Origin of the sequence: Bifidobacterium commune, assembly GCF_900094885.1 — a bacterium.
GTDB classification, from domain to species: Bacteria; Actinomycetota; Actinomycetes; order Actinomycetales; family Bifidobacteriaceae; genus Bifidobacterium; species Bifidobacterium commune.
The window spans coordinates 248039-304637 of sequence record NZ_FMBL01000002.1 but is presented as its reverse complement, the minus strand read 5'-3'; the positions used below and the strand labels follow the sequence as shown (position 1 = coordinate 304637).

43 protein-coding genes, 1 tRNA gene and 2 pseudogenes (1 of these 46 only partly in view) are annotated in these 56599 nt (G+C 55.8%); 34 read left to right on the top strand and 12 right to left on the bottom strand.

Going from position 1 to position 56599, the window contains the following annotated elements; genetic code table 11:
• Nucleotides 1–387 (bottom strand): hypothetical protein (locus GA0061077_RS07085; protein ID WP_234696519.1); only part of this gene is annotated, 387 nt, incomplete at its 3' end.
• 13 nt (nucleotides 388–400) lie between these two features.
• Between GA0061077_RS07085 and GA0061077_RS07080 the strand changes: the two genes are divergently transcribed.
• Both GA0061077_RS07080 and GA0061077_RS05135 read left to right on the top strand, forming a co-directional pair.
• Nucleotides 401–670: a hypothetical protein gene (locus GA0061077_RS07080; protein ID WP_143249611.1), complete on the top strand. Its 270-nt coding sequence runs from the start codon at nucleotides 401–403 to the stop codon at nucleotides 668–670.
• Nucleotides 671–1102: 432 nt separating this feature from the next.
• The gene (locus GA0061077_RS05135) at nucleotides 1103–2650 is read left to right on the top strand and encodes a formate--tetrahydrofolate ligase (protein ID WP_091847864.1); all 1548 of its coding nucleotides are present in this window, start codon (nucleotides 1103–1105) and stop codon (nucleotides 2648–2650) included.
• Between the two features lie 255 nt (nucleotides 2651–2905).
• Here the strand turns inward: GA0061077_RS05135 and GA0061077_RS05130 are convergent, their stop codons facing one another.
• On the bottom strand, nucleotides 2906–3253 hold the full coding sequence (locus GA0061077_RS05130; protein WP_091847863.1) for a phenylpyruvate tautomerase MIF-related protein: 348 nt from the start codon (nucleotides 3251–3253) through the stop codon (nucleotides 2906–2908).
• 285 nt (nucleotides 3254–3538) lie between these two features.
• On the opposite strand from GA0061077_RS05130, the gene GA0061077_RS05125 reads away from it, so the two are divergent.
• Nucleotides 3539–6145 (top strand): phosphomevalonate kinase, encoded by a 2607-nt coding sequence (locus GA0061077_RS05125; RefSeq protein ID WP_091847862.1) that lies wholly within the window; start codon nucleotides 3539–3541, stop codon nucleotides 6143–6145.
• A 74-nt stretch (nucleotides 6146–6219) separates the two neighbouring features.
• Here the strand turns inward: GA0061077_RS05125 and GA0061077_RS05120 are convergent, their stop codons facing one another.
• From GA0061077_RS05120 to GA0061077_RS05090, 7 genes are all read right to left on the bottom strand, one after another.
• Nucleotides 6220–7626: an MFS transporter gene (locus GA0061077_RS05120; RefSeq protein ID WP_091847861.1), complete on the bottom strand. Its 1407-nt coding sequence runs from the start codon at nucleotides 7624–7626 to the stop codon at nucleotides 6220–6222.
• 27 nt (nucleotides 7627–7653) lie between these two features.
• Nucleotides 7654–8607 (bottom strand): nucleoside hydrolase, encoded by a 954-nt coding sequence (locus tag GA0061077_RS05115; RefSeq protein WP_091847860.1) that lies wholly within the window; start codon nucleotides 8605–8607, stop codon nucleotides 7654–7656.
• A gap of 608 nt (nucleotides 8608–9215) precedes the next feature.
• Complete coding sequence (locus GA0061077_RS05110) at nucleotides 9216–10643, bottom strand: MFS transporter (protein WP_091847859.1); 1428 nt, start codon at nucleotides 10641–10643, stop codon at nucleotides 9216–9218.
• A 29-nt stretch (nucleotides 10644–10672) separates the two neighbouring features.
• Nucleotides 10673–11632, bottom strand: a complete 960-nt coding sequence (locus GA0061077_RS05105; RefSeq protein WP_091847858.1) for a nucleoside hydrolase — start codon at nucleotides 11630–11632, stop codon at nucleotides 10673–10675.
• 546 nt (nucleotides 11633–12178) lie between these two features.
• The gene (locus GA0061077_RS05100; protein ID WP_091847857.1) at nucleotides 12179–13240 is read right to left on the bottom strand and encodes a LacI family DNA-binding transcriptional regulator; all 1062 of its coding nucleotides are present in this window, start codon (nucleotides 13238–13240) and stop codon (nucleotides 12179–12181) included.
• A 110-nt stretch (nucleotides 13241–13350) separates the two neighbouring features.
• Nucleotides 13351–14322 carry a ribokinase gene (locus GA0061077_RS05095; RefSeq protein WP_091847856.1) on the bottom strand — a complete coding sequence of 324 codons (972 nt, stop codon included), beginning with the start codon at nucleotides 14320–14322 and terminating at the stop codon, nucleotides 13351–13353.
• Between the two features lie 281 nt (nucleotides 14323–14603).
• Nucleotides 14604–15620, bottom strand: coding sequence for a ribose-phosphate diphosphokinase (locus GA0061077_RS05090; protein WP_091847855.1), 1017 nt, complete (start codon nucleotides 15618–15620; stop codon nucleotides 14604–14606).
• 454 nt (nucleotides 15621–16074) lie between these two features.
• On the opposite strand from GA0061077_RS05090, the gene rpsF reads away from it, so the two are divergent.
• From rpsF to GA0061077_RS05060, 6 genes are all read left to right on the top strand, one after another.
• A complete protein-coding gene (gene rpsF / locus GA0061077_RS05085) occupies nucleotides 16075–16371 on the top strand; it encodes a 30S ribosomal protein S6 (RefSeq protein WP_091847854.1) in 297 nt (98 codons plus the stop codon).
• A gap of 86 nt (nucleotides 16372–16457) precedes the next feature.
• Nucleotides 16458–17063 (top strand): single-stranded DNA-binding protein, encoded by a 606-nt coding sequence (locus GA0061077_RS05080; RefSeq protein ID WP_091847943.1) that lies wholly within the window; start codon nucleotides 16458–16460, stop codon nucleotides 17061–17063.
• A gap of 63 nt (nucleotides 17064–17126) precedes the next feature.
• Nucleotides 17127–17375, top strand: coding sequence for a 30S ribosomal protein S18 (gene rpsR, locus GA0061077_RS05075; RefSeq protein ID WP_091847853.1), 249 nt, complete (start codon nucleotides 17127–17129; stop codon nucleotides 17373–17375).
• Between the two features lie 17 nt (nucleotides 17376–17392).
• Nucleotides 17393–17839: a 50S ribosomal protein L9 gene (rplI, locus tag GA0061077_RS05070; protein ID WP_091847852.1), complete on the top strand. Its 447-nt coding sequence runs from the start codon at nucleotides 17393–17395 to the stop codon at nucleotides 17837–17839.
• Nucleotides 17840–18147: 308 nt separating this feature from the next.
• A complete protein-coding gene (locus GA0061077_RS05065; RefSeq protein WP_159426919.1) occupies nucleotides 18148–19566 on the top strand; it encodes an MFS transporter in 1419 nt (472 codons plus the stop codon).
• 265 nt (nucleotides 19567–19831) lie between these two features.
• The gene (locus tag GA0061077_RS05060; RefSeq protein ID WP_091847850.1) at nucleotides 19832–22387 is read left to right on the top strand and encodes an InlB B-repeat-containing protein; all 2556 of its coding nucleotides are present in this window, start codon (nucleotides 19832–19834) and stop codon (nucleotides 22385–22387) included.
• 194 nt (nucleotides 22388–22581) lie between these two features.
• Here the strand turns inward: GA0061077_RS05060 and GA0061077_RS05055 are convergent.
• A tRNA-Lys gene (locus tag GA0061077_RS05055) sits at nucleotides 22582–22655 on the bottom strand.
• A gap of 442 nt (nucleotides 22656–23097) precedes the next feature.
• On the opposite strand from GA0061077_RS05055, the gene GA0061077_RS05050 reads away from it, so the two are divergent.
• The 12 genes from GA0061077_RS05050 to clpB all read left to right on the top strand — a co-directional run bounded on the left by GA0061077_RS05050 (nucleotide 23098) and on the right by clpB (nucleotide 37292).
• Nucleotides 23098–23751 carry a DUF3152 domain-containing protein gene (locus GA0061077_RS05050; protein WP_234696518.1) on the top strand — a complete coding sequence of 218 codons (654 nt, stop codon included), beginning with the start codon at nucleotides 23098–23100 and terminating at the stop codon, nucleotides 23749–23751.
• A gap of 158 nt (nucleotides 23752–23909) precedes the next feature.
• Complete coding sequence (locus GA0061077_RS07260) at nucleotides 23910–25262, top strand: glutamate--tRNA ligase family protein (RefSeq protein ID WP_091847942.1); 1353 nt, start codon at nucleotides 23910–23912, stop codon at nucleotides 25260–25262.
• Nucleotides 25263–25592: 330 nt separating this feature from the next.
• Nucleotides 25593–27179, top strand: a complete 1587-nt coding sequence (locus tag GA0061077_RS05040) for an anthranilate synthase component I family protein (protein ID WP_200754446.1) — start codon at nucleotides 25593–25595, stop codon at nucleotides 27177–27179.
• Nucleotides 27176–27424 carry a glutamine amidotransferase-related protein gene (locus GA0061077_RS05035; RefSeq protein ID WP_091847848.1) on the top strand — a complete coding sequence of 83 codons (249 nt, stop codon included), beginning with the start codon at nucleotides 27176–27178 and terminating at the stop codon, nucleotides 27422–27424. The genes GA0061077_RS05040 and GA0061077_RS05035 overlap by 4 nt, the downstream gene beginning before the upstream one ends.
• Nucleotides 27425–27478: 54 nt before the next feature.
• Nucleotides 27479–28531 (top strand): anthranilate phosphoribosyltransferase, encoded by a 1053-nt coding sequence (gene trpD, locus GA0061077_RS05030; protein ID WP_091847847.1) that lies wholly within the window; start codon nucleotides 27479–27481, stop codon nucleotides 28529–28531.
• A gap of 1 nt (nucleotide 28532) precedes the next feature.
• Entirely contained in the window at nucleotides 28533–29387 is an 855-nt protein-coding gene (trpC, locus tag GA0061077_RS05025; RefSeq protein WP_091847846.1) for an indole-3-glycerol phosphate synthase TrpC, read from the top strand.
• Entirely contained in the window at nucleotides 29387–30112 is a 726-nt protein-coding gene (locus GA0061077_RS05020) for a phosphoribosylanthranilate isomerase (protein ID WP_200754445.1), read from the top strand. The genes trpC and GA0061077_RS05020 overlap by 1 nt, the downstream gene beginning before the upstream one ends.
• 128 nt (nucleotides 30113–30240) lie before the next feature.
• The gene (gene trpB, locus GA0061077_RS05015) at nucleotides 30241–31440 is read left to right on the top strand and encodes a tryptophan synthase subunit beta (protein ID WP_091847845.1); all 1200 of its coding nucleotides are present in this window, start codon (nucleotides 30241–30243) and stop codon (nucleotides 31438–31440) included.
• On the top strand, nucleotides 31433–32272 hold the full coding sequence (gene trpA, locus GA0061077_RS05010; RefSeq protein ID WP_091847844.1) for a tryptophan synthase subunit alpha: 840 nt from the start codon (nucleotides 31433–31435) through the stop codon (nucleotides 32270–32272). Before trpB ends, trpA begins: the two co-directional genes overlap by 8 nt.
• Before the next feature lie 287 nt (nucleotides 32273–32559).
• Complete coding sequence (locus GA0061077_RS05005; protein WP_091847939.1) at nucleotides 32560–33405, top strand: YggS family pyridoxal phosphate-dependent enzyme; 846 nt, start codon at nucleotides 32560–32562, stop codon at nucleotides 33403–33405.
• 137 nt (nucleotides 33406–33542) lie between these two features.
• Entirely contained in the window at nucleotides 33543–34361 is an 819-nt protein-coding gene (locus GA0061077_RS05000) for a fumarylacetoacetate hydrolase family protein (protein WP_091847843.1), read from the top strand.
• Between the two features lie 297 nt (nucleotides 34362–34658).
• Nucleotides 34659–37292 (top strand): ATP-dependent chaperone ClpB, encoded by a 2634-nt coding sequence (clpB, locus tag GA0061077_RS04995; RefSeq protein ID WP_091847842.1) that lies wholly within the window; start codon nucleotides 34659–34661, stop codon nucleotides 37290–37292.
• Between the two features lie 125 nt (nucleotides 37293–37417).
• Here the strand turns inward: clpB and GA0061077_RS04990 are convergent, their stop codons facing one another.
• Nucleotides 37418–38461 carry an HAD family hydrolase gene (locus GA0061077_RS04990; RefSeq protein ID WP_143249610.1) on the bottom strand — a complete coding sequence of 348 codons (1044 nt, stop codon included), beginning with the start codon at nucleotides 38459–38461 and terminating at the stop codon, nucleotides 37418–37420.
• A gap of 274 nt (nucleotides 38462–38735) precedes the next feature.
• Here GA0061077_RS04990 and GA0061077_RS04985 point away from each other — a divergent pair, with 274 nt between their 5' ends.
• The 13 genes and pseudogenes from GA0061077_RS04985 (at nucleotide 38736) to GA0061077_RS04930 (ending at nucleotide 54534) form a co-directional block, all read left to right on the top strand.
• On the top strand, nucleotides 38736–41297 hold the full coding sequence (locus tag GA0061077_RS04985; protein ID WP_159426918.1) for an InlB B-repeat-containing protein: 2562 nt from the start codon (nucleotides 38736–38738) through the stop codon (nucleotides 41295–41297).
• 334 nt (nucleotides 41298–41631) lie between these two features.
• The gene (rmuC, locus tag GA0061077_RS04980) at nucleotides 41632–42975 is read left to right on the top strand and encodes a DNA recombination protein RmuC (protein ID WP_091847839.1); all 1344 of its coding nucleotides are present in this window, start codon (nucleotides 41632–41634) and stop codon (nucleotides 42973–42975) included.
• 2 nt (nucleotides 42976–42977) lie between these two features.
• Nucleotides 42978–43589 (top strand): type I phosphoribosyltransferase, encoded by a 612-nt coding sequence (locus tag GA0061077_RS04975; RefSeq protein WP_234696517.1) that lies wholly within the window; start codon nucleotides 42978–42980, stop codon nucleotides 43587–43589.
• A gap of 10 nt (nucleotides 43590–43599) precedes the next feature.
• Nucleotides 43600–44059, top strand: a pseudogene (locus GA0061077_RS07255) (TrmH family RNA methyltransferase); the annotation flags it as partial.
• Nucleotides 44060–44139: 80 nt separating this feature from the next.
• Nucleotides 44140–44391 (top strand): annotated as a pseudogene (locus GA0061077_RS07250) (TrmH family RNA methyltransferase); the annotation flags it as partial.
• A 203-nt stretch (nucleotides 44392–44594) separates the two neighbouring features.
• Nucleotides 44595–44894, top strand: coding sequence for an Asp-tRNA(Asn)/Glu-tRNA(Gln) amidotransferase subunit GatC (gatC, locus tag GA0061077_RS04965; protein ID WP_091847837.1), 300 nt, complete (start codon nucleotides 44595–44597; stop codon nucleotides 44892–44894).
• A complete protein-coding gene (gatA, locus tag GA0061077_RS04960; RefSeq protein ID WP_091847836.1) occupies nucleotides 44894–46432 on the top strand; it encodes an Asp-tRNA(Asn)/Glu-tRNA(Gln) amidotransferase subunit GatA in 1539 nt (512 codons plus the stop codon). The genes gatC and gatA overlap by 1 nt, the downstream gene beginning before the upstream one ends.
• Before the next feature lie 24 nt (nucleotides 46433–46456).
• A complete protein-coding gene (gatB, locus tag GA0061077_RS04955) occupies nucleotides 46457–47956 on the top strand; it encodes an Asp-tRNA(Asn)/Glu-tRNA(Gln) amidotransferase subunit GatB (protein WP_091847835.1) in 1500 nt (499 codons plus the stop codon).
• A gap of 378 nt (nucleotides 47957–48334) precedes the next feature.
• On the top strand, nucleotides 48335–49555 hold the full coding sequence (locus GA0061077_RS04950; protein WP_091847834.1) for a GNAT family N-acetyltransferase: 1221 nt from the start codon (nucleotides 48335–48337) through the stop codon (nucleotides 49553–49555).
• A complete protein-coding gene (locus tag GA0061077_RS04945) occupies nucleotides 49552–49866 on the top strand; it encodes a DUF2469 domain-containing protein (RefSeq protein ID WP_091847833.1) in 315 nt (104 codons plus the stop codon). Before GA0061077_RS04950 ends, GA0061077_RS04945 begins: the two co-directional genes overlap by 4 nt.
• A 137-nt stretch (nucleotides 49867–50003) precedes the next feature.
• Complete coding sequence (locus GA0061077_RS04940) at nucleotides 50004–51641, top strand: NAD(P)/FAD-dependent oxidoreductase (protein ID WP_091847832.1); 1638 nt, start codon at nucleotides 50004–50006, stop codon at nucleotides 51639–51641.
• A 390-nt stretch (nucleotides 51642–52031) separates the two neighbouring features.
• The gene (gene rho, locus GA0061077_RS04935; protein WP_091847831.1) at nucleotides 52032–54038 is read left to right on the top strand and encodes a transcription termination factor Rho; all 2007 of its coding nucleotides are present in this window, start codon (nucleotides 52032–52034) and stop codon (nucleotides 54036–54038) included.
• Between the two features lie 97 nt (nucleotides 54039–54135).
• Nucleotides 54136–54534, top strand: coding sequence for a chorismate mutase (locus GA0061077_RS04930; RefSeq protein WP_091847830.1), 399 nt, complete (start codon nucleotides 54136–54138; stop codon nucleotides 54532–54534).
• A 265-nt stretch (nucleotides 54535–54799) separates the two neighbouring features.
• On the opposite strand, the gene valS is transcribed toward GA0061077_RS04930, so the two are convergent.
• A protein-coding gene (valS, locus tag GA0061077_RS04925; RefSeq protein ID WP_091847829.1) for a valine--tRNA ligase crosses the window boundary here: on the bottom strand, nucleotides 54800–56599 show its 3' portion. Its footprint extends 948 nt past the window's final position; only the last 1800 of its 2748 coding nucleotides appear in the window; the start codon falls outside the window, past its right edge; its stop codon occupies nucleotides 54800–54802.

Here is a 56599-nt window from a genome sequence, read left to right as displayed (position 1 = left end):
CATGTTCTTTGCTTGGCTGGTTTCGAAACCGCTGAGGCCAGCACCTGTGAAGTCGCTAAGACTAGAATCAAACACAAATAGGCTCTCGGCCATATTCCCTGCGAGGTGGAGGGTGCCGTCCACGCGCACCTCGCGAAGTGTCCGTAAGCGAAATGGTGAATAGCCGTCTCCATCGCTGTAGAGGGTGACGTTGCCGTCGATGCGAACCTTGGCAACATAGTTGTTGCCGATAACTGCATTTTGCTGCCAAGGCCAAACACCAACTTTGTTGGGACTGGTGCCGTGGTGGATGGTGAGGGTGCAGTCGCTACCGAGTTCCCATTGTATGGGGCTTGGGTCCCTGCCGGGCACGCGATTGACGGTACTGTCGTTAGCGGGTTCTCCCAAAGTTCTGGGGGCTATGGGTGTGCAGGAGCTGTCCTGTACACCCATAGCCCCAGCCAACGGAGGGAGTGGTGGATTCAGTGTTGCGGCAGAACCGAGCGGAGCTGCGGGTGCCGTTGACAATCCGAGAGTGGTGGGCGCGGCTAATGCATCGTTTGGTACTGGTGAGTTGATGCCGCTCTTGGGCTTGACGGGATCGGTGATTGTGCGCTCCGTCGGTCCGGGGCGTGGTTTCGTGCCTTGTCCCACGCTTGATCTGGGAGCGCTTGAGGTTTGTTGTGGCTGAGATGCGCTGCTCGGCGCCTCAGACTGCTTCGCGGATGGCGCAGCTGCCATGGTTATGCACAATGCCGCAGCAATGATGTTGTTGAAGATGTTCACAATTACCCAACTCTTTCTTCTGGCTTCTTCTGCAGGGTTTCTGCGTCTTCTCGACGTGAGTTGCCTTTACAGAACTTCCCCCTGAACTGTGTTTACTATAGATGAAATTATCATACATTATGATAAAAAAATCGTTAAATGAACATTTTGTGTTGAGGTTTGGTATCAGTCATCGACATGGCGATACGTGCCGTTACTGATAGATTGTGGATGATAAGGGACGGGGTTAGCGTGTCATCATAGTTGTATGCTTTTGCGAGGTATTGTGCGCGCGAATGTGTTAAGGTCGTCCTGAGCCGACATACAGCGATGGCTATGCGCAGAAAGCAGGTGCAACATGACTCTGATCGATCAATTCAGCACTCAATATGGACTGGTCAAGAAAATTGATGCGTTCGGGTATCTCGATTACTTGAAGAAGTACACCGATGAGCCGCGCAAGCACGGGAAGGTCGTGCTGGTCACCGCCGATACGCCGTTGAAAGCCTCGCGCGGTGAGGGCAAAACCACCACCACCATTGCACTGATCGATGCGCTGCGTGCCCGTGGCGTCGACGCAACTGCCGTTCTGCGTCAGCCGAGTATGGGCATCACTGCGGCCGGTTCCAAAGGCGGGGCATCGGGCGGCGGCAAATCCTCGCTTTCGCATCCTGAACTGATTGACTGGGGCCTGTGCGGCGAGATGGCCGCCATTGAGAATGCGCAGAACCTGCTGGTCTCGTTCGCGGAAAAAGCGGTTGACGATGGCCTCATCGACACGATTCTCGTGCCGCGCGTTTCCGAAGTTCCCTCGCGTTCGCTGCGTCAGATTGCCGTGGACCGTGGCAAGGGGGACGTTGCCGAGCAGGTGGTGCTCACGCCGACCTGCGAGCTCATGCAGATTGTGGTGCTTTCGCGTTCCATGGATGAGGTTGCCGAGCGCGTTTCCAAGATGGTCGCGGGAACCAAGGACGGCAAGCCCGTTACCTTCGGTTCGTTCGTTGATTTGTGGCGAATTACGGGCATTCTGGGCGATGCGGTGAAACCGGCCCTGACCGAAACAGTTAACGGCTCGCCGGTTTATGTGCATTGCGGTCCGTTCGCCAATGTGTCGCTTGGCATCCCGAGCCTTGTGTCGGTTGAGATGGCGTGCGCGCTTCACGATGTGGTGGTGGTCGAGGCCGGATACGGGGCCGACGCCGGAGCACAGAAGTGGCTTGATATCGCCTGCCGCGAGTTCGGTGCGCAGTGGCCGTCCGCCGCGGTGGTCGTTACCCGCGCCTCGACCTGGCGTGACGACCCGAAGCTCGCTTGGCGCTATCCCTTCCACGTTCATCGCCTTGAGAATCTTGGCATTCCGACCTTCCCGCTGGTCAACTTGTGGGATGGGGAGGACGATCGGATTGATACTTTGCGAGACACGGCAGCATCGCTCGATTTGCGCAACCCGATTATTGGCAACCTCTTCCGCGATGGAGGGCAGGCTCTTGCTCCGCAGCTTGATGGGTTCGTGGATGCGCTGAACTCGGATATTGCGGGCGTTTCGGGCGGCGCTTCCGCCCAGCACGCCGATAAGCGCGGCAGCCATAAGGGCATTGGGCTGGTCGAGGATGTGCAGTGGATTGCCGCCAACGTGTACGGCGTTCCTGCCGACCGCGTGCTGCTCAAAGACGGCTTCGCGGATTCGCTCGCTTCGGCGGCGGAGCTGTGCAAGGGCGTCGGCACAAGCATTGATGACCTCGCGGTGGTTGCGGTCAAGTCGCCGGCCACGATGACCGATGACGATTCAGCTGCAGCCGGCGAGCGCACGGTAACCCTCAAAAAGGTCGATCCACATCTGGGTGCCGGTGTGGTGCACGTCAACCTCACCACCTCGCTGACCACCCCGATGCCGAAAATTGTTTGAGCTGCAGGCGGCGCGGCATTGTCAAGCGCAGTTTGCGTGGGTGCGCGAATAATCCCGCATGAAAGCCGGAATCGGTAAACACTCCCGATAAGGTTGGCACGGAAACATCAGGCCGGAAACCTGAGGAGCTTGTGCGGTTAATCGGTGCCGAAAATCCTGCAAATCAGCCAGTCGCAGATAAACGAAAACCCGCCCCTCGACGCAACCTTGGATGGTTGCCGAAGGGCGGGTTTTTGTGGTGGAAGCGCGGGGCTCTCAGAGGTTGCCGCCGTTCCAGCCCCAGTCGGCCGTGGCCGTGTAACGGATGTAGGTGCGGTCCTCGGGTATGCCGAGCTCATTGCTCAGCGCGGACATGATCTGCCTCGACATCTCTTCCCAGTAAGTCCGACCAACGTTGTCTCCCTTTGCGTTGACCTCGATGTAGGCGCACGGCTTGCTGTCGTCGCCGGCGAAGTAGATGGGCATGTTGTCTTCGAACGGGCACATCAGCCAGGCTTCGGTCTTGCCGGGAAGCGCGGTGATGGCCCTGCCGTACGCGGCTTTGAGAGCCTCGCGCTGGGCGGGGGTGGTGGAAACGGAAACGTGGGTGTGGATGACTGGCATGGGTAACTCCTTTGGTGAAGCGAATCTACAGTGCTTCCGATTCTACCGTGCTGGCGGCTCACGTTCGCCGTGTTGCTCATTGTTGTGGCGCCCGGTGCTTTTGATTGCCGGCAATCGTTCCGTTTCAAGGTTACTCGGTTGCTCGTGACCTGACAGGCTTCCGCACTTCGGCCAGTGCCTCACGGCCTCGCGTACCGCTGCACCAAGTAATCGGGGGTATTTGGTGCAGAGTATGCGTTAAACGTTTCGCTCCCCGGCGATTGTGCGTACATTGGTGGAAAGAAGATGACAATACTGCGTCATGTGGCTTCTGGCGATTTTGCGGTAAGGTTTCAAACAGATATGTTGCGGGAAGCGAATGCAGTCAAGGACTTTGCGGAAAGGATCGACAGGACGATGAGCGGTGGGGGAATCCAGGAACCGAAAAGCAGTGCTGCTTCGGCACCTGGCAAGCTCTACATTGCCGGTGAGTATGCCGTCGTTGAACATGGTCATCCGGCGATTCTGGTGGCCGTGGACCGTATGCTCACCGTGCGCATCACCGAGCACGACACGTCCGCCGATCAAGCGCAGCCATTCGGTGTCGATCCGGTCGGGCGCATTCATTCTGCGGGTCATCCCGAAGCTTCCGTGACGTGGCGTCGACGTGCCGGTCGTGCGGTACCGGATCTCGAGCAGCCGGGTGCGGCTTTCGTTCTTGCCGTGATTCATGCGGTCGAGGAACTGGCACAGCAGCAGAGCAGAGCCCTTAAAGTCTATGACGTAAATATCGAAAGCGAGCTCGACGATGCATCGGGGAGCAAATACGGCCTCGGTTCCTCGGCTGCCGTGACGGTGGCGATGGTCAAGGCGCTCACGTCGTTCTATGAGCTTGAACTCACGCCGATTCAGCAATACAAGCTTGCGTTCGTGGCCGCAAGTCGTGCACAGAAAGTAGGTTCGGGAGGCGACCTTGCAGCCAGTCTGTTGGGCGGGTGCATTCGTTTTACCGCAGTCGATCGCCAGTGGGTCACCAACCGTTTGCAAGACACCGCGCTGAGTGCGCTGATTGACATGCCTTGGCCCGGCCTGAGCATCGCCCGTCTTCGCGTGTTTGAGCCGAGCAGCACCTTGCGTCTGATGGTTGGCTGGACTGGCAGTCCAGCTTCCACGTCGTCGCTCGTTGGCCACGTGCAGCAGCAAAGCGCCGCCGAGCATGAGCGGATGTATCAGGACTTCCTTACCGGCAGCGATGCCTGCGTCGATGCGTTGGCGCAGGCGCTGGCCGCGGACGATGAGCAGGCCGTCATCGCCTGCGTGCGGCAGGCCCGCAAACTGTTGCAGGAACTTTCGTTGTTCACCGGTGTCACCATCGAGACCCCGTCATTGCGCAATTTGATCGATGTTGCCGAACGTCACGGAGCCGCGGCGAAAAGCTCCGGTGCCGGCGGTGGTGACTGCGGTATTGCGATCGCCGGACCTGGCGCCGATGCGGCCGCCATCCGCCAAGGCTGGCAGCAGAAGGACATCGTTCCTTTGGATCTTTCCGTACAAGAGCCGCAGCTCGAGCTTGCCGATTGGGCTGGCAGTGCCGTCGACGATGGCGCTGGTCGCTTTCCCGCAACGGCGGTGACGGACAATGCGCAAAGCCGTGCCGGTGCCGATAACGGTTTCGCCGACTCATGCGATGGCGTCCGTGACACCGCTGCATGCAATTATGCAACATCGGGTCGGTTCTCCGCCGCTCAGGTAAACAACGAAACTTCACGGTCTCAAACGGTTTCACCCGGCTCGAACCGCAAGGACGACCACATACGTCTGGCGCTCGATGAATACGGCGATATGCGGCGCAACGCGTTCGACGATCTAGCATTCGTTCATCACAGCCTCGGCAGCATTGCCGTTGAAGATGTGGACATGAGCACGCAAGTGTGCGGGGTGGAGTGGGACGTGCCCTTCTATATCAACGCGATGACCGGAGGGTCGGCCAAAGCCGAGCAGATCAACACCTCACTCGCCCGTGTCGCCTCCGCGACGGGTTTGGCGATGGCCTCGGGCTCGCAGCACGCCGCCATCCGCGACCCGCGTCTCGAGCCCACGTTCACCACGATTCGTGAGCACAACGCCGCAGGTTTCGTCTTTGCCAACGTTGGTGCCACGGTTGACGTGTCCCAGGCGCTCCACGCGGTGGAAATGCTTCATGCGAACGCGTTACAGATCCATCTCAACGCAGCCCAAGAGCTGGTGATGCCGGAAGGCTCGCGCGACTTCGAGTCGTGGCCGCAGCATATCAAGCAAATTGTTGAGGCATCTCCGGTGCCGGTGGTTGTCAAGGAAGTCGGTTTCGGCATGAGCGCGCAGACCGTGCGGCAGCTCGCCCAAATGGGTGTGCGCTGCGTTGATGTCAGCGGTCGTGGCGGTACGGATTTCGCGCGTATCGAGAACGCTAGGCGCCAAGAGCACGAGTACGGCTATCTTGCCGGTTGGGGTCAGTCCACGGCGTTGTGCCTGCTTGAATTGCTGCCCAATGACAGCGAATCAACCGTTGACTCTCAATCGGCTGCTAATACCGAATCGACCGGCGGTGCTGCAGCGCATACCCAAGTTCTGGCGTCCGGCGGTGTGCGTAACCCTCTTGATGTTGTCAAGGCGCTCACTCTCGGAGCCGAGGCCGTTGGCGTATCTGGTCATTTCCTGCACGTACTCAATGCTACCGGAGAAGACGGGCTTACGGCGGAAATCAACGGGTGGAAGGAACAGGTCCGGTCGCTGATGGCCTTGCTTGGTGCGAGAACCGTTGCGGACTTGCGGCATACCGATTTGCTGGTCACTGGCACGACCGCCGAAGAGTCACGTCTCCTGGGTGTTGCCATCTCAGTGCTGGCGCATCGCTCTCGTACCCGCAGCATTTAGTCGCTGCGAATATAGAAAAAGATGGGGCTGCGCATTGGCAGCTCCATCTTTCGTAAACCAAGGTAACTGGCTAATTACTGTTTGTTGCTTTTGAACGACTTCCTGAAAATCACGAAAAGAATGAGGGCGAGCAATGCAGCGGTTGCCATAATCCAGAACATGTTTGAAGTCGCTGCGGCAACGCCCTTGTCAACTCCGAACAGGCCCTTGGTTTCCATGGCAGGGTTCGCCATCAACGCGGAGTACACGGCCATACCGATGGAAGCGGAGGTGTTCATGACCAGGTCGAGAATACCAACGCCGCGCCCGTTCTCGTCGACCGGAAGCGCATAGGATGCCGCATCGTAGAGCGGGGTGTAAACGGCGGTGATACCGGCGATGAAGATGCAGGCCAGTGCGGTCAGCAGCCAGAAGCTGGTCGTGATGAAGATAGCGGAGCCAGCGAAGCCGACAACCAGCATTACCGATGCGATCGCAAGGGTGGTCGTACGGCCGAGCTTGTTGATCAGTGGGCCTGAGAACACGCCTACGATAGTGGCCACCACATAAACAATGGTCAGGCACAGCGAGATCGTGGTAAGCGGCATGTTATAGATCTTGTCGCCGATGATGTTGTAGATCGGCACGCAGGCGAAGTTGAAGAAGTAGTAGACGAACTGCAGCAGAACAATCGACATGAACTTGCCGTTGGTGATGAAGCTCTTCGACAGGAACGGGTGGCTGCTGAAAGCGACCCAAAGAGCGAAGATCGCAGCGAGCGCGATGATGCCGACGATGTACCAAACGCTCGGGAAGGAGAAGTAGATCGCGATGAGTGCCGCGAAGAGTGCGAAGATGATGATGCCGATGTAGTCCATCTTCTCGCCTTTGGCGCTGATGTCGGGGGTGTTCTTCACGATGAACGGCACGCAGAAGATCGAGAGTGCTGGAACGAGGAAGAGATACTTCCAATCGAAGGAGGTGATGAAACCGCCGGCGAAGACGCCGAATGCTGACGCGAGGTAGTACACGGCGTTGAATACACCGAGATAGACGGCCTTTTCATTGTCCTTCAGATACTTCATGGCCATCACCAGGAAGACGGAGCCTTCGACCTGGGCGCCAGCGACCTGAATCATACGTGCGATAAGAACGATCCAGAAGTTCGATGCACCAAAGAAGCCCAGCAAGCTGCCGAGAACCAGTGCGGTAACGCCGGCGATGGTGATTCGCTTGGGCGAGATGAAATCGCAGAGCGTGCCGTAAAGCATGCACACCACACCGAGCACGATGCCTGGAAGGGTGCTGATAAGCGAAGCGCTTGAAGACATGTTCAGCGAATCGCCGATGTTCTGGAACACCAGGTTGAACGCCTGAAGCATCAGTGTGCCGAGGGTAAAGACGATCAGGAGGCTGGGTAGTGCCTTCTTGGTCTTGCGTCGGTTCTCTTCAAACAGAGCGTCCGCTTCCGCGGTCGTTGTTTGGGGGCTGACATCGGTCATTGTCGTATTTCCTTTCCCTGTTTATGCTCAGTCGATCGAGGTTACGAGCGAGAGCAGTCGTTCCATGAATCGTTCCGTGAAACGTTTTGTATCGACTTCCAACGCAACCTTCGTGTTCTTGACAGGAGACAGGAGCCTGGACGGGTCGCCGATGGTGCGGCCAATGCTCGGTCCTTCTGTCTCGACTTTGAGGTTGATTGGGAAGGTCTTGACCAGCGTGGGGTCGAGCGCCACCGCGGCTGCGAGCGGATCGTGCAGGTTGCATACGCCCTGCGGCGCGCCTTCGTCGTTTTCGCTGACACCGATGTAGTAATCGGTCATGTCGGCAAGGAACTTTCCGCTGGTGGTGCCGGTGTCGCGAAGGGCCTGTGTGTTTTCCCTGCTCATCAGCGCCTGGGTGGTAACGTCGAGACCGACCATGGTGATGTCGGCGTCCGTGGCAAACATCTTGTTGGATGCGATCGGATCCTGTCCCATGTTCGCTTCCTGGAATGGATTGCAATTGCCCGGTTGGGTCAACGATCCGCCCATCACCACAAGATGAATCTTGCCGATGATCTCAGGTGCCTTTTCGAGGGCGGCTGCAATGGTGGTGGAAGATCCGGTTGATATGACCACGAGGTCATTGCCGTATTCGCGTACGGAATCGATAATGAAATCGACGGCTGATTTTTCTTCCGCGGTACGTGTGGCGGTGGCGGGAATGGAGATGTTGCCTGTTCCGTTTTTGCCGTGGTAAACGAACCATTCAGGCTCGAAAGATGTGGTCCCCGTGGGGTAGGCAATTCCTTTGTAGACCGGGACGTCTTCCCGATGGTACATCGCAAGAAGATTCAGATTGTTGGTAACGCCCTGCTCGATGACGACATTGCCATAGGTCGCGGTGATGCCGATGAGTTCGGCGTCCGGCGAGCCAAGGATATACGACAAGGCAAGGGCGTCGTCGATACCTGTATCAAGGTCTAGAATAACCTTTTTCATAAAAATGCCTTTCTCAATTACGGGGATTCATTGCTGCGGCGGTGTCCAGAACCTCCCTTGGATGCCGTGCTCCGTTGCATGTTAATTTTTATGAATTTTGATAAAACGCTTTATCAAGATCGGTTTATATAATAATTTGTTTTCCTCAAGGCGTCAAATTAGATGTGCATGTCTTACATATTACGTATCTGATAATATATTGAATAATTTCGTTGATGATAAGCGGCAATATATTTAGAAATGTCGAAAACCAAACCAAAACATTTGTGAATCGTTGCTGATATTGACTGTGGATTTCGGATGTCAATACATATCGGGGTGCAAGCAAAACACTGCAGAAATCGATATGGAATGCAACATTGCATCGCTATTTGCTGCTTGCCGCATCGATGAACCGTGTTGTAATCGAATATTAAGGCAGGAACCCGCAACGATGTGTCCGGCTCTTTGCCGTTTTGCCCCTGTTGATGTCGTCAGTCTCGTTCTGCATGCATTTCATTGATGCCGGCATGTATCTCGGGCAGAGATGATTATCAAAAAGCCGGGCCTGATGTAATATCAGGTCCCGGCTTAGTTCGGTCATTCGGGCGAAGCGGGTGAGTGTCGAATCACTCGCTCTCGCTGTAGATGGCCTTGTTGAAGATGAGGAAGATGGCAAGGCCGATAATGGTGGCGATGGAAGCGACCAGGAACAGGTTGCTGAAGTTCGCAGCATCGCCGGTCAAACCGGCAATGCTGAAACCGGTCATGTTCTTCGAGGTCATCAAGCCACCGATGATGGCGATGCCAATGGAACCGGCGACGTTCATCGCCAGATCGTTCATGCCGACGCCACGGCCGGACTCATCCTTGCTCAGTGTGCCCAAGGCGGTATCGACCACCGGGGAGTACAGCAAGCCCACGCCTGCGTAGTATAGGCATCCGGCGATTGCAAGCGCCGCAGGACTGACGCTGACGCAAAATGCGGCGATGATCAAGCCGATGAGCTGGAAGCAGGCCGCGCAGATGATGCCCGCACGCTTGCCGATCTTGTCGATGATCCAACCGGAGCAGGTGCCGAACACGGCTGCCACCACGAAAGCCCACACGATGTAGAGTGAAACTTCCTGGGTGCCGAGGTGATAGATTCCCGTGCCGATTGCATTGAAGATCGGGGAGAAGGAATAGTTCGGCAGGTAGAAAAGCAGAATCAGACTGATGGCCATGATCCAATGCTTGTTGTGGAAGAAGGTTGGGGTGATGAACGGGTTGGAGGCCTTGTGGATGTACACCGCGAAGACGACGTAGAGAGCGGCCGAAACCAGAAGCATCCACCAAGCGGTGTAGGAGAAGAAGAGGGTCAGGAACGCGGTGGCGGTGCCAAAGATGGTGAAGCCCCAAACGTCCACCTTGTTGCCAGTGCCAGACTTATTCGGCAGGTTGTGCAGCAGGAGCGGAAGGAAGACCACGGTGACGATCGGAATCAGGAAGAGATACTGCCAGTGGATGGAAGTCAGCCAGCCTGCGGCGAAGACACCGATGGCTGCGGAGACCTGATAGCCAGCGGTAAAGATACCGAAGAAGATAACCTTGAGGGAGTCCTTCAAGTACTTGCTGGCAACCACGAGGTAAACCGATCCGGCCACCTGTTCACCGGCTGTCTGGATAATGCGGGCGATGATGACAGTCCAGATGTTTGCCTGCATGAAGATGTTGGCGGCGAATCCGAAAGCGGATCCTACCAGCAGCAGGATGATGCCCACGACGACGAGCTTTTTCAGGGAGACAAAGTCACCCAGGGAGCCGTAAACGAAGCAGACTATGCCGAGCACGATGCTGGGCAGTGCGGTAATCAGAGAAGCCTGAGCCGGAGCTCCGACGTCCTTGCCGACCTCGGTGAACACCAGATTGAATCCTTGCAGGCATAGGGTGCCTAGGATAAAGGTGATCAACAGCGGAATCAAGGCTTTGATGGCCATTTCGTTGGTAATTTCGGGCTCGTTCTGAACTGCCGAAGTTGAGGGGTTGACGGTGCCCTGATTGTTTATTTCGGTCATTCTTTTTCCTTGGAATAGCTTGTTGCGGGTTACTTTGCCGATGCAGCAAGGTTGCCGATACGAGTCATGAATTCGTTCAGGAAGCGTTCCTTGTCGACTCCTACCGCGACTTTGATGGTCTTGTGCGGGTCGTTCAGACGTTCGTTGTCGCCGATGGTGCGGCCGCGAATCTCGCCTTCGGTGTCGACCTTCATGTTCATATCAAGGGTCGTGACCAGCGTCGGATCAACCGCAACAGCCGCCGCGAGCGGATCGTGCAGGCCGCATCCGCCGAGGTGCGGCGAAGTGGTCTCGTAAGCCTTGATGTAGTAATCAACCATGTCCGCAAGGAATGTGGCGGCCGATGTACCGATTTCGCGCCACTGCTGAGAATCCTTGTAGGTCATCAATGTCTGCAGAGTCACGTCAAGGCCGACCATCGTTACTGGTGCACCGGAACGGAAAAGAATGTCACAGGCTTCAGGGTCTTGGGAGATGTTGGCTTCGGTCGTAGCACTCACGTTGCCGCACACGGTCAGTGCGCCGCCCATGATCACGATGCTGCCGATCTCATCCTTGATTTCAGGAGCCTTCTGAAGTGCCTTGGCAATGTTGGTCTCGGGGCCGGTGGGCACGAATGTGAGGTCCTTGCCATACTTTTTGACCGAGTCGATGATGAAGTCGACTGCGTTCATGCTTTCGGCATTGCGAAAGGAATCGGGAATGTTGACGTCACCGATGCCGTTCTTGCCGTGGATGAAAGCGGAAATGTCGGAAACCGCGAACGAGTCTGCGTTCAGGGCATGGCTCTCGCCCGGGTATACGGGTACCTCGGGATGACCGAGCAGGTCGGTGACGGCGAGGTCGTTGCGGATACCTTGATCCACGAGGACATTGCCGTACGTGCTGGTGATGCCGATGAGTTCGACCTCAGGGCTGCCGAGGATGTAGGAGATGGCGAGGGTATCGTCAATTCCCGTATCCAGATCAAGGATGATCTTCTTTTTCATTCCACTGCCTTCCAGTAGCGTTTAGGCTGAAGTGTAACTTCAATATAATGTTATCCAAAGGGCGCCATTGCTCGTAACTTCGCATTAATATTGGTAAAACGCTTTATCAATATGTTAGCAATAATAAATACTTTCCGATAGCTGGCCAAACCACTCTCAGAACAACTGTTTCAACGTGTGAAGGTAAAAACAGTCGCTGAAGCATGCGGCCTTCTTTTATTCTTGGGGCATATATTCGAGGATTTTCAATGGCTTTGGTAAACGGAACCGATCATGGGATTCGAGGCGTTTGTGATCGGTTTTCTGTTGTGAACCAATTCATGGCGTGTCGTAATCACACGGCAAACAACAATCGCCGACAGGTTCACCGCACTGGTGTCAGCTTCGATCGTGCCTGTATGCAGAGGCTTCATCCGCTTGTTTTGCAGCGGGAAGATGATGGCTCGTGACAGTAAAACGAGTGGGGATGCCCCAAAGCGATATTCACCCGTAAAGTGCCTCGATGAACTGGAAGCAGTGGCACAACCTCTGCGGCGATATGCGGCTCTAGTCGACGCTGGTCTGATGCAGCGATCGGATCGAATCCCTGATAACCGTTCTTGGTTTGATCAGCAATGTTTGTGGGTCGCTCAGCCAAGGAGTTTGCTCTGTTGAATCGTTCTGCCGATTGATGCGGTTCATCATGCGATCGTGGCAGGCCTGCACTAGGCTTGGTACGTCCTGATCGATGGTGGTCAGGTCGGAAGCGATGCCGAGGCTGTTCATCACATTGTCGTATCCGGCCACGGAGATGTCATGTGGGATGCTGAGCCCACGTTCGTTTGCTCGCTTCGAAAAACCCAACGCCATCAGATCGTTGCAGCAGAAGACCGCGGTGGCGTCTGAATCGATGATCTGGTCGGCGACCTGATAGCCGCCGTCGAATCGATAGGCACCGTAGCAATCAAGTTCCGGGTCTATTTCGATGTTGTTTTTGCGTAGCTCATTCACGAATCCCGCTTTTCGGGCTTCTGCGTTGCCGTTGTCGTGACGGCCGGAGATGCAGGCGATATTGGTATGACCGGCTTCAACGAACAGTTTCGCGGACAACTGTCCTCCGCAGTAGTTGTCGGATCCGACGGCATCACACCATTTTTCGCGAACCAAGCGATCCGTAAGTACCACGGGGCAATTCATCTGTGCGACCTTTTGTCTCAGATCGGTGGAATCCTTGGTTGATTCGCTTGAGGGGATCAGGAAGAGACCGTCGATGTTGCGCGACTCGAATTGTCGTAACAGCTTGATTTCGTTTGCTTTTGAATCATTCGAATTGGCGATGATCAATGAGTAGCCATCGGTGCTGCAGGCATCTTCAACCTGCTTGGCGAGCGAGGCGAAGAACAAATTCTCGATGTCGGGAACCAGTAGTGCCAGCAGCATCGACTGATTCGTGACCAGGCTTCGCGCGGTCTGGTTGGGGATGTAATGCAGTCTCTCGGCCTCATGCTTGATCAGAGCACGCTTCTCGTCCGAAACGCGGGTTGGATGATTGTTGAGGACCAGCGAGACGGTGGTGATGGAAACTCCTGCGGCGGTAGCTATATCTCTTAGAGTCGCATGTTTTTTCATCGAACCGCCTTTCGCGCTGTAATCGTCGGCTGCGAATGCCGCGCCCGATCTTGATGACCGGTATCCAACCATGCATTCTACCTTAAGAGAAGCTACGGAGCTAGGAAGTACTAGTTGGCGTCGGCGAAGAAAGCCTTGATCTGCTCGCTGCTTCCGTAGGAAGCCTGCGCGCCATAGTTCGTTGCGGCATAAGCAGCAACGTATGAGGCCAAGGATGCAGAATCGCTGAGAGTGAACTTGGAGGCTAGACCGGCGAGCAGCGTACCCATGAAGGCATCGCCGCAGCCAGTGGTGTCCACTGCGTCGATCTTGGCGGCATTGATGTGATAGGTCTGGTCGCCGTCGATGGCCATGGCACCTTCTCCGCCCAGGGTGACCAGGGCTTCTTTAAAGCCGAACTCATGCATAGCGCGAGCGATATAGCCCCAATCCATGCCCAGCCAGTCGCCGTTGCTCGGCTCCGCGATATTGAGCAGCTGAGCCATTTCGTGCTCATTGATCAGCAGGATATCCGAGTACTCGATCAGTTCTTCCGGCAATTTGTCGGTGAAGGGGGAATCGTTCAGAAGCACCTTAATTCCGGCATCGTGGCACATTCTTGCGGTGGCGGTCACGGCATCGATGGGGCTCTCCAGGCACAGGCCGAGTACGGAGGAGTTGAGCAGCACGTCCTTTTGCTGCTCAACATATTCGGAATCTACCTTAGCGTTCGATCCCGCGGAGTAAACGATGGTGTTCTCGCCGTTGTCGTCGACGGTGATCACGGTGGTGCCACTGGCGCCCTCCACGTGGCGGACATGGGAGGTGTCAACGCCGGCATCGGCAAGCTGGGCGAGCAGGAAGTCCGCGTTATCGTCCGAGCCGACCGCACCGAAAATGTTGACGTGAGCGCCGAGGCGTGCGGCCGCTGCGGCCTGGTTGCCTGATTTGCCGCCGGGGAGGATGCGCAGCGGGCCGCCATTGATGGTCTCGCCCGGCTTGGGCAGGCGCTCGGTGGTTACCGTGTAATCGGCATTCATCGAACCGACGATGCTGATGGAACCTGAAATATCAGACAATAAAGAAAGTGGACTCGCGCTCATCTCATCCTCGTTTCGCGTCGATTAAATGTTAAAGCTTCCAAAAACTGAATGAAGGTTATCTGATGGAACATGATAAAACGCTTTATCAAAGAAGTCAAATTCGGTGATGGTGCGGCTTAGATGTGTTCTCATCTCATCCTTTCTGTATGTGTTGGGTCGATGCCCCCGTTGACGCGGGTGGTTGCACCTATTGCCGTATCGGGGCGATAGGTGCAACGGGACGAGGCTGGTTTCAGTAATCGTCTCGCTCCGCCCCCCCCCATCGCTGTCTGTACGAAGGCTCAGCGTGCATACAAATTGCGTGGGTGCATGTCTTCGGGTAGTCCGTCCATCAGCCCTGAGACCGATCCGGACTCGAAGACCGATTTCATGCCGGCCGCCAGAAGCGGGGCGATGGAGAGCACCGTCATGTTGGGCAGGCGCTTCTCTTCCGGTACGGGGACGGTGTCCATCAAGACGATTTCGCGCACGTCGCAGTCCTTTAGTCGCTCCACCGCGGGGCCGGAAAGCAGACCGTGGGTGGCCACTAGGGTTACCGACTTCGCACCGGCTTCATTAAGTGTGCGTACGGCTTCGCAGATGGTTCCGGCGGTGTCGATCATGTCATCGACGACCACACAGTCTCGTCCTCGTACCTCGCCGATGATGCCGTGGGCCACTGCATGGTTGGGGCGCGTCACATCGCGAGTCTTGTGAATGAAGGCCAACGGCAGACCGCCGAGCTTGGATGCCCAGCGTTCCGAGACTTTGATGCGTCCGCCATCGGGGGAGACAATCGTCGCGTTTCCAAGTGGCATCGAGTTTTTCACATAGTCGAGCAGTACCGGCATCGCCGTCAGATGGTCGACGGGGCCATCAAAGAAACCTTGCTCCTGCGAAGCGTGCAGGTCAATGGTCATGATGCGGTCGGCGCCTGCGGTCTGGAACAGGTCGAAAATCAGGCGGGCCGTGATGGGCTCGCGTCCCTGTCCCTTCTTGTCTTGACGGGAATAGCCGAGGAACGGCGCCACCACAGTAATGGAACGTGCCGAGGCTCGCTTGAGAGCGTCAACCATCAGCAGTTGCTCCATAATCCACTTATTGATCGGGTCCGTATGGCTTTGCAAAACGAATACATCAGCGCCGCGCACCGGTTCGGTATAGCGCACATACATCTCGCCGTTGGCGAAGTCGTAGGCGGTGGTTTCTAGAGGCACGGTACCCAGGCATTCTGCAGTGGCCTGTGCCTGCTCTGGATAAGATCTTCCTGTCACCAGTGCCAGTCGTTTTGTGGGTTCTCCTCCGAGAATCGCGGACATGTCTCGCCTTCCGATACATAGACTTTGCGTTCGAGCCAGCAACTCGGCACCTAAGCGCCGAACCTAAACGAGGCAAAGATGAATTATAGAAACCGTCTACCAATGGTACAGGGAACCCCGCGCAAATCGGGTGTAGCGGGTTGCGCCGAATTGACGGACCTTCGTGGTTTGTCGTTGGTGGTTCGAGAATCGCCAATTTCTGAATTGACGTCTGAATCGCTTCGTTGATTATGTATCGATTGGCTGTTGATACGAATACCGAAGGGATCAGGCACCGCTCTTTACGTGTGCGGTTCGGGCGATATGGCCTAAGCTTCGGAATTACTGGAAGTCGTCGCCAGCCCCTACTATGGAAAAGCTATGTTTTGGCGTGGTTTCGCGTCCTGAGATGGCATGCATACACACTCCTGTCGCGGAAAGACCGCGGCCGACTGTAGTCCGAAGGAGGTGGGTGATGTCTGCACACAAGTATGAACTGATGTTCATCGCCGATCCGGAGCTTGACGAGCGAGCCCTGAAGAAGCTGACGAACGAACACATGGAAATCGTCACCAAAGAAGGCGGTTCCGTTTCCGACCCCGATATCTGGGGACGTCGCAAGCTTGCCTATGAGATCGATGGCAAGACCGAAGGCAACTACGTTGTAGTCAACTACAGCTGCGAGCCTGCAGTGAGCGACGAGTTGGACCGTGTCATGAACCTGAACGAGTCCATTATTCGCACGAAGATCCTTCGCAAGGACGCCAAGTAAGTCCGTTTGAGGGAATAATAAATTTAGTCTATTCGCTTTGTGCTTCATAGTTATCGAAGCGCCAAAGGCTTATGAGGAAGGCAAGCATGGCATCGGGAGATACGATTATCACGATCGTGGGCAACCTGACGGCTGACCCGGAGTTGCGCACTATTGGTAGCGGTGCTTCGGTCGCGAGTTTCACGATTGCTTCGACGCCGCGGACATTCAACCGCAACACGAATCAGTGGGAGGACGGGCAACCCCTGTTCATGCGCTGTTCCGCGTGGCGGGATATGGCCGACCATTGCGCGTCGAGCCTGTCCAAGGGCATGCGAGTGATTGCGCAGGGTCGTCTGTCACAGCGTTCGTACACCGCCAATGACGGTTCGAACCGCACGGTCGTCGAGCTTACGGTTGACGAAATCGGCCCCTCGCTGCGCTATGCCACCGCTCAGGTGCAACGTCAAGCTGCTTCCAACGGTGGGTTCCAGGGCGGTTCCCACAACGGTGGCGGTTTCAACGGCGGCGGTAACGGCGGATATCAGGGTGGCGCTGGCTACTCTGGTGGAGCTTCGGCTCAGCAGGCGCAGGGAGGCCAGTCGGCCCCCGCAGCCGATCCGTGGGGCAACTCCGCTGGTTCGGGCGATGGATTCTCCAGTTTCGGAGGCAACTCCGATTTCGGTGGAGATTCCGACGAGCCGGAGTTCTAAGCGCTCTGTAAGAAGCGTAAAACCACAGAATAGACGTTATTTAAGTGTTAAGGAGACATTGATATGTCACGTAAAAGGCCAAAACCACCAGTCAAGCCGTTCAAGAAAAAGCCGAACCCGCTGAAGACCGCGAAGGTCACCGAGATCGATTACAAGGACACCGCTTTGCTTCGTAAGTTCATCTCCGACCGCGGCAAGATTCGCTCCCGCCGTATCACGGGCGTTTCGATTCAGGAACAGCGTGAAATTTCCCGCGCTATCAAGAACGCGCGTGAGATGGCTCTGTTGCCGTACGCCACCAACGGTCGCTGATAGGAAGGCAAGGAACAATGGCTGAAACTAAAGTTATTCTTACCAAGTCCGTCGCGAACCTCGGTCACTCCGGTGACGTCGTTGAGGTCAAGGCCGGTTACGCGCGCAACTACCTTATTCCGCAGGGCATGGCCTTCGCGTGGAGCAAGGGCGCCGCTTCCCAGATCGAGGCCATGAAGCGTGCACGCCTGGCCAAGTCCGTGGCTACCCGTGAGGACGCTGTGGCTGCCAAGGCTGCAATCGACGGCACCACCGTTGAGCTGAGCGCCAAGGTTTCCGAGTCCGGCAAGCTGTTCGGTGGCATTTCCGCCCTCGACATCGCCACCGCACTCGAGTCCAAGGCCGCTGTCGATCCGAAGGCAATTCAGGTCGAGAACATCAAGACCACCGGCGAATTCCCCGCCACCGTGGCTCTGCACCCCGAAATCTCCGCGAACTTCACCGTCAAGGTCGTCGCTGAGTAATTTCACACCATATTGGGTTTAATACTCTAAGCTTAAGCGAAAATCCCGCTCATACCACCAGTACGGGCGGGATTTTATGTTTTGCTCAGCAGCAAAATCTGAATGAGGCATTGGCGCCATATGGTGTTGAAAGCGCCGAATAATAGCTGAGCCGTTGATTGTCCGATTGTTGAGTGGGTCACACTTGTCCAATAATTGTGGCGACCGCCGTATAATGAGGCTGTTGCATGTCCGGAGGGTCGGGGTGTGCAGATTTTCATCTATACCCTGAGTACCTGATTTGGCAGAGCGTATTGAGGTCCGAGATTTTGCAAGAAGAACGTGTTTCGACGCAGACAAACCTTTCCATCGCAGCGGCAGCCTTACTTTCATTTATCGGAATTTTGACCGAGACCTCGCTGAACGTCACGTTCACGACAATGACCCATGAGTTCGGTTTGCCGCTTTCGACTATACAGCTGCTGACTTCCGGCTATCTGCTTATGGTGACCATCGTCATGAGCACCTCGGCGTTCCTGCTCAAACGTTTCGATACACGCCCCCTGTTCCGCTGTGCAGTCGTCGTCAGCATCGTCGGCACCGTCTTGTGCTGCCTGCCTCTGGATTACTGGCTCCTTCTGCTCGCTCGTCTATTGCAGGCCGCGGCCACGGGTATTTCCACACCGCTGCTGATTCATGCGATTCTTTCCCTCGTACCTATAAGCCGTCGCGGCACCTACATTGGGCTTGCCAACATGGTTACCTCGTTTGCACCGGCTTTAGGCCCGACTTATGGCGGCCTTATCAACCACTACTTCTCTTGGCGCATTATTTTCGTGCTGACGTTGCCGTTGCTCGTCATCGCATGGATTTTGGGTGAGACAAACCTGCGTCTGAAAGCCAAGGGCGCAGATGAATCGTTTGATGGCATAGGACTCGTGCTGCTGAGCCTGTTTATGGTCAGTTTCACACAGATTTTCGACCAGATTGGGGTCAACGGCGGGTGGTCGTATCGTGTGGGCATTGCCATTGGTGCTTCCGTGTTGCTGCTCGGTTTGTTTGTGTGGCGTTGCCTGAATGCCAAGTGGCCGCTGCTTGACCTGCGGCTGTTGTGCAAACCGATCGTCGCTTTGCGCGGTGTGAACTATGCGGTTTTGCAGTTCATTAATATTGGCAGTTCCTTCCTCTTGCCCGTGTTCGCGGAAAATCTCCTTGGTATCGATTCTCTGACCGCAGGGCTCATGCTGCTCCCGGGCTCCCTGCTGGGTGCCTTCATTGCCCCGTTGGTCGGCAAGGTCTATGATCGGCGTGGTCCGACGTTGGTGTTGCTTATCTCCAATAGTTCGCTGCTTGTCGGCGCGGTGGCCCTTTGGTTCATGACAGATAAGGCGTCCGTTGTGTTGCTGGCGCTGCTCTATATGTTCCTACGTGCTGGATTCAATTTTGGCTACGGCAATACCATGTCGGATGCGAGCAAATTCGTTCCCGTCGAACGGCAGACCAATTTCAACTCGTTGTTCAACGTGTTACAGCAGTATGCGGGATCCTTGGGCACGAGCGTGCTTTCTTCCTCGCTTTCCTTGAGTGAGGCCCATTTCCCTGACGACATCAAAGTTGCTTCGATTGATGGGGGAGAAAATGCCTTCGCCTTGCTTATCGGGCTTTCGGTGGTGGCATTGGTGTTGACTCTCGTTTCCGTCAGGATCCGCAAGCACCAGCCTGTTCAGATGCATTCTGTAGGGGAATAGCACAGCCACCGACGGCGAGCGTCTCATTGTCCGCTTGAGTGATCGCTTCCTGAGCCGGATGTCCATCATGCCCAGTCTGATATGGGTGATTCCAGTGTACGGTTACCACACCAAATGATTGATTCTGTTGAACATTGCACTAGACAAAATTATCTCAAAAAGATATCGGTTAGCCGTTAGTGATACTATCTCGTAGAACTTTAATCATGCGGAAAGTGCTGTACATGCAGCACGGTTCTGTGGGAAGCGGCAAAGAGAGGGTTGTATGGGTTTGAGGAACGGTATTCGGTTATTGGGTGGACGTGCGACCGCAGTGCTTGTCGCCGTCGCCTTGGCTGTGACCGGTCTGTTGGCGGTGCCGTCCAGTGCTTATGCAGATGAGGATGGTGCAGGGGAATGCATCGTCGGGACCAGCACAATAAGACAGTGTTTTGGTAGAGATGTGGCTGCTAAAGTAGTCAGAGCCTTACAGGCTCAAGGTGTTGGTACGACTTTGAGGGATACCTCTGTATTGTCTCAGGCATATGCGGACATGGTTAAAGCGTTGAATCTTCCTGATGCACCACATATCAAGAACCTTGAGAAGTTGACTAACCTGGAAGAGCTCACTCTCACAGATGCTTCCACTCCATCAGAGGAATTCGCCGTGCTGCGGAGTTTGAAGAAGCTGACGAAACTGACATTGGCCGCTAAACAATTTAAGAATATCGAATATCTTGACCAGTTGCACAATCTCAAGGATTTGTCGATCAAGAAATTTGCAGGTGAGGATAAATTTGATTTGCTGCCGCGCTACAGCCCCGGCTTGGAACGTCTGCGCTTAGAGACATGCAAAATAGGTGCAACTGTATACGATGCGTGGCTGGCAGATTCGACCAAACCAAAGTCGAATATCGCTTGGATTGCGCAATTGCACAATCTGACAAGCGTTAGCCTAAGCGATAATGACATTCAGGATCCGTCCGGGCTGGGGGCACTAACCTCGTTAAAAGAGTTGAATCTCGATTCGAACCACATTATTGACATCTCGTCTTTGTCCAGTCTCTTGACTCAATTGGACGCGTTTTCTGCAGACGAACAAGTATGTCAGTATCCTGATTATCAAGTGAGCAATCCAGGTGAATCGTACAAGATATATGATGCTGTCGTTGCTGATGGCAATCCCAAAACATACGCGCCTATCACGGGTTCTGATCCCGTAGGCGGAGATGTGAATATCCGTGAAGGTTATGTGGAATGGCGCTCCCCGAAGGCCGATATTCATGGTCTGGGATTTTCGGCTTTGGTAGGAGGTTCCAAGAACTTCAAGTTCGAAGGCTTCGTGAATCAGGTCGTAAAAGTAAAGGTGATCTTCTTTGATGTTGACGGTACCACGGAAATTGGTTCGGAGGTCATTGGCACTCCGTCGAGTGTGCCGTTCCCGACCAGGTCGAAAGTGGGTTATACGCCTTGTTGGCAGAAGGATGGTGTAACTGGATGCCTTCCGACTGATTATAAGTTTGATTCTGCTTCCGAAGTGAAGTTGACGTGGGTCGCGAAGAAGTACAAGGCCACGTTCGTGACGCATAAGAGTGACGTCAGTAATCCTCCTGATCAAGTCATCGAGTATGACGGGAAAGTTACGGCTCCGGAAGATCCGAAATCTCATGGTTATGATTTTAAAGGTTGGTCCTTGAACGAGAACGGTGCCGGTAGCAACTATGATTTTGCTAATACGCTGGTCACCGGCGATGTGACACTGCATGCACAGTGGGAGAAACACAAGTTCAATGTCGATTTCAAGGATTCCGTCGGCGGCAGCACATTGGCGGATAGACAGAGTGTGCCTTTCCAGGAGCATGCGAGTGCTCCGACTGCTCCCACCAAGGTGGGCCACACCTTTAAAGGGTGGACCCTTGATAAGGAAGGTAAGCATCCCTTCGATATCGCGAATGACCCGGTTACCGATGACATCGTTCTGCACGCGCAGTGGGACGTCAACAAGTATGATGTAAAGTTCGAAACAGGCAGTCCGTCTGTGGCTGCTCCGCCGGTGCAGAGCGTCGACTATAACGGGACCGCGAAACGGCCCGCAGATCCGGTCAGGCCCGGTTACGTCTTCGAAGGCTGGGGGCGTAACGAGGATGGAACCGATCCATACCCGTTTGATGACGCAGTGACCAATACCATCACCTTGCATGCGAAGTGGAAGAAGGCGAAAGTCCATTTCGATGAACAGAACGGCACTCCGGTCTTTACGACCGAACCTGCCGACAACGGTATTCCCGGCAAACCGGCGAATCCGGTGCGTGAGGGCTTCGAGTTTGTCGGATGGTCTCTGAGCAAGGATGGTTCTACTCCGTTCAATTTTGATTCCGCCTTGCCTGATGGCACGACGGTGTACGGTATTTGGAAGCGGATTGTCCATCCAGTGCAGTTCGATACTCAAGGCGGTTCGAACGTTAGTTCGCAGAGCGTAGCGCATGGCGATCTTGCATTCAAGCCTGCGGATCCGGTTCGTAAAGGATATCGTTTCAAGGGATGGACTTCGGATCCCGAGGGTCACGATCCGTTTGATTTCTCGGCTCGGGTGATTTCGGCAAGGAAGGCTTACGCCCAGTGGGAGAAGGTCGATGATCCTGTTGGAGAGAACTCCAAGAATGATCCTGCTCGTCACGCTTTCAATTCGAAAAAGGGTCCGTCCACTTTCAGGGGTGCGTTGGCGCATACCGGTGTTGGCGTGTTGGCGGTGCTGGTTATGGTTGTGGCGCTTCTCGCTGCCGGTGTCGCTCTCGTGTTGATTCGCAAACGCAAGGATGATGAGCCGAACAGCAGTAAGTAAATTGGGTTGGTCGCAATTGGATTGTTCGACGATGCGATTGGTGATATATTGCTGTAGTTAAGCTAAAACAAAAAGGACCCGCGGAAGCGGGTCCTTTTTGTACTTGGGAAATTTCGCGTATAATCCCAAACCTTAGTGTTTTCAATGTTTCTGAGATATAGAAAAGGTACCGTCAGATGACGATACCTTGCATGTGCCCCCACGGGGATTCGAACCCCGGACACGCTGATTAAGAGTCAGCTGCTCTAACCAGCTGAGCTATAGGGGCGCTGGCTTAATGACAAGAGCCAAAAGAAAGTATACATAGAAACTTGATATTGCGCAAGGTGGTGTGTCGTTGTGGGGCGTCTTGCGGTCATGAAGAATGTCTATTATGGATGTTTGATCGCATCGGACACGGGTTGGAGGATGCCGTGAGGGACAATGATTCGTCAGATAGGGACCCGCGTAACGTGAGACATGACCGAGGAGGTTTCTTCCTGCGGCCGCTGGGTCGAACTCACTTTGCCTGTATTCGTGATTGTTTCCATGCAATTCGTCGTAAGGCTTCGCCGAAAGTTGCCAAGTCGGTGTATCGGACGCATTGTATGGGGACGTTATCGGTATCTTTGGTAGTGATTGTTGCTGTCATTGTTGTTGCAACGGCAACTAATGCGCGCATTGCTGCTGAGGAAGACAATCCTCCTCGGCCCTCCCACGACGATCCTGCCGTGAAACGTCCTGCAGAGCAGCGGAAGGACGAGTCTGTGCAGCAGCGGAACAAAGAAATGGTTCTGGGCAAGGCGACGGTGCAGTCTGCACTGATAGATCGGAGCCGTAGGGAAATTCTTGCTGGCGCACAGGCAACGGCAGCGGCAAGTGGCAAGAGCGTACGGCAATACTCCTACTGCGTGAGTGCCAAAGGCGAGGTCGGTGGAGCCGGTGTGCAACAACAATTTGAGAACGTTGTTTTCCGTACTCTGAACGATGCTCGCGGGTGGCCTCGTGCCGGCGCGACCTTCACATATAGTGCCGATTCGGGCCAGTGCGATTTCGTCGTATACTTGGCGCAGCCCTCGTTGATGACCTCGTTTTCGGACAACTGTTCCGACAAGTACAGTTGCCGCGTGGGCAATGATGTCATTATCAACGAAGCTCGTTGGAATGGGGCTACTGAGCGCATGTTGCAGGCGGGAATGTCGTTAGATCGTTACCGTAGCATGGTAATCAACCATGAGGTCGGCCACCGTCTGGGGCATCTTGACAACGAGCACGTGTGTCCAGGTCCACAAGCCCTCGCGCCGCTGATGCAGGAGCAGTCGATTGACCTGCATGGTTGTGCCCCAAACGAATGGCCTACCGATTCCGAGCTTTGGATTGATTGAGCGATTGAATGAGCGATGAACAAGTGGGTGTTGAAGCAGGCGAAGCCGCCAGTGCGGAGGCAGCGAACGTTGCAGGTTGCCGTGCTGAGCTGTCGCCGCGGATAGGCCGTTTTGCGCCGACGCCTTCGGGAAGGCTGCATGTCGGTAATGTCTATGCGATGCTGGCCACTTGGCTTTCCGTGCACGCGTCAGACCGAGATCTCGCCAACCGTATCGATCGGCGTGAAGCGCTGAACTGCGATATTGATAAAAAGGGGGAAAACGGACGGCAAGATAAGAGTTGCCACAGCGATTCTTCCAGCGGTGCCGCTCGTTCTCGGGGCAAGGTTTTGCTGCGCATTGAGGATGTGGATGCCTCCCGTGCGGTGAAGGATGCCGATAAGTGGATTATGGACGATCTGCACTGGCTCGGGCTAGATTGGGACGGCGAGCCGGTATATCAGTCGCAGCGTGCCGACATTTACGATGATGCTTTGCGTCTTTTGAAGTCGAACAGCTTGTCCGACGTGGAATTCGCTGGTCAATCACGAAAGGGCGGTACTTCTGACGGCAAGGCTTTCAACGATAAGGCTTGTGCTGGCGAGACGCCCCGGCGATCCGATGGCGATGCGTTGCCGGCCGACTTCCCACTTGTCTATCCGTGTTTCTGCTCACGCTCCGACATTCATGCCGCCGCAGCACCGCAGGAGGGTGATGGATTCCTTCTGTATCCGGGTACATGCCGCAAACTGTTGGCCGGGCACCCCGATGAAGTGCGTTCTCGATTGGATGCTGGCCGGCGTCATTCGCTGCGTCTGGCAGTGCCGCAGGAGTGTCCTGGCGAAAGGACCGTTGTGTTCGACGATCTGGTGTTTGGCGAGCAGCGTTTCGACCTGCCGAGCCAGGTTGGGGATATGGTGATTCGACGCTCCGACGGCATCTTCTCCTACCAGCTTGCCGTGGTCGTGGACGACTGGCTGACCGGTGTCAATGACATCGTTCGTGGTCGCGATTTGTTACGTTCCACGGCCATGCAGATATGGATCAGGCATGTTTTGGCTGCCTCTGGCTTCGAGACTCGATACGGTCTTGTGCCGAAAACCATTGGAGCTGCAAATGGTTTGATGGCGTGCGGCGTTTCGTGCGCCGACGCCGTTGGCGTGCCCGTTCTGGATTCCGCATCTCTGCCGCCCGCGATGCAAGGAACGCAGCTCTATCCCACGTACGCCCATCTGCCGCTGCTTGACGACTCCGAGGGGGTTCGTCTTGCCAAGCGGAAGGGGTCGCTGGATATCGGCACTTTGCGCGATGCCGGGGCCAGCCCGGAGCAGGTCGTCGGCTATTGCGCATGGCTGCTGGGCATCCGGCCGCCGGGAGGTGTCCACATGTCGAACACCATCGGGCCGGTTCCGATGAGTGCTCAGGAAGCCTTGCAATTCTTCGTTTGGGACGGTGTCCGTGCGGACAGGTCCGACCGCATTTTGCCTCTAGGTTGGTCCGATGATTTGACACGAATGAAAACGAACGTGTAGCCTGACTACCGATAATTGAACACTGCAAACCGATGAAGCGGGGAAGTAGGCGGAAACGCGCGAAGAGCGAGCCTGGGACGGTGGGAGCCGGGACGAAAAGCGAGCCGTTGAGTGGGCCGCCGAGGGCGCACCGATTGGTTAGAAACAACCATGAGGCTGTGACGTGAAGGCATACGTCAGTTGCTGGAGACGTGTTGGCGTCTTTAAGAGCACGGGAGACCGTGAATCAAGGTGGCACCGCGGGCATTCGCTCGTCCTTGGCTGTAAGCGACAGCTGGGACGGGCTTTTTTAGTCCCAAAAGAGACGAAAGTCTTGAGGGGGGTGCCACGATGAGTGTGCACAAGAACGGCGCTGTGGGCGCGGGCGGCGAATCGATCACTCGACGCGCTTCGAGCGTGCAAACCGAGTGCTCGGATATTCGCCCCTCGATCGAAGAGGTGCGTGAGCTGGCGAAAACCGGTCCCTATCGCCGTATCCCCGTGATGCGCGAGCTGCTTGCAGACCGTCTGACCACCATTGAGGCCATGCGCCGCGTGCGTGCGGTTTCCAACCATTGCTTCCTGTTCGAGAGCGCGGAGGCGGGTCAGCGGCTTGGTCGTTACAGTTTCCTCGGCTTTGCGCCGCAGCTCGAGCTGACCTGCAAGGACGGCGAGCTTACAGTCAAGCATGTTGCTTCCGCAGGCCATGGCACGCAAGACACCGTGGTGGAACGGAGCCATGTCGATCATCCCAAGGAAGCGATACGGGACGTGCTTATCCGATATTGCAGCCCCTGCCTTGAAGGTTTTCCGCCATTCGCCGGCGGTCTGGTCGGTTACTTCTCCTTCGAATACCTGGCGTATGCCGAGCCGGTGCTGAAACGAGCGGCACAGGATCGTGCGAATATGCCCGATGTCGATTTGATGCTTTTCGATCAGCTCATTTCTTTCGATTCCTACCGTCAGCGTCTTCAACTCATTGCCGGCGTCGATGTCGATGATGTGGACGCTTCCTATGAGCGTGCGGTTCATCGCATCGATGAAATGCAATGTATTCTCGAAGACGGACGGCGTTACGAGTTCAGGCCATTGAACTTTGAGAACGAGCTTGAGCCGACCCCTAACTGCTCTCGTTACGCGGATATTGTCGGCAAAGCGAAGCGCTACATCCATGACGGCGATATTTTCCAGGTCGTGCTTTCCAATCCGATTGTCGCGCAGGCATCGGGAAGTCTGTTCGACACATACCGGTTGATGCGTGCCGAAAACCCGAGCCCGTATATGGTCTTTATGTCCAGCGACAACATCGAAATCGCCGCGGCCTCGCCCGAAACACTGGTGCGCCTCGAAAATGGGAGGCTGCTCACCTATCCGCTAGCCGGCACTCGTCCGCGCGGTGAGACCACCGAGGAGGACCGGCGCATCGAGCATGATTTGTTGCACAATGAGAAGGAACTGGCCGAACACAACATGTTGGTAGATCTCGGGCGCAACGACATCGGTCGCGTGTCCAAACTCGGCAGTGTCGAGGTGGAGCGGCTGCACGATATCGTGCGCTTTTCGCATGTCATGCACATCGGTTCCACGGTGGCCGGCGAACTGGCCGATGGCAAGGATGCGCTGGATGTGGTGGACTTGGTGCTTCCTGCTGGCACTCTTTCTGGAGCACCTAAAATCCGCGCCTGCCAGATTATTTCGGAGCTTGAAGGTTCTTCTCGAGGAATTTACGGTGGTGCGATCGGTTATCTCGATTTCTCCGGCAATCTCGATACATGCATCGACATCCGTCTCGCGTTCAAGCATCGAGACAGGCTTTGCGTGCAATCAGGTGCTGGAATCGTAGCGGATTCTGACCCCGACAAGGAGTTCGAGGAATGCCGCAACAAGGCGCGCGCCGTGATGAACGCCGTCGTGCAGGCGAACGGAGGTGTGGCATGATTACCATCGTCGACAATTACGACAGCTTCTCATACAATCTTTACCAGCTCATCGGCTCCGTCCTGCCGGACGTGCGCGTCGTGCGCACCGTCGATTCGGATGAAATCATGGCCGTGCAGCATGTCGCGCGCCCGCTTTTTGGTGTTCAGCTCCATCCCGAAAGCATCCTGAGTCCACAAGGCGAAACGATGTTGAGGAACTTCATCGCCGTTGTCGATCGTTTTGGCGATCGGAGAAGCGCATGAATCAACCTGTCGAACCATTTATTAGCAACCGTCACCAAGGCGAAGGAGGACCTGATGATCAGTGAGGCCATCATCAAAATCGTCAACAAGCACGACCTGACCTACGATGAGGCATATCGAGCGATGAAAGAAATCATGGGTGGCGAATCGACTCCCACCCAGAATGCGGCCTTCCTGGCGGCGCTTTCTACCAAGTCCGCCAAAGCCGAAACCATTGATGAGATCGCCGGATGCGCAGCTGCCATGCGAGAGCTGGCTACCACGGTGTCGCATCCAGGTTTTTCCACGTTGGATATCGTCGGCACGGGCGGCGACAACTCCAATACCTTCAACATTTCCACAACAGCGGCGCTTATTTGCGCGGCAGCCGGAGTGAAGGTCAGCAAGCACGGCAACCGTGCGGCCAGCTCGAAGTGCGGCACTGCCGACTGCCTCGAAGCGCTGGGCGTGAACCTTTCCTTGGCTCCCGAAGAAGCGGTCGAATTGCTGGAAAAGGACAATTTCGCATTTCTGTTCGCCCAGCTCTATCATTCGGCGATGCGTTACGTTGGTCCGATTCGCAAGGAGCTCGGATTTCGCACGGTTTTCAACATTCTCGGTCCTCTGACCAACCCTGCCAGACCCGACTATTTCCTGCTCGGCGTCTACAACGAATATCTCGTCGAGCCAATCGCGCACGTACTGGAAAGCCTCGGTGTGAAGCGGGCGATGGTGGTCTATGGCCGCGATCGGATGGACGAGGTCTCTCTTTCCGCCGAAACCGCGGTCTGCGAACTGCGCGACGGAGAATATCATGCAATGACGCTGACACCGGAGGAATTCGGACTCAAGCGCTGCAAGAAAGATGATCTGCTTGGCGGTACTCCCGAGGAGAACGCGGCGACGGTTCGTGCCATTTTTGCGGGCAAGCAGACCGGGGCCAAACTCGAGGCATCACTGTTCAACGCTGGCTGTGCACTGTATGTCGCCGGCGCCACGCCTTCCATCGGCGAAGGCATCGGGCTGGCTCGTGAACAGATTTCGTCGGGCAACGCGACAAGTGCGCTGGACACCATCGTCGCAGATTCGCAGGCGTTCGCAGAGAAGTACACGGAAGGAGAGGCCTGATATGAACAATTTCGACAACATTTTGCAACGCATCGCCACAAAGACCCGAGAGCGTGTGGTCGAAGAAAAGGCGCGCGTGCCACAGGCCGACGTGGAGAAGGGCGCTCGTGAGGTGGCTTGTCGTAAGCTCAAGGGCGGGAAGTGTGGAGAAGCGGCGTTTCCGTTCGAAAGGGCATTGAAGGCCCCGGGCATGAGTTTTATCTGCGAGTTGAAGCAGGCTTCCCCGAGCAAAGGCATCATCGCGCAAGATTATCCCTACCTCGACATCGCCCGCGATTATGAAAAAGCTGGGGCGGCAGCCATCAGCTGTCTGACCGAGCCGACGTGGTTCAAGGGATCCGACGATCATCTGCGCGAGGTCGTGCAAACGGTTAATATTCCCGTGCTGCGCAAGGACTTCGTGGTGGACGAATACATGATCTATCAGGCGCGCGAGTGTGGTGCCTCGGCGGTGCTGCTTATCTGTTCGATTCTCGACGACAAGCAGTTGGCGGATTATCTGGCGTTGGCGCATGAGCTCGGCATGAGTGTGCTGGTGGAGGCCTACCATCCCGAGGAAGTGCCGCGTGCTGTCGCCGCCGGAGCCCGCGTGATCGGCGTCAACAACCGCGACCTGCGCACCTTTGAAGTGAACTTTGACCACAGTATTGATTTGCGGCCAACTGTTGGCGATGACCGGGTGTTCGTCTCCGAAAGCGGCGTGCGCAATGCCGATGATGTGGCCGCGCTCGAAAAGGTCGGGGTTGATGCAGTGCTGATCGGTGAGACGCTCATGCGTTCGTCCGACAAGACCGCGGCGCTCGCGGCTCTTCGTGGTGGTGCCCAGTCCGTTGTTACGGAACGCGAGGCGGTGTGATGGCCGGCGCTGCGGCGACACGCTATGCTGGCGTGGCTGGAGGTATGGGCCTAAAAGATGCGCTGGGCTGCAAAGTCAAGCTGTGCGGGCTGAAACGCGAACAGGACGTTGATGCCGCAATCGCAGCAATGCCCGATGCCGTTGGGTTCATCATCGACGTTCCTGGTTCGCGCCGTAGCGTCTCGGCTGAACGTGCGGCTGAGTTGGTTGAACGGTTGCGCTCGAAGGCCGACGAAACCGGCCACGAGAAGCCGTGTGCGGTGGGTGTGTTCGTAAACCAGCCTGCGCAAACCGTGGCTGACGTGGTTCGTCAGGCGGTCCTTGATGTCGTCCAGTTGCACGGCGAAGAGGATGCGCAATATATCGATCGTCTGCATGCGTTGGTCGAGGTGCCGATTATGCAGGCATTCACGGTTCACAGCGAAGGAGATGTCGCGCATGCCGTTGAGTCTTCGGCCGATATGATTCTTCTCGATGCGGGCTCCGGCGATGGGCAAACGTTCGATTGGTCGCTTGCGCAAGGGGTTCGCCGTCCGTTCATGCTAGCTGGTGGACTTGCGGCCGACAACGTTACTCGGGCCATTGCCGCAACGCACCCGTTCGGCGTCGATCTCAGTTCCGGCATCGAAACCGACGGACTCAAGGATCCGAGCAAGATGTCCTCCGTGGTTGCGGCTGTCCGGGAGACCGCCGGCGAAGTCGGAGGTTACCGTCAACCCGAATAGAGGCATGAATAAGCCCATTCGGCAATGTGCGGGTTCCCGGTGGCGGATGAATGCAAACCGATTGGCGGACACCGTAAGCCGCAAAGAATAACGACCGTTAATATGAAGTTATACAAAGGAGCACAATCATGACCAACTCGCCCACGTCAAAAGGGCGCTTCGGTGTTCACGGAGGACAATACATCCCCGAGACGCTGATGGGCGCCGTCAACGAGCTGGAGGAGGCCTACGGCCATTACAAGAATGATTCGGACTTCGTCGCTGAGCTCGACGACCTGGAGAAACAATACGCCGGTCGGCCTTCGATGCTGTATTGCGCCGAAAATATGACCAAGGATCTCGGTGGTGCCAAGGTCTATCTCAAGCGTGAAGACCTGAACCACACCGGTGCGCACAAAATCAACAACGTGCTTGGTCAGGCCCTTCTTGCACAGCGCATGGGCAAAACGAGGCTTATTGCGGAAACCGGAGCCGGTCAGCATGGTGTGGCCACGGCTACGGCCGCAGCGCTGTTTGGCATGGAGTGCGTGGTCTATATGGGCCAGGAGGATATGGAGCGTCAGGCGCTTAACGTCTACCGTATGCGCCTGCTTGGGGCGGAAGTGCGCGGTGTGACCGCCGGCACCGCCACACTCAAGGACGCGGTGTCCGAGACGTTCCGCGAATGGACGCGACGCATCAGCGACACCCATTACTGCCTTGGTTCATGCATGGGCCCGCACCCGTTCCCCACAATGGTACGCGACTTCCAGGCTGTCATTTCTAAAGAAGCCCGCGAGCAGATTCTTGAGGATGAGGGCAAGTTGCCGGCAGCTGTCATCGCCTGCGTCGGCGGCGGTTCGAATGCCATCGGTAGCTTCTATAATTTCATCGATGACACGGACGTGCGGCTCATCGGCTGCGAGGCGGCAGGTCGCGGCATTGATACCAAGGACACCGCAGCTACCATGAACACCGGTTCGCTTGGCATCTTCCACGGCATGAAGAGTTATTTCTGCCAGGACGAATACGGCCAGATCGCACCGGTCTACAGCATTTCCGCCGGTCTTGACTACCCGGGCGTCGGGCCCGAGCATGCGGCGCTGAAGGATTCCGGACGTGCCGAATATGTCCCCGTTACCGATGACGAAGCGGTCGATGCGTTCGAATACCTGAGCCGTATCGAAGGCATCATTCCGGCCATCGAGAGTGTGCATGCCGTGGCTTACGCAATCAAGCTCGCGCCGACCTTGCCGAAGGACGAAAGCATCATCGTCACCTTGTCCGGTCGTGGAGACAAGGATGTGGCGGCAATCGCCCGTTATCGTGGGGAGGATCTTCATGACTGAGACAACACAGACCCGGCAGGCCGGTGTCCGCCGGTCCCGTATTGCCCAGGCGTTCACGGCCGCCGACGGCTGCCGCCGCAAGGCCTTCATTCCGTTCGTCACCATCGGCGACCCCTCAATCGCCCTGACCGAGAAACTTGTGCCGGCCATGGTCGAAGCTGGTGCCGACCTCATCGAACTGGGCGTGCCCTTCTCCGACCCAACCGCCGAGGGACCGGTCATTCAGGAGGCGAGCAACCGTGCCCTCGCGGCCGGTACCACCACCGATGACGCCTTTGCGCTGGTCGCCCGTCTCCGGAGGGAGCACGGCATCAATACGCCGATGGTCTTCATGACCTATGCCAACGTGCTTTATTCCTACGGTCTCGAGCGTTTCGCGCATCGCGCCGCTGAAGTCGGGCTCGACGGTGTGATTTTGCCGGACGTGCCGCACGAGGAAAAGCCGGAATTCGACGAGCCGCTCGCTGCCGAGGGGATCGATCTGGTCAGCCTCATCGCGCCGACCTCGCACGAGCGCATCCACAGCATCGCCTCGGACGCCAAAGGCTTCATCTATTGTGTCAGCTCGCTTGGCGTCACCGGCGTCCGCAAGGAAATCACCAGCGATGTGAAGGGCATGGTGCGCGAAGTGCGTTCCGTCACCGACGTGCCCGTCGCCATCGGCTTCGGCATCTCGACTCCTGAGCAGGCCGTCCAGATGGCTGCGGATTCCGGTGGTGCCATCGTTGGTTCGGCCATCGTGCGCATGGTTGGAGAGCATGGCGAGGACTCGGTGCCCTATGTTTGCGAGTATGTCCGTTCGTTGGCTGAAGCTGTTCACGGGCTGAACTGAGATCGGCTCACTGTTCGCTAGGTCGATGAAAAGGTGTGATTGGCGTTAGGCAATCACGCTGATCGCACCTTTTCTGATTTCATTCTGAAATGATTGAGGACAGTAGTAGCCATTTCATGTGCAAGCCGTACCAGTGAACACTGGGATGTCGGCTTTTGCCTATCGCTATATAACGCGACATATTTATATTGTTCTGGTTGGTGTTTTTCTGAGTTACGTGATTTATTGTGGTTCCGCATGGGCATGCATAATATGGAGTCGGTAAAACGAAGCGGAAGTGGGGAATGATGACTGCTTATATGGATCACAAGGATCTCGCCAACGAGGTCATCAACGAGGATAGAATCAAGGAAATCGCTGACGGCGTGCACCGCGTGCTTGACGACATTGCGCAGGCCGAAGCTGCGTCTGGGCGTGAGACCGGGTCGGTCAAGTTGCTTGCGGCCACCAAAACGCGCGATGTCGGCGAGATTATGGCAGCCATCGATGCGGGCGTTCGAATGATTGGCGAGAACCGGCCGCAGGAAATCTCCGCCAAGGCCGAGGGGTTGATTCGTCGGTGTGCGCAACGCGGTTTTTCGCTGGGTGCCGCCGCGAACGCACAGAATGTCAACAGTTCTGGCGTTTCTCAAGCCGCACCGAACGGCCATATCTCCTTCCATCTCATCGGCCAGCTGCAATCCAACAAAATCGGCAAGGTGCTGCCATACGTCGACGCCATTGAATCCGTCGGTTCGCTTGAAGAAGCGCAGAAAATCGCGCGTCGTGCCGTTGTTCGCAACATCGTGGTCGGCGTGCTGCTGGAGGTCAACGAATCGGGCGAGGTGTCGAAGTCGGGCTGCGAACCCGAGGAAGCCACCGATCTCGCCTACCAGATTGCAGCTCTCGAAGGGCTGAGTTTGCAGGGTTTGATGACCGTCGGTGCCCATGTCGACGACGAAGGGACGATCCGCGCCGGTTTTGCGCATCTGCGTGGAGTGCGCGACGCGGTTCTTGCCTCCGGTGAGCCTGGAACTGCGGAATGCCGCGAGCTGTCGATGGGCATGACCCACGATATGGGCTACGCAGTTGCTGAGGGCTCAACGATTGTGCGCGTCGGCACCGCGATTTTCGGCGAGCGCGCGTTCGTCTGAAATCATCGGTTTTTCAAGGCTGTGCGGATCTGTGATGGAACCGCAGAGGCTCGCTGGTCGAGTTCGTCATTATTCGGCGGGGATGGTTTTTCGGCTTTTGGATGACCAAAGACCCGGAAATGACGTAGGCTGTAGGCATGAGAATTGCACGGTATTCCTATAACGATGTTCCGCACTATGCATTTGTGCAGACCGATGGCGCTGACGAGAAGGATTATCTGGTCGAGCTTGACGGTTACCCCTTCGGTTCCAAGCCGGTCGGTCCGACGGGCGAGCGCCATGCGATTGATGAGGACGGCGTTCGTCTGCTTGCGCCGGTCATTCCCTCCAAGGTATACGGTCTGGCCAAGAACTACGAGGCCCATGCTGAATTTATGCATGCCAAGGGTCGGTCTGCTGTCGAGCATGCGCCGAGCGAGATGGTTATCTTCATGAAGCCATCCACTTCCGTCATCGGTCCCGACGATCCCATTGTCATCCCCGAATGCTCCGATGACATGAACTTTGAACCCGAGGTGGCTGTAGTTATCAGCCGCATCGCCAGGAACGTTCCGGTTGAGAAAGCCATGGATTACGTGCTGGGCTTTACCTGTGTTAATGATGTGACCTTGCGCGACCTGCAGGGGACCGACCCGATGTGGACGCGTGCCAAGGGCTTCGACACCTCATGCCCACTGGGCCCATGGATCGAGACCGATCTAAACTGGCAGGACGCGAAAATTTCGTTCACGCTTAACGGTGAGGATGTTCCTGAGGCATCCGGCACCACGGCCAACCTCATTCATTCCATCCCCGAGCAGATTGCGGCGATTTCCAGTTTCGCGACACTGCTTCCGGGTGATGTCATCCTGACGGGCACCCCCAACGCCTCCGGTTCTTTGAACCCCCGTGACGAGGCCGTTGTCACCGTTGAAGGTATCGGGCCTCTGCGAAATGTAGTCGTGAAGGCTCAATAGTCCTTTCTGTGCAGGTGCATATTGATGCGCGTCTTCGGGACCGGTTGGCGGGATTTGATTCCGCTGGCCGGCCTCTTTATGTTTATCTGTTGATATTTAAACGCGTTGCTGCGTTTATGAGATGAAGGCATTGACAGATGGATCAAGTGAAACCATAATGGTTTTTAAAACTTGAGTCTGGAAGACTCAAGTTTGGGAATAGATGGCTTAGATTTGCTGTTGGATAAGACAGATGACGAACGATGCCTCGGAATTCCAACGATTGTAGGAAACGAGGCGAATGGACGGAGGAAGACTATGGAACAGCAATTTACGACAATGGCCCAAGAGGCAATCGGAGACGCGATTCAGAGTGCGGCTGCCGCGGGCAATCCGCAAGTTGACACCCTGCATGTGATGGATGCCTTGCTACGTCAGCAAAACAGCGTGGTGACAGGGCTTATCGGTGCTGCCGGGGGAGATCAGAAGGTCATCGGTGCTGCCGTGCGCAACGCGTTGGTTGCATTGCCGAGTGCCAGCGGGTCTTCAACTTCGCAGCCGCAGGCAAGCCGTCAGCTGACGGCTGCACTGGCGCAAGCCGAAAAGGAAATGCAGGCGATGGGCGACGAATACGTCTCCACTGAGCATCTGCTGATTGGTATCGCGGCCAGCGCACCCAATGAGAGCGCGACGATTTTGAATAATAACGGTGTGACTGCGGATGCTTTGCGCAAGGCCGTTCCTGGCGTACGGGGAGGGACGAAAGTTACCAGCCCGGACGCGGAGGGCAGTTACAAGGCTTTGGAAAAGTATTCCACGGACCTCACGGCGCAAGCGAAGGAAGGCAAGCTCGACCCGGTGATCGGACGTGATCAGGAGATTCGACGGGTTATCCAGATCCTTTCGCGTCGTACCAAGAACAACCCGGTGCTGATTGGTGAGCCCGGTGTCGGCAAGACGGCCGTTGTCGAAGGTCTGGCGGAGCGTATCGTCGCAGGTGATGTGCCCACCACTTTGCAGAACAAGCGTCTGATCAGTCTTGATTTGGGTTCGATGGTTGCCGGTTCGAAGTATCGCGGCGAGTTCGAGGAACGCCTTAAGGCTGTGCTCAACGAAATCAAGAGCGCCAACGGTGAGATCATCACCTTCATTGACGAGATTCACACCATCGTCGGTGCGGGTGCAACCGAAGGTTCGATGGATGCGGGCAATATGCTCAAGCCGATGCTCGCCCGTGGCGAGCTGCGTCTGATCGGCGCCACCACCCTCGACGAGTACCGCGAGAACATTGAAAAGGACCCGGCGTTGGAACGTCGCTTCCAGCAGGTGTTCGTGGGCGAACCGAGTGTCGAAGACACCGTTGCCATTCTGCGTGGGCTTAAGCAGCGTTACGAAGCTCACCATAAGGTCACCATCGGTGACGATGCACTCGTAGCCGCGGCCACCCTTTCGAACCGCTATATTTCCGGTCGTCAGTTGCCCGATAAGGCCATCGATCTGGTCGATGAGGCGGCGGCGCACCTGCGTATGGAGCTGGATAGCCAGCCCGAGGAAATCGATGAACTGCAACGTCGTGAAACACGCCTCGAGATGGAGGAGATGCAGCTCAAAAAAGCCGAAGATCCTGCAAGCAAGGACCGTCTGCGCAAGTTGCAGAGCGATCTGGCCGACACCAAGGAGAAGTTGGCAGGGCTCAAAGCTCGTTGGGATGAGGAAAAGGCCGGTCACAACAAGGTCGGTGACCTGCGTGCCCAGCTCGATGCCAAGCGTGTTGAAGCTGACAAGTTTACCCGCGAGGGCAATCTTGAGCAGGCCAGCAAGATTCTCTATGGTGAAGTTCCGGCAATCCAAAAGCAGCTTGACTTGGCTGAACAGGCAGCGGATGAGGACAAGGAGCAAGGTCGGGAAACCGAGCCGATGGTGCCCGATCATGTGGATGCCGATTCGGTGGCGGGCATCGTTTCCGAATGGACCGGCATTCCTGTTGGACGCTTGATGCAAGGCGAAAACGAAAAACTGTTGCACATGGAGGACTTCCTCGGCGATCGAGTCATCGGGCAGAAGGAAGCCATTCAGGCCGTTTCGGATGCTGTGCGGCGCTCGCGTGCCGGTATCTCCGACCCGGACCGTCCTACAGGGTCGTTCCTCTTCCTGGGGCCGACCGGTGTAGGTAAGACCGAACTGGCCAAGGCATTGGCTGATTTCCTCTTTGATGACGAGAAAGCCATGGTTCGCATTGACATGAGCGAGTACATGGAGAAGGGCTCCGTCACCCGTTTGATCGGTGCTGCTCCCGGATATGTCGGTTACGAAGAGGGTGGTCAGCTCACTGAAGCTGTGCGTCGTCGTCCCTACTCCGTCGTGCTGTTCGATGAGGTGGAGAAGGCCAATCCTGAGGTGTTCGACATCCTGTTGCAGGTGCTTGACGACGGTCGCTTGACCGATGGACAGGGGCGAACCGTGGACTTCAAGAACACGATTCTGATCATGACCTCGAACCTTGGTTCGCAGTTCCTGGTGCAGCCCGATCTTGACGACGAGGCGAAGAAGACTGCGGTGATGGATGCGGTTCACGCGCACTTCAAGCCCGAGTTCATCAACCGCCTTGACGAACTGGTCATCTTCCATCCGCTGACCCGCGAGGAACTTGGTGGAATCGTTGACATCCAGGTCAAGCAGGTCGCCTCTCGCCTTACCGACCGCCGCATTACGCTCGAGGTCACCAAGGGTGCGAAGGAATGGCTCGCCAATGCTGGATACGATCCTGCCTATGGCGCTCGTCCGTTGCGTCGTCTGGTGCAGACCGAGGTCGGCGACCAGATGGCGAGGATGTTGCTGTCCGGAAAGGTTCACAATGGCGATACTGTTCTTGTGGATCAAACCGGCGGCGAGCATTTGGAGTTGACCACAATGCCCGAGGATCCGCTTGCTGAGGACCACGAGGAAAAGTAAGAGTTATGGGATTTGCCGCTGAATGTTGCTAAGGGTCGCATTCGGTGCTGTACCAAGGAAGTCGGGTCGTCGCAACAATGTGATGCCCGGCTTCCTGCATGGGGGAAACGTTTCGGTCGGTTTGCTTATTGCTTGTTGGTGTGCTGAGCCCTTCTGCGCCCGTTGGCGATGAAGGCAAGCGCCAAGATTGCAAGGACGAAGCCGGCAATCACCAACACTCCCACTCCGCCGGACAACGCAAACGCCAGGCGGGGCTGAGGGCCGAACACGAGAAGCAGGGCGAACGCCCAAACAGCGATGACCATGACGGCAATGACGAATGTGCGTGTGAAGCGGGTGAGTTTGCTGATGCCTGAAACAAATGTATCGAACGCTCGGTTTGCAACGGATTGCGCGGTTGCCTGCGCGGCGGAGATCGCCTGGCCGTTGTTGTTGGTCGTGTTACCATTCGCTGAGATCTTCTCGTCAGCTGTGCCCGTGGTCGTATCAAAGGATGTGAGGTTGGTGACCCGCGTTTGAATTATTTCGATGTCGTTCAAGATGTGGAGCTCGACCAGATTGATGGCCAGCGCCAAGGCGATGACGGCGTTGATCTCGGTGAAATATGCGTGCCGTGAACCGGCGGGGAATTGTCCTCCGGCCACGCAAATCGCCAAACTGTAGATGAATGCCGCCGTGGCACCCAAGGAAATCAGCGAATTGACGTCAGGTGTTCGGCGGCTAATCGCCTGCCAGCCTCTACGATGAATCGGGGTGCCACACAGGAACATTGTTGGTGTTGAAATCACGGCCTGCACCCACGGATTGACCATCCAGTCGGGGATGGGCGAGGGGTTGCAGTGGTTGAGCAACGACGGAATGAAGACGATCGCGGTCAGTGCGACGGCAAGAATCAGCAGACGGGTGACATGCGAAATCTGTGACACTGTCTGATCGTCGTTCGACATCCGGTTGTGGTGCTGTTCTGTGTCTGGCGTTTGTTCGTCGTTCGGTGTGCCGAGCGTTGCCGATCGGTTGTTGGGGGCTGCATTTGGATTGGATGGTTTCTGCAGCGTCTGTTCCGGCGCGGATCCGGATGGTGGCGATGAACGGAAAAAAAGAACGATGAGCCATGTGACCAGCGCGGCGAGTGCCACTGCCAAACCGCCCATGAATAAGTCAAATCCCATGATTCCTCCTCGTTTTGCTTACATCATCTCAGTTTTAGGTTCTCTGATATCAACTTTGCTTGATTACTGACACGAGATGTACGCACTTGCGTTGGGTTTCCCATGAATGGCGGTGTTGTGCGACTTCTGCTTTGTTGATTCGGTTATGACTAAACAACATACTCGCTGATGTATTATAAAATAAAACAATTTATGTCATGGTGATCGTATTTAATGACACTGACTTATATTGACACTGACTTATATTATGTACAAGAAAGAAGAAGGATGTTTTATGTTTCGAATGAGAAATGCCGTCGCGGCAGCTGTCGCCGGCATATTGTCGTTGTCGCTTGTTGACGGCACGGCTTTCGCCGATACGGTTGAAGGCGATCAGGGGGTTGGTTCTGATGTTCCTTCCCTCGACGCTAGTCAGCTTGGTCTGGTTCCCGCGCCTAAGGGCATCAAACCTGCCGGAGTGACCGAATCTGGTCCGTCTGTACAGGATGGCGGGTGTGTGCCTTTCGGTGGGGCGAACATGCCGAACCGTATTGTCAACGGTGATTTTGAATATCCGCAGATTGGTACTAGTGACCCTGTGTTGACAACTATCGATGGGTACTGGGTAAACATCGATCCGGTGTATGGATATTTCGGAACGAAGTACAATCGTTATGAGGCTCTTCCTGGTTTTTGCCGTTCTCGTTTCGGTTGGGAGTCGATGGAGACATTTCATCTGCCGGCTCTGAACAAGAATGATGCGCAACGAGTCGAGTTGCAGTCCGCTAATGGCAATCAGGTCGGCGAAATTGTTGGCGAAGAGGAAGGTAAAGGCATCTATCAGGATGTGCGTACTGTTCCTGGTGCAATCTACAAGTGGAGGCTTCGGCATTCCAGCTTTGACCAAACTCATGTCGATGTAATGAATGTGATGATTGGGCCTGCAAACGGTACGTTGACTGCGCAGAACGCGGTTCGTGTTTCAGTCAATGGCGCTGGCGATGAAGTCGGGCCAGTGGGTACAAGAATTGCTACGAAGGTTGCAACTCACAACGCATTGACCCAATCTGAGACATACGAGGGTTCCTATGTGATTCCCGCTGGTCAGACCGTAACGCGTTTCAGCTTCAAATCCGTTGATTCGCTCAGTGGTATCTCTGGTAATTTCATTGATGATGTCAGTTTTAGTGTGGTGTATCCATTAAGTTTCGATTCCAACGGGGGTGTCGGCACGACTCCGGAGCGGGTCGGGGGTGTTCCGAATGCCGGTATTGGTGGTTGCGCGACACATCACGCTGCCGGTGAGTCGGTTAAGTTGCCGACTGGTGCCAAGGATTCCGATTGCTGGGATTCTTCGATGCTGACGTATCCGTCCCCGACATCAGGCAAGTTTGCTGGCCAGCATGCGAAATTTGTTGGTTGGTCCAAAGACCAACATGAACCGTTCCTGAACGAGGCCGATGCGAAGGCCGCAACGATTAATAATTATCCGATGCCTGAGTCCAATGCGACCCTGCATGCGGTGTGGGCATGGTCGTCGGGTTCGGTCGATTATGATGGCAATGCGCCCGATGCGTCCGGTTCGGTTCCCAGTTCCGGTGTGATTGACACGGGTACGAAGTATCCCGTCGCGGGCAATGGCTTTACTCGTCCCGGCCATCGTTTTGACGGTTGGACGGAGAATCCCGACGGTAGCGGCAAAGTCTACCAGCCGGGTGATCCGATGGAGATCAAGCCTGGGCCCGTCAAGCTGCATGCGAAGTGGGTTGCCACTGGTTCTGTTTCCTTCGATGGCAACGGTCCGGATGTGACCGGTTCTGTCCCCGGCTCCGGTGAGAAGGATGCGGGTTCGTCGTTCGTGGTTCCGGAGAACGGTTTCGACCGTAAGAACCATCGTTTCGATGGTTGGACCGAGAATCCGGACGGCAGCGGCAAGGTTTACCAACCCGGTGAGACGATTCCGATGCCTTCGGAGGATTCGACGCTGCATGCGAAGTGGGTATCAACCGGTTCGGTTGATTATGATGGCAATGGTCCGGATGTGACTGGTTCCGTCCCCGGCTCCGGTGTCGTGGACTCGGGTACGAAGTATCCGATAGCGGACAATGGTTTCACGCGTCCGGGCCATCGTTTCGATGGTTGGACGGAGAATCCGGACGGCAGCGGCAAGGTCTATAGGCCCGGCGACGAACTGCCGATGGGCGAAGGTCCTCTGAAGTTGCATGCCAAGTGGGTACCCACCGGTACTGTTTCCTACGACGGCAATGCACCGGGCGTGGTTGGCACAATGCCCCCTTCCGATCCGATCGACATTGGTTCGTCTGCTTCCGTACCTGGCAGTGGTTTCACGCGTCCCGGCCATCGTTTCGACGGTTGGACGCTCAGTCCGGACGGCAGCGGCAAGGTCTATAGGCCCGGCGACAAACTGCCGATAACTGACGGTTCTGTGACGCTGCATGCCAAGTGGGTGCCGACCGGTTCGGTTTCCTATGACGGCGGTCCGGGCGCATCCGGTTCGGTTCCTGGTTCCGGTGAGAGGGATGCCGGTTCGGGCCTCCCGGTTGCGGGCAATGGCTTTACGCGCCCCGGCTTCCGCTTCAAGGGTTGGAGTTTGAACGCGGACGGCAGCGGCAAGCTGTACCGCCCCGGTGATGTGATTCAGGTCTCTGATGGTCCGATGGTCCTGCACGCCGTGTGGGAGAAGGATCCTGCTGCAAAGGTGAAGAGGTCGAAGTCCCTTTCCTCGACTGGCGCTGTATCGTGGATTGTGGCCGCGGTCGCCGTGACCGCCTTGGCGGCAGCGATCTGCATCCTGTTGTGGCGTCGATTCAGCGTCTCTGCACATGCTGAGGACTGATGGTTCTCTGACGACGGTGTAGAGACACCGGTCCCTGCGCCGCCGACGATATAAATGCGGGTCGTGGTGGTTTTATTCACTTCTTGCAGAGAGTGGGGTCAGCCGATTGTTGGGCTGGCCCCACTTTTTCGTACTTGTGTAGAGAGGTCGTACCGTACACCTCGTTGCTCTTCGTGAGCGACCGACCTTTTTCGGTTTTGTGCCGGTGATTTTAATCGTGAAGCGTGAAACGGGACGTTGTCGTGGAAGGTCTTCTCGTCAGCGATTAGGGTTCATGAGTGAAGAGCCGTCAGGGCTTCCTGGTTCGTCCATGGCATCCTGTCTAATAGAACATATGTTCGAAAATCCTGTCGTGATAATCATTTTGGTTGTGTTGGCAGCGGCCTTGGGTCTGCTGGCCGGATTTGTGCTGGGTAGATCCAAAGGGCAGGAAGCCGCGCGGAACGCCAACAATGTTGATATTGAACAAGCCGAGGGGCGCAATGATGAGCTTCGTGGCCAGATCGTTGATCTGACAACCCAGGTTGCTCAATACCGTACGCAGGCGGAAGGGTTCAGTCAACAGCTTGCTTTTGTCAAATCTCAGTTGACGCAGGCTCAGCAGGCTGAGCAGTTGCGTGTGCAGCGGCAGCAGGAGCAGGAGCGTGAGGCATCTGAACGCAAGCAGGCCGAACAGGCCAAGGCAATGGCTGAGCAAAGCAAGGTGCTTTCAGCGTTGGCTCCTGTGCAGAAGAATCTTGATGCCCTGCAACAGAAAGTCACTCAAATTGAGGAAGGCCGTAAGCATGAGATGGGTGCATTGGGGCAGCAGCTCAAAGGTTTGAATGAGCAGCAGACGCGTCTTGACAAGGAGACCAGTTCACTGTCCGCCGCATTGCGCAACAATAAGGTACGCGGTTCCTGGGGTGAGGCGCAGTTGCGCAATATCGTGGAATCTGCCGGACTCCTGGAACATGTTGATTTTGATACTCAAGTGGTCATCGCTGATGCCGAAGGACGTATCCAGCGACCAGATATGGTGGTTTATCTGCCTGGTGGCAAGACCATTCCTATCGATGCAAAGGCCCCCTATTCCGATTATCAACGGGCCTGTGAAATTCCCGATACGGCTTCCGAGGATGAACTCAAGCGTCGCGATGAGTTGCTTGCGGCACATGCCAAGGCTTTACGCGATCACGTCAAAACGTTGGGAAACAAGGCCTATTGGAAAGGCTTCGACACAGCTCCCGATTTTGTCATCGCGTTCATTCCCAACGATGCTTTGCTCGAAGCCGCGCTAAAGGTCGATCCGTCGCTGATGGATGACGCATTTGCCAAAAAGGTTGCACTGACTTCGCCGGTCACATTGTGGGCCGTTTTGAAGTCGGTTGCGTTCGCTTGGCAGCAGCAGAGTCTTACTGATGACGCGAAGATGCTCTTTGATCTTTCCCGTGAATTGTACGAACGCTTTGCTGTTCTGGGAGACAAGGCCAATAAGCTCGGCCATTCCATTACTCGCACTGTTTCTGCGTACAATACGTTTGCTTCGTCTTTGGAATCGCGTGTGTTGGTCACAGCGCGTAAAATGCAGAAGATTGATTCGAGCAAAGTCATCGAGCCGGTTGAGATGGTTGATTTCGACAAGACTGATGTCCGCGAGCTGACTGCGCCCGAGCTCAATGATGAATCGGAGGAGTAGCGATGAACATGGGAAAAGCGACAGCCGGGAATGAAGGTGAGTTGCGCAAGCTTCTGAGTGCGGCGATAAAGTGGAAACCATTCAGCGAGTTGTTTGATGTCAGTCTTGATCATCGCGGTAGCAAACTCATAGGTGAGGCGTTGCTGGATGCTCTGGAGCGGGGTGGCTTTGCCCTTGACGATATCGATGCGGTGGGTGCGTTGACTGCTGCGGCCGTTCCCATGGTCACTGCCGTTATGCAGGAGGCTGGTGCCCGTGGTCATGAGCTCGATGGCTTCGTGATGGATTTCGTCTACCCGTCAATCAAAGGATCTTCCATAGCCGGCAAACGAGTGGTGCTTCTCGATTCCTGGCTTTCTGAGAAATCGTATGTACAGACATCGTCGCTGGTGACATTGCGTAACGGCAACGAGTTGAGTCTTGATTTCAGTGTTGTCGAGCATGAAGGCGCACAGGTGATTGCAATTGCTTCATTGGTAGGAGGAGTCGGCGACGATGCTGGTGCCTGCACTATCAACGTCCTCAATCCCGTTTCTGACGAGGAACGAGATTTGCCGTTCGTGAGCGCTTTTGACGAGACTTCGTTACGCGATGGCGATTCGACGGCAAAGTAGGTCTATTGAGATGCGTGAGCCCAATCCCATTACTGCTGCGGCACTTGCTTCTGAAGAACCGACGTTTCGTGAGGTAGGTGTCGGCCCGTGGTCACAGACACACCCCGATGAGCCTCGTCCCGATGATCGGGAATCTCCAAATTATGACGAGCGCTACGATTCGGAACTGCTTGAAGAAGGTGATCGTCGAAACGTCCTCGATCGTTATCGTTACTGGTCAGTTGCCGCCATCAAAGCCGACCTTGATAAGCTGGGTCGTCACCGTTTCGAAGTGGCTGTGGAAAACTGGACACACGATTTCAATATCGGGTCGATGGTTCGCACTGCCAATGCCTTCGCCGCTCGCAAGGTTCATATCGTCGGTCCGCATAAGTGGAACCGTAAAGGCGCATTGATGACCGAGCTGTATCAGCATGTCGATCATTGTCCCTCCGTCGAAGAGCTCGTGGCTTCATGGAGGCAAGGAATCGATTCGGAAATAGCGGAAGCCGAATTTCGGATTCGAAATAGCGGCACGGAATCCGAACGGGCACATCAGCAAAAGATCATCGATGACGCCAAGACCTCGCGCATCGTTGCGCTTGACATCATTCCGGGAGCGGTTCCCATCGAAACCTACCGTTTCCCAAACCGTTGCCTGATGCTCTTCGGAGCCGAAGGTCCCGGCTTGTCGCAAAAGGCTCTGGAACTGGCAGATGACGTGGTCTATATATCCCAGTTCGGCTCAGTTCGCTCGATCAACGCCGGTGCCGCCGCTGCGGTCTCCATGCACTGCTGGATTTCCCAGCATCTGGCTGACTGATTTGGTCGACGCGGGATGCATTGAGGCAAACTACTTAAATCTGAAGTGCGGATCGTGGAATAAGGTGGCGTTTGCGTACGTGGTTGTCATTTGTCGTGATTAAGAGTTGGCTGTGACACTGTTTTTCAAGATGGTTGACGACCTTTCGTCCTCGCTTGGAATATGTTGCCTGAACGTCACAGACGACTCATATAGTTAAGGTTATGCCTACTTTTACAAGAGAAACAGTCGAGCATCTGGGTCATCTTGCCCAAATTGCGCTTACCGATGAGGAAGCAACCCGTTTGCAGGGCGAGTTGAACGTCATCGCCGATTCCATCAATAAGGTGCAGGAAGTCGCATCCGACGACGTGCAGCCCACCGCTAATCCGATACCGCTTGAGGCCTATCTGCGCCCCGATGTTCCCCAGAAACCGCTGGATCGCGAAGAAGCACTCGCCAGCGCTCCAGCCACCGAAAACGGTATGTTCGTGGCCCCGCAGATCCTTGGAGGTGAAGAGTGATGGCAGCAGCAAACGAATTGGTGAAACTGACCGCCGCACAGATGGCGGAGAAGATTCGCAACAAGGAAGTTTCCAGCCGTGAACTGGTCGATGCCGAACTGAACGTCATCGAGGCCGCAGAGCCTGAAATCAACGCCTTCCTCCACGTGTCAGCTGATGAGGCCCGCGCGCAGGCTGATGCGTTCGACAAGAAAAATGCCGCCGGCGAAACCGAAGATCTGCCGGAGCTGGCAGGTGTGCCGATTGCTATCAAGGACATGATTGTCACCAAGGGCATCGAAACCACTGCGGCCTCTAAGATTCTCGAAGGCTGGATTCCGCCGTACGATGCCACGGTGATTACCAAGCTCAAGGCCGCTGGAATGCCGTTGCTTGGCAAGACCAACCTTGATGAGTTCGCACAGGGTTCTTCAACAGAACATTCCGCTTTCGGCCCGACGCATAATCCTTGGGACACCTCACGTGTTCCCGGTGGTTCCGGAGGCGGTTCGGCTTCCGCAGTAGCAGGATTTGAAGCCCCGATCGCCCTCGGCACCGATACCGGCGGCTCGATTCGTCAGCCGGGTGCAATGACTGGCACGGTCGGCGTCAAACCTACCTACGGCGGCGTCTCCCGTTTCGGTGCCATCGCCATGGCGAGCTCACTTGATCAGATTGGTCCGGTGTCCCGCACCGTCCTCGATTCCGCACTTCTTCAGGAAGTCATCGGAGGCCACGACGTGCGTGACTCGACCTCGATTCCGATGGACATCCCCCCGGTCGCCGCCGCTGCCCGCGAAGGCTACAAGCGCGATCTCAAGGGTGTGCGCGTCGGTCTTGTCAAGCAGTTCACTGGCGATGGATATCAGCCCGGCATCGAAGCCCGTTTTAACGAGGCCGTCAAGCTTCTGCAAGACATGGGCGCCGAAGTGGTCGAAATAGATTGCCCACACCTCGAGTATGCGCTTTCCGCCTACTACATCATCATGCCTTCCGAAGTCAGCTCCAACCTGGCCCGCTACGATGGCATGCGCTATGGCCTCCGCGTCATGCCGCCTGAAGGTGTGCCGCAGACCGCCGCCAACATGATGGCCTACACCCGCGAAGCCGGTTTCGGCGACGAGGTCAAGCGCCGCATCATCCTCGGCATCTATGCACTCTCGGCCGGTTATTACGACGCATGGTACGGCTCGGCTCAGAAGGTCCGCACCCTGATTATCGAAGACTTCAACAAGGCGTTCGAGAAGGCCGATGTGCTGGTCACTCCCACGTCCCCGACCACCGCCTTCAAGTTCGGCGAGAAGATGGACGACCCGCTCACGATGTATATGAGCGATATCGCTACTATTCCCGCAAACATGGCCGGTATTCCGGCGATGAGCATCCCGGCGGGTCTTTCCGACGACGGCCTGCCGGTCGGCTTCCAGTTCATGGCACCGCAGAAGCATGACGAGCAGATGTACAAGCCCGCGGCCGCTCTCGAAGCGGCTCTCGAGGAGCAGTGGGGCGGTCCGATCTGGCAAAGCCTCAAGACCCCGTGGCTCGGCAACGCAAAGTAATCGGACGGCAAGGAGCATAAAATCATGTCTGAAAAATTGATGAAGTATTCCGATGCCGTCAAGGAATTTGACCCGGTATTCGGTTTGGAAACCCACGTCGAGCTCTGCACGCAGACCAAGCTGTTCTGCCCTGCTCATGAGGAGTTCGGAGCCGATCCGAACACCGAGCTGACACCCGTGAGCCTCGGGTTGCCCGGAAGCTTACCGGTGGTCAACAAGACCGCCGTCGATTTCGCGATTAAGCTGGGTTTGGCATTGCATTGCGAGATCAACGAGTGGAGCCAGTTCGCACGTAAGAACTACTTCTACCCGGATATGCCTCGTGACTATCAGATTTCGCAGTTTGACAAGCCCACCAACGGCAACGGCTATCTCGACGTCGATCTTGAGGATGGCACGGTGTTCCGCGTTCCGATTGAACGCGCCCACATCGAGGATGACGCCGGCAAGAACACCCACGTGGGTGGTTCCGACGGCCGCATCGAAGGCGCAGACCATTCGTTGGTCGACTACAACCGTGCCGGCGTTCCGCTGATCGAAATCGTCACCAAGCCTGTGGAAGGTGCGGGGGAGAGGGCTCCGGAGATCGCGGATGCCTACATGCGCACCCTCCGTGACATCGTGCGCGCCCTGGGCATTTCGCACGGTCGGATGGAGCAGGGCAACATGCGTGCCGACGTCAACATCTCGCTGCGCAAAAAGGGCGAGACAAAGCTGGGCACCCGCAGTGAAACCAAGAACGTCAACTCGTTCCGCGGCATCAAGAAAACGTTGCAGTACGAGATTCGCCGTCAGGCCGCACTTCTGGACGAAGGCGGAGAGGTTCTGCAGGAGACCCGTCACTGGGACGAGGCTACGCAGACCACGGCCGGTGGCCGCGTCAAGTCCGATGCGAACGACTACCGCTACTTCCCGGATCCCGATTTGGTCATGCTGCACATCACGCAGGAACACATCGACGAAATCACCAAAACCATGCCGGAAATGCCGCGTGAGCACCGCGCCCGCCTGCAGGAAGAGTGGAAGTTCAGCGATCTCGAGATGCGTGACATCATCAATGCCGACGCGCTTGATCTGGTCGAGGAAACCATCAAAGACGGCGCTACGGCCGCTGGTGCCCGCAAATGGTGGCTCGGTGAGATTTCCCGAGTGGCCAACGAGCATGGTCTTTCGCTTGAAGAGTTGCCGATTACTCCGGCGGATGTAGCCGAGGTTGAGAAGCTTGTCGCCGAAGGCAAACTCAACGACAAGCTCGCCAAGCAGACCGTCACTGGTGTTCTCGCTGGCGAAGGTACACCTGATGAGGTCGTGAAAAAGCACGGCTATCAGGTCGTCTCCGACGACGGTGCGCTCGAGAAGGCTGTAGACGATGCTCTGGCTGCCGATCCGGAAATCGCTGAGAAGCTAAAGAGCGGCAACATGAAGCCGATGGGCGCCATTATCGGTGCGGTTATGCGCGCCACCCACGGTCAGGCTGATGCCAAGGCGGTAAGTGCTTTGGTCATAAAGAAGGTCAAGGGCTGATTTCTTGAATCCCCCGGAAAAGTCAGATGAACTTTCCCGGGAACCAATAAGCGCGTAGGCGGAATCGCGAGGTTCCCCTACGCGCTTTGATATCTGGAATGGGTCCGCATTCGGATACAATTGTGACGGCAGCAATGTCCTGATGATGACTCACTTGGTTCGAAAGATGTTTTTCGTAGGCTTGATGCGGCACCCTTTCGAGACTGGGCAGGTTGTTCGAGCAGATACGCAGTCAAGCTCCGCCAACTTGCCGCATGCGGAGCGTTCACGGTTCTGAAGGATGAGATGCACTGTTTGCGTACGTTTTTGCTGTTCTGTTCATAGTCAGTCTAATACACTATCCTGTTAACGGATGTGTCTCAGTAGAGGGTGGTGACTATGTCTGAAAACTCCGAAATTTCTGCACAAGAAGATGTTTCGCGGCAATTACCGGAACGTGTTGTCATTCCGGAAATTCGTGGTGAGATGGTGCATCTGCGTCCTGCGACCCTTGACGACATTTCCAAACTGGATCAGCTTGATGCTTACTTCAACGCTTCTGGCGACACTGGCAAAGACAAGCAATCAGAGCGCGCGTTGGTTCAGGAGTGGATTCGACGTTCCGTGGCTTGGACGAACGGCAGTATCTCCTCCGAATCGGGAGTGGGTGATCCTGAGGCCAGGCGCACGATGGCTTGGGCCATTATGACGGATGCCGATCATGATGCGGATGGCAAAATCGATGCCGAATCGACTGGAAATGTCATCGGTATGATTTTCCTCATCGATATCGACGGCTGGGCGCGTTCGGCTCGCATCCAGGTGATGCTTGGCAAAGATTATCGTGGTCGTGGCTATTCGCGAGATGCGATGCCCCGAGTAATGACATACGGTTTTGCCGAGGGGCCGGTCGGTCTGGGCATGCACCGCATTTGGGTCGCCGTGCCGGAGAAAAGCAGCCGCACCCTTTCGGTCTATCAATCCCTGGGCTTCATCAAGTCCGGAACTTCCCGCGATTCGTTGTGGGACGCTTCCATTGGCAAATATCAGGACCTCATTATCCTCGATACGCTTGCAGATGAATATGATCCAATTCGTTCACTCAATACTTTCGGTATGCATGTCATCGAAGGCAATCCTGGCGTCAAAGAGGCGATGATCGACTCGGAGCATTCCACTGAAATCAAACAATATGCGTCCGAAGGCAGCGACGCCAGTTGTGGCGAGAAGGCGGGTGCCGACTCTGTCGACAATGAAACAGTTTGGCTGTCTGACGGGGTTTCCCCTCGTGCCGGATTGGACGGGAAGCAAACGGCTGAAACCCCGACCGCAGAATTTGTTTCCGACAATACCGCCAGACATGATTCCCCTGTGGCCGATGCAGATTCGAAATGCTCTGAAGGGCTCAGATTGTCTTCGGTTGCATCTTCACGGGTGCAAAACAATGACGAACAGCAATCGGAGAATGGCTTGCAGAACCTGTGGCCATATTCCGATGAGCAAGGTAAAAAATCCAAGAAGGCCTGGTGGCGGAATCTGGGTCATTCCGGACAGAACAAAAACAGCATGGATGGCGGCGATCTGACAGATAGGAAAACTTCGGGAGGTACTAATCAGTGAGTGCTGAAGATCTCGATAACTATGAAATGAACTCCGAGCTGGCGCTGTACAAGGAATATCGCGACGTCATCAAGCTGTTCACCTATGTGGTGGAAACCGAACGCCGCTTCTACTTGGCCAACAAGGTCGATTTCAACGTGCGTTCCGCGGGTCAGGATGTTTATTTTGATGTTCAGCTTACGGATGCCTGGGTATGGGACGTTTACCGTTCCTCGCGTTTTGTCAAGAATGTGCGTATTGTCACGTTCAAGGACGTCAACGTTGAGGAAGTTCAGAAAACGGACATTGATATTCCTGATTCGTTGACATGATGATTTTTAAGAAACATGCACATGATTCGTGCATGTTTTAGCTGTAAATATGTGCTGTTTGCATCTGCTTGTAGACTGGTGAGGATTTGGTTATAGGGCAGATAGACTTTAAAAGCATGGATTTTCGGAGGTAATGTATGGCTGTGGCTGCGGATAAGAAATCTGTGGTGATTATCGGTGGCGGTCCCGCCGGTCTGACAGCGGCTTGGGAACTGGTCAAGGACGGCGGCGCCGCAAAATATGATGTTACGGTCTTGGAAGCGACCCGTGAGTTTGGTGGTATCAGCCGCACGGTGAAGCATAACGGTAATCGCATGGATATCGGTGGGCACCGCTTCTTCTCAAAGGACGACCGCGTGATGGACTGGTGGAAGAACATCATGCCGCTTCAGGGTGCGCCTTCGTACGACGACAAGAAACTTGGTCGCCACCACGATCTTGAGGCCGGCGGACCGGATCCGGAGAAGACGGATGTGGTGATGCTCAAGCGTCATCGTGTCTCGCGTATTTTCTGGAACCAGCATTTCCTGGATTATCCGATTTCGCTTTCGCCGTCGCTGTTCAAGGCGTTGGGCTTCAAGTTGACGATGAAGGCCGGGTTCAGCTACCTATGGTCGATGGTCCACAAGCTGCCTGAAGACAACTTGGAGAACTTCTACATCAACAGGTTCGGTCGTCAGCTTTATTCGATGTTCTTCGAAGGGTATACGGCCAAGGTATGGGGACGTACCCCGTCCAAGATTTCGGCGGACTGGGGAGCGCAGCGCGTGCGTGGTCTGAGCGTAATCAGCGTTCTGAAGAACGCTGTGCAGAAGATGATGCCAAAAAAGCGTGATTCCAAGGATGTCGAGACTTCGCTCATCGAGGAGTTCTGGTATCCCAAGCTCGGCCCAGGCCAGCTTTGGGAGATTGTTGAGAGCCAGGTTCTTAACAATGGTGGCAAGGTCATCACCGATGCAAACGTGGTCGAACTTCGACAGAAGGCCGATGGCGGCATTGCCAGTGTGATTTATGAGGATGCCGACGGTAAGCGCGTTGAACTTGAGGCGGACGATTTTATTTCATCCATGCCGGTCAAGGATTTGGTCAACGCCATCGATGATGCTGCGCAGGAAGACAACAAGGAGAAGGGTTCCGCTTCCTCCGAGGTTGTTCCAGCGGAAATGAAGCGCATCGCCAACGGTCTGCCGTACCGTGACTTCGTTACTGTGGGTCTTCTGGTGAAGCATCTGCGACTTGAGAACACGACCGACATGAAGACGTTAGGCAATCCGCCGATTGTCCCCGATTGCTGGATTTACGTGCAGGATCCGGGCTATAAGGTCGGGCGTATTCAGATTTTCAACAACTGGAGCCCTTATCTCGTCAAGGATGTGGACGATACGGTGTGGGTCGGTTTGGAGTATTTCTGCGAGGAAGGCGACGAGTTCTGGAACCTTTCCGATGAGGAAGCGACCGAGTTCGCCATTAAGGAACTAACGCGCATGCGCGTGATCAACGGATCCCAGGACGTTCTTGATTCGCATCGTGAACATGTAAAGAAGGCATATCCCGCCTACTTCGACACCTACGACCAGATGCCGGAACTCATAGATTACCTCGATTCCTTCGGCAATCTGTACTGCGTGGGTCGTAATGGTCAGCATCGTTACAACAACCAGGATCATTCGATGGTCAGCGCGATGGAGGCCGTCGACAACATCAGTACCGGCCGAGCAGACAAGAAAAACGTGTGGTCCGTCAATACAGAGAAGTCTTACCATGAGGTAAAGTAAGCATTAGCGTTCAGTGTTCTCGCGTTTGAGACGGGCGGTCTTGATGGCCGCCCGCTTTTGCGTTGCTGCATATGTTCTTGCGTGGTCGTGCAAGTGTCTACGGACTATAGCAAGTGCCGTCCAAAGCTCGATGAGCGATTTCCGATAAACGATGGTGATTTGTTGCTCGATTTGACACGTTCGTTCGTGTTCGAGGTCGCGTTGTCCGTCATGTAAACCTCTGTACAATACACATATCGTGTCGTGAAGGTCACGGGCCGGAGGTAAGCTGGATGCCATTCGGGAATTACTCGGTGACATCGAGTATTCATCAGCGGTTTAGGTATTCCGCATCTTTTTCATTAAACTCCCAAACAAAGTTATTGGAAGTCAAGGAAAGGCAACACTATAGTGGCAACAAGCCAGAATATTGAGGACATGAAGCTGCCTGAGCTTAAAACGCTCGCCAAACAAATGGGGCTTCGCGGTACGTCAGTGATGCGTAAACCGGAATTAATCGCCACCCTCCAAGCCGCAAGAAGTGGAGGGCAGGCACCCAGTGGTGTCACAGTTGGCACGCCTCAGTCCGCATCGGCCTCGTCCCAAGCTTCCGCGACAACGAATGGCGCTGAAAAAAGGTCCATGCAATCTTCTGCAAAGGAATCGAATAACGGCAGAAGGTCGGTTTCCGGATCGATGAACAATGCATCGGGAAATTCGGCAAAACAGGAGAAAAACGCAGCTCACTCCATCCAGCTTCCTTCTGATGAAGTGGACGTTGAACAAATGTTGGGCAATCAGGTCCATGCTGAGGACGCACCGTTGTTCGAGGACGAAGAGCCGGTGCGCCGTGGAGCCAAATCTTCCGCTGGCTTTGGTCGCGATGAGCGTGAATCCGGAGACAATGAGATACATACCCGTCGTCGTATGCGGCACTCCGATCAGAAGTCTGATGCAGATACCACGTCCAGTGAGATTCGCGATCTGGATGACATACTCGCTTTGCTGCCTGTCCCCGATGAAGAGGAAGTTGCTTCGGACGAGATAAAAGAGGCCAAGGGAGAAGAGCCTCACCGTGATTTCGCACGCCATTCTCGTCGCAATAACGACCGGTACAATCACGAGGATAACAACGATCGTCATCAGCGCAGGGTTCGTGGGCGTGATCGCAATTATGACCACAAGGACCGCGATAACCGTAATGAGCGCAATGGTCGCTACGATAATGACAACGTCAGGGCCAGTGCGGGCGAGGTGCGTGAGCATCGCGGTGAGTCCAGGGAAGGAATGGTTCCTGTCGCCGGCATCGTCGACGTGCTTGATTCCTATGCGTTCATCCGTACTTCGGGTTATCTGCCGGGGTCGAATGATGTGTATGTCTCGATGGGTCAGATTCGCAAATATGGTCTGCGCAAGGGTGATGCGGTGCAGGGTTACATCCGTGAGCCTCGTGAGGGAGACCGTCGTAACCAGCGTCAGAAGTTCGTCCCGCTCCAGTCCATTGACACCGTCAACGGTATGAGTGTTGAAGAGGCCGCCAATCGCCCGCAGTTCTCCAAGCTGACGCCGCTTTATCCGCAGGAACGGCTCAAGCAGGAAACCACGCCGAACAAGATTATCGGCAGACTCATCGATCTGGTGGCGCCGATCGGCAAGGGTCAGCGCGGCTTGATCGTTTCCCCGCCCAAGGCAGGCAAGACGATTACCCTGCAGAACATTGCCAATGCCATAGCAGCCAACAATCCCGAGGTGCACCTGATGATGGTGCTTGTGGACGAACGCCCTGAGGAAGTCACCGATATGGAGCGTACCGTCCAGGGTGAGGTGATTTCCTCCACGTTCGATCGGCCCGCTTCCGATCACACCACCGTTGCCGAACTCGCGATTGAACGCGCCAAACGTCTGGTGGAACTCGGTCAGGACGTGGTTGTGCTACTCGATTCCATGACCCGTCTCGCCCGTGCCTACAACATCGCCGCTCCGGCCTCTGGTCGTGTGCTTTCCGGTGGTGTGGATGCCCAGGCGCTCTACCCGCCCAAGAAGTTCTTCGGTGCGGCCCGCAATATCGAAAACGGCGGCTCGCTGACTATCATCTCTTCGGCGTTGGTGGAAACCGGGTCGAAGATGGACGAGGTCATCTTCGAAGAGTTCAAGGGTACCGGCAACATGGAACTGCGTCTTTCGCGTGATCTGGCGAACAAGCGTCTCTTCCCGGCCATCGATATCAATGCGTCCGGCACGCGTCGCGAGGAACTCATCACCCAGAACGACGAGCTGGCGGTCATTTATCGTCTTCGTCGTCTGCTGGGCGGTCTTGAGGCTGAACAAGCCTACCAGACCATCGTGCCGCGTTTGAAGAAGACGGCGACAAACCGCGACTTCCTTCAAGCCATCATCAAACAGAACGGCAACAGCTGATTCCGTTCTGACGACCTGACGTTCGTTCAACGGCATCCGACTTCGGACGGGTGCCGCTTCGTCGTTTAATGGTGGGGTCTTGTCGTAAGGTGAAGACATGACCGATTTTTCTGAAACCAGCGACGTGTCAAGCAGTGACGACTGGTGCAACACCGCGATTGACGATGCTCAGGCTCGGGCCAATCCGAGGGTGGCGCAGGCAGTCGAGCGGATTACAGAGCTGCGTCAATCAATAGATAACGTTGATGCGGCGATCGTATCACTGCTCGCTGAACGCTTTAAATACACCGCGGAAGTGGGAAAGCTCAAAGCTCAGGCTGGATTCGCCCCTGAAGATCGAGAGCGCGAACAGCGCCAGGCCGCACGCCTCAACGAGGTGGCCGTCAATGCCGGCCTTGATCCAAGCGTCGAAGAGCACTACCTGCAATTCGTCGTCACCGAGGTCAAGAGACGTCATCAGTGCATCGCCAGGGCCGGTGCCAAGTCCGGTTGCTGAGGACTTGCGTTGGGTCTGGTAGGGAATCTGGCACTGCATCTGGCAATGGGTTTGCATCCTAGGTCGGGATACTGATGGATCTGTGTGAAGCTGTCTGTAGTTTTCCTGCCGACTTGGATGGCCGAGCCTAATGCCTTCTGAAGATGAAGGCAGTGCTGGCGTGGAACGATAGATTGCTACGCACACGATAAACAAAAGAAGGGGCTGCACTTTCAATCAGTGCAGTCCCTTCTTTATCTCGTTATGTGCCTTGCGGCGTAGCCCATTAGTTCTTGGGCTTCTTGGCCGGAGGTTCGCCGAGCTCGGAATCGCTGACCTTGACGGTGATATCACCGTCGCTGGTGTCACTCGACTCGTCGAGTGCGACTGTAAGCGGACCGGTGACCTTGCCTGCTTCTGCGATGTCGATTAAGCTTGATTCGACGGCCTTCTTGCCGGCTTCCGACGCGTTCAGGGTTGCCTTGAGAATCGGCGTTTTCATGGAAACTTTGGCCTGCGACTTCAAACCGCGAAGCTCAGCCAATGCCTTGCCGGCCCAAATGAGCGTGTTCGGGTCGGCATCCGCTGCCGCAGCCTTATATAGGTCGGCTGTCGGCCAAGCGGCGGTGTGGACCGAACCTTCTCCAGCGTGCATCCAGTGCCAGACCTCTTCGGTGGCGAACGGCAGATACGGCGCGAAGAGACGTGCAAAGGCCTCGAGTCCCAAGCCCAGCGTGGTGCGGGCGGACTTCACGGCCGCCTCTGAAGGGGGCTGGTCGGTGGAATCGGCGGTGCCGTAAGCGCGGTTCTTCACCAGCTCAATGTAATCGTCGCAGAACTGCCAGAAGAAGGTTTCGATGGTTTCGAGAGCCTTGGAATGCTCGTATGCGTCCATCGAAGCGGTCGCCTCGCGAACGACGGAAGCCAGACGCTTCATCACCGCGCGGTCGAGCGGCTCGGTGACGTCCGCCGGATTCCAAGCGATGTTTGCAGCGGAACCGACGTGATGGTTCTCGTCTTCACGGCCGATGGCTAGAGCGAACTTGGTGGCGTTGAGCAGCTTGATTGCAAGACGACGGCCGATCTTCATCTGTCCCTCGTCATAGGTGGCGTCTAGACCGAGCTTGGCGGAAGCGGCCCAGTATCGCACTGCGTCGGCACCGTACTTGTCTATCGGTTCCTTTGGTACGACCACGTTGCCCTTGGATTTCGACATCTTCTTGTGGTCGGGATCGAGAATCCAGCCCGAAAGCGCGGCATGCTCCCATGGCAGGCACTTGTTCTCAAGCTGTGCGCGATCGACTGTGCTGAAGAGCCATGTGCGGATGATGTCCTGGCCTTGCGGGCGCAGATCCATCGGGAACGTGGCCTTGAACAGATCCTTGCTTCCCTGATCGGGCTCTTCCCAGTGCGTGACAATTTGCGGAGTAAGCGAGGAAGTGGCCCAGGTGTCCATGATGTCTTGCTCGGCCGTGAATCCGCCGGGCACATCGCGCTGGTCTTCCGAGAAGCCTTCGGGAGTGTCGTTGGTCGGGTCGATCGGCAGGCGATCCTCCGAAGGGGTGATCGGATGGTTGTAATCCGTCTCGCCGTTCGCGTCGATCGGATACCACAGCGGGAAGGGGACGCCGAAGAAGCGTTGGCGTGAAATCAACCAATCGCCGTTGAGGCCGTTGACCCAGTTCTCATAGCGCACGCGCATGAAATCTGGGTGGAATTGCAGTTCCTTGCCGCGTTCCAACAGTTCTGCGCGAAGCTTCATGTCGGTGCCGCCGTTCTTGATGTACCACTGGCGTGAAGTCACGATTTCAAGCGGTTTGTCACCCTTTTCATAGAAGTTCGTCATACGTTTGGTCGGCTTCGGTTCGCCATCCAAGTCGCCGGATTCGCGCAGGTAATCTACGACGACCTTGCGAGCAGAGAAGGTGGTTTTGCTTTCCATTTCTTCGAAGATGGCCTTGCCGCTTTCGTCGGTAATCCAATCCGGCACGTCCGCGATGATACGGCCGTTGCGTTGGATGATCGGACGGGTAGGCAGGCTCAGATCACGCCACCATTCGATATCGGTCTGGTCTCCGAAGGTGCA

Coding starts and splice junctions, on each gene's coding strand:
- GA0061077_RS05100 (WP_091847857.1), bottom strand. CDS start 13,240: ATGAAAAAACATGCGACTCTAAGAGATATAGCTACCGCCGCAGGAGTT.
- GA0061077_RS05000 (WP_091847843.1), top strand. CDS start 33,543: ATGAGAATTGCACGGTATTCCTATAACGATGTTCCGCACTATGCATTT.
- GA0061077_RS05020 (WP_200754445.1), top strand. CDS start 29,387: ATGGCCGGCGCTGCGGCGACACGCTATGCTGGCGTGGCTGGAGGTATG.
- trpC (WP_091847846.1), top strand. CDS start 28,533: ATGAACAATTTCGACAACATTTTGCAACGCATCGCCACAAAGACCCGA.
- trpB (WP_091847845.1), top strand. CDS start 30,241: ATGACCAACTCGCCCACGTCAAAAGGGCGCTTCGGTGTTCACGGAGGA.
- GA0061077_RS05005 (WP_091847939.1), top strand. CDS start 32,560: ATGACTGCTTATATGGATCACAAGGATCTCGCCAACGAGGTCATCAAC.
- GA0061077_RS04985 (WP_159426918.1), top strand. CDS start 38,736: ATGTTTCGAATGAGAAATGCCGTCGCGGCAGCTGTCGCCGGCATATTG.
- GA0061077_RS05040 (WP_200754446.1), top strand. CDS start 25,593: ATGAGTGTGCACAAGAACGGCGCTGTGGGCGCGGGCGGCGAATCGATC.
- GA0061077_RS05095 (WP_091847856.1), bottom strand. CDS start 14,322: ATGAGCGCGAGTCCACTTTCTTTATTGTCTGATATTTCAGGTTCCATC.
- rplI (WP_091847852.1), top strand. CDS start 17,393: ATGGCTGAAACTAAAGTTATTCTTACCAAGTCCGTCGCGAACCTCGGT.
- rpsF (WP_091847854.1), top strand. CDS start 16,075: ATGTCTGCACACAAGTATGAACTGATGTTCATCGCCGATCCGGAGCTT.
- GA0061077_RS05125 (WP_091847862.1), top strand. CDS start 3,539: ATGACAATACTGCGTCATGTGGCTTCTGGCGATTTTGCGGTAAGGTTT.
- GA0061077_RS04950 (WP_091847834.1), top strand. CDS start 48,335: ATGTCTGAAAACTCCGAAATTTCTGCACAAGAAGATGTTTCGCGGCAA.
- rpsR (WP_091847853.1), top strand. CDS start 17,127: ATGTCACGTAAAAGGCCAAAACCACCAGTCAAGCCGTTCAAGAAAAAG.
- gatC (WP_091847837.1), top strand. CDS start 44,595: ATGCCTACTTTTACAAGAGAAACAGTCGAGCATCTGGGTCATCTTGCC.
- GA0061077_RS05135 (WP_091847864.1), top strand. CDS start 1,103: ATGACTCTGATCGATCAATTCAGCACTCAATATGGACTGGTCAAGAAA.
- GA0061077_RS05080 (WP_091847943.1), top strand. CDS start 16,458: ATGGCATCGGGAGATACGATTATCACGATCGTGGGCAACCTGACGGCT.
- trpA (WP_091847844.1), top strand. CDS start 31,433: ATGACTGAGACAACACAGACCCGGCAGGCCGGTGTCCGCCGGTCCCGT.
- GA0061077_RS05060 (WP_091847850.1), top strand. CDS start 19,832: ATGGGTTTGAGGAACGGTATTCGGTTATTGGGTGGACGTGCGACCGCA.
- GA0061077_RS05120 (WP_091847861.1), bottom strand. CDS start 7,626: ATGACCGATGTCAGCCCCCAAACAACGACCGCGGAAGCGGACGCTCTG.
- GA0061077_RS04930 (WP_091847830.1), top strand. CDS start 54,136: ATGACCGATTTTTCTGAAACCAGCGACGTGTCAAGCAGTGACGACTGG.
- GA0061077_RS05035 (WP_091847848.1), top strand. CDS start 27,176: ATGATTACCATCGTCGACAATTACGACAGCTTCTCATACAATCTTTAC.
- GA0061077_RS04940 (WP_091847832.1), top strand. CDS start 50,004: ATGGCTGTGGCTGCGGATAAGAAATCTGTGGTGATTATCGGTGGCGGT.
- GA0061077_RS05105 (WP_091847858.1), bottom strand. CDS start 11,632: ATGAAAAAGAAGATCATCCTTGATCTGGATACGGGAATTGACGATACC.
- GA0061077_RS05130 (WP_091847863.1), bottom strand. CDS start 3,253: ATGCCAGTCATCCACACCCACGTTTCCGTTTCCACCACCCCCGCCCAG.
- trpD (WP_091847847.1), top strand. CDS start 27,479: ATGATCAGTGAGGCCATCATCAAAATCGTCAACAAGCACGACCTGACC.
- rmuC (WP_091847839.1), top strand. CDS start 41,632: ATGTTCGAAAATCCTGTCGTGATAATCATTTTGGTTGTGTTGGCAGCG.
- GA0061077_RS05115 (WP_091847860.1), bottom strand. CDS start 8,607: ATGAAAAAGGTTATTCTAGACCTTGATACAGGTATCGACGACGCCCTT.
- GA0061077_RS07260 (WP_091847942.1), top strand. CDS start 23,910: ATGCTGGCCACTTGGCTTTCCGTGCACGCGTCAGACCGAGATCTCGCC.
- GA0061077_RS05090 (WP_091847855.1), bottom strand. CDS start 15,620: ATGTCCGCGATTCTCGGAGGAGAACCCACAAAACGACTGGCACTGGTG.
- GA0061077_RS05110 (WP_091847859.1), bottom strand. CDS start 10,643: ATGACCGAAATAAACAATCAGGGCACCGTCAACCCCTCAACTTCGGCA.
- gatA (WP_091847836.1), top strand. CDS start 44,894: ATGGCAGCAGCAAACGAATTGGTGAAACTGACCGCCGCACAGATGGCG.
- clpB (WP_091847842.1), top strand. CDS start 34,659: ATGGAACAGCAATTTACGACAATGGCCCAAGAGGCAATCGGAGACGCG.
- gatB (WP_091847835.1), top strand. CDS start 46,457: ATGTCTGAAAAATTGATGAAGTATTCCGATGCCGTCAAGGAATTTGAC.
- GA0061077_RS04975 (WP_234696517.1), top strand. CDS start 42,978: ATGAACATGGGAAAAGCGACAGCCGGGAATGAAGGTGAGTTGCGCAAG.
- GA0061077_RS07080 (WP_143249611.1), top strand. CDS start 401: ATGGGTGTGCAGGAGCTGTCCTGTACACCCATAGCCCCAGCCAACGGA.
- GA0061077_RS04990 (WP_143249610.1), bottom strand. CDS start 38,461: ATGGGATTTGACTTATTCATGGGCGGTTTGGCAGTGGCACTCGCCGCG.